Annotated in this window: 53 protein-coding genes and 7 tRNA genes (2 of these 60 running past the window's edge); 23 read left to right on the top strand and 37 right to left on the bottom strand. The window is 53.7% G+C overall.

The window, feature by feature from the left end:
• The 10 genes from dacA to leuS all read right to left on the bottom strand — a co-directional run.
• Positions 1-1,008, bottom strand: partial view of a D-alanyl-D-alanine carboxypeptidase DacA gene (gene dacA / locus WFL93_RS03805; RefSeq protein WP_007890701.1) — the 5' portion only. 204 nt of this gene lie to the left of the window's left edge; 1,008 of the gene's 1,212 nt are visible here — the first part of the coding sequence; the start codon lies at positions 1,006-1,008; its stop codon lies off the left edge, out of view.
• Positions 1,009-1,126: 118 nt separating this feature from the next.
• Entirely contained in the window at positions 1,127-2,221 is a 1,095-nt protein-coding gene (gene rlpA / locus WFL93_RS03800) for an endolytic peptidoglycan transglycosylase RlpA (protein ID WP_336777268.1), read from the bottom strand.
• Positions 2,222-2,231: 10 nt separating this feature from the next.
• Entirely contained in the window at positions 2,232-3,344 is a 1,113-nt protein-coding gene (mrdB, locus tag WFL93_RS03795; protein ID WP_036621577.1) for a peptidoglycan glycosyltransferase MrdB, read from the bottom strand.
• Between the two features lie 8 nt (positions 3,345-3,352).
• Complete coding sequence (gene mrdA / locus WFL93_RS03790; RefSeq protein ID WP_007890698.1) at positions 3,353-5,257, bottom strand: peptidoglycan DD-transpeptidase MrdA; 1,905 nt, start codon at positions 5,255-5,257, stop codon at positions 3,353-3,355.
• 34 nt (positions 5,258-5,291) lie between these two features.
• A complete protein-coding gene (rlmH, locus tag WFL93_RS03785; RefSeq protein WP_007890697.1) occupies positions 5,292-5,762 on the bottom strand; it encodes a 23S rRNA (pseudouridine(1915)-N(3))-methyltransferase RlmH in 471 nt (156 codons plus the stop codon).
• Between the two features lie 3 nt (positions 5,763-5,765).
• Positions 5,766-6,083: a ribosome silencing factor gene (rsfS, locus tag WFL93_RS03780; protein WP_007890696.1), complete on the bottom strand. Its 318-nt coding sequence runs from the start codon at positions 6,081-6,083 to the stop codon at positions 5,766-5,768.
• A gap of 91 nt (positions 6,084-6,174) precedes the next feature.
• Positions 6,175-6,819 (bottom strand): nicotinate-nucleotide adenylyltransferase, encoded by a 645-nt coding sequence (gene nadD / locus WFL93_RS03775; RefSeq protein ID WP_336777267.1) that lies wholly within the window; start codon positions 6,817-6,819, stop codon positions 6,175-6,177.
• Positions 6,812-7,843 (bottom strand): DNA polymerase III subunit delta, encoded by a 1,032-nt coding sequence (holA, locus tag WFL93_RS03770; RefSeq protein WP_336777266.1) that lies wholly within the window; start codon positions 7,841-7,843, stop codon positions 6,812-6,814. Before holA ends, nadD begins: the two co-directional genes overlap by 8 nt.
• Entirely contained in the window at positions 7,840-8,439 is a 600-nt protein-coding gene (gene lptE, locus WFL93_RS03765; protein ID WP_049850892.1) for an LPS assembly lipoprotein LptE, read from the bottom strand. The genes holA and lptE overlap by 4 nt, the downstream gene beginning before the upstream one ends.
• Positions 8,440-8,453: 14 nt before the next feature.
• Positions 8,454-11,036: a leucine--tRNA ligase gene (gene leuS / locus WFL93_RS03760; RefSeq protein WP_336777265.1), complete on the bottom strand. Its 2,583-nt coding sequence runs from the start codon at positions 11,034-11,036 to the stop codon at positions 8,454-8,456.
• Positions 11,037-11,259: 223 nt separating this feature from the next.
• Here leuS and WFL93_RS03755 point away from each other — a divergent pair, with 223 nt between their 5' ends.
• On the top strand, positions 11,260-11,742 hold the full coding sequence (locus WFL93_RS03755; RefSeq protein ID WP_007890691.1) for a zinc ribbon-containing protein: 483 nt from the start codon (positions 11,260-11,262) through the stop codon (positions 11,740-11,742).
• A gap of 85 nt (positions 11,743-11,827) precedes the next feature.
• Here the strand turns inward: WFL93_RS03755 and WFL93_RS03750 are convergent, their stop codons facing one another.
• The 9 genes from WFL93_RS03750 to miaB all read right to left on the bottom strand — a co-directional run bounded on the left by WFL93_RS03750 (position 11,828) and on the right by miaB (position 21,133).
• Entirely contained in the window at positions 11,828-12,553 is a 726-nt protein-coding gene (locus WFL93_RS03750) for an amino acid ABC transporter ATP-binding protein (protein ID WP_007890690.1), read from the bottom strand.
• Positions 12,554-13,231 (bottom strand): glutamate/aspartate ABC transporter permease GltK, encoded by a 678-nt coding sequence (gene gltK / locus WFL93_RS03745; protein WP_007890689.1) that lies wholly within the window; start codon positions 13,229-13,231, stop codon positions 12,554-12,556.
• Complete coding sequence (locus WFL93_RS03740; protein ID WP_336777264.1) at positions 13,231-13,971, bottom strand: amino acid ABC transporter permease; 741 nt, start codon at positions 13,969-13,971, stop codon at positions 13,231-13,233. The genes gltK and WFL93_RS03740 overlap by 1 nt, the downstream gene beginning before the upstream one ends.
• A gap of 161 nt (positions 13,972-14,132) precedes the next feature.
• On the bottom strand, positions 14,133-15,026 hold the full coding sequence (locus WFL93_RS03735) for a glutamate/aspartate ABC transporter substrate-binding protein (RefSeq protein WP_007890687.1): 894 nt from the start codon (positions 15,024-15,026) through the stop codon (positions 14,133-14,135).
• Positions 15,027-15,462: 436 nt separating this feature from the next.
• Positions 15,463-16,989, bottom strand: a complete 1,527-nt coding sequence (gene lnt / locus WFL93_RS03730; protein ID WP_336777263.1) for an apolipoprotein N-acyltransferase — start codon at positions 16,987-16,989, stop codon at positions 15,463-15,465.
• A 4-nt stretch (positions 16,990-16,993) separates the two neighbouring features.
• Positions 16,994-17,875 carry a CNNM family magnesium/cobalt transport protein CorC gene (gene corC, locus WFL93_RS03725; RefSeq protein ID WP_049850895.1) on the bottom strand — a complete coding sequence of 294 codons (882 nt, stop codon included), beginning with the start codon at positions 17,873-17,875 and terminating at the stop codon, positions 16,994-16,996.
• 82 nt (positions 17,876-17,957) lie between these two features.
• Positions 17,958-18,431, bottom strand: coding sequence for an rRNA maturation RNase YbeY (gene ybeY, locus WFL93_RS03720; RefSeq protein WP_336777262.1), 474 nt, complete (start codon positions 18,429-18,431; stop codon positions 17,958-17,960).
• Entirely contained in the window at positions 18,428-19,501 is a 1,074-nt protein-coding gene (locus WFL93_RS03715) for a PhoH family protein (protein WP_049850896.1), read from the bottom strand. Before WFL93_RS03715 ends, ybeY begins: the two co-directional genes overlap by 4 nt.
• Before the next feature lie 207 nt (positions 19,502-19,708).
• The gene (gene miaB / locus WFL93_RS03710) at positions 19,709-21,133 is read right to left on the bottom strand and encodes a tRNA (N6-isopentenyl adenosine(37)-C2)-methylthiotransferase MiaB (protein ID WP_049850897.1); all 1,425 of its coding nucleotides are present in this window, start codon (positions 21,131-21,133) and stop codon (positions 19,709-19,711) included.
• 181 nt (positions 21,134-21,314) lie between these two features.
• Between miaB and ubiF the strand changes: the two genes are divergently transcribed.
• Positions 21,315-22,487 carry a 3-demethoxyubiquinol 3-hydroxylase gene (gene ubiF / locus WFL93_RS03705; RefSeq protein ID WP_336777261.1) on the top strand — a complete coding sequence of 391 codons (1,173 nt, stop codon included), beginning with the start codon at positions 21,315-21,317 and terminating at the stop codon, positions 22,485-22,487.
• Between the two features lie 88 nt (positions 22,488-22,575).
• On the opposite strand, the gene WFL93_RS03700 is transcribed toward ubiF, so the two are convergent.
• The 12 genes from WFL93_RS03700 to nagB all read right to left on the bottom strand — a co-directional run bounded on the left by WFL93_RS03700 (position 22,576) and on the right by nagB (position 29,469).
• Positions 22,576-22,650 (bottom strand) — tRNA-Gln (locus WFL93_RS03700).
• A 28-nt stretch (positions 22,651-22,678) separates the two neighbouring features.
• Positions 22,679-22,753, bottom strand: a tRNA-Gln gene (locus WFL93_RS03695).
• 6 nt (positions 22,754-22,759) lie between these two features.
• A tRNA-Met gene (locus tag WFL93_RS03690) sits at positions 22,760-22,836 on the bottom strand.
• A gap of 26 nt (positions 22,837-22,862) precedes the next feature.
• Positions 22,863-22,937, bottom strand: a tRNA-Gln gene (locus WFL93_RS03685).
• A 34-nt stretch (positions 22,938-22,971) separates the two neighbouring features.
• Positions 22,972-23,046, bottom strand: a tRNA-Gln gene (locus WFL93_RS03680).
• Positions 23,047-23,067: 21 nt separating this feature from the next.
• Positions 23,068-23,152 (bottom strand) — tRNA-Leu (locus WFL93_RS03675).
• A gap of 7 nt (positions 23,153-23,159) precedes the next feature.
• Positions 23,160-23,236, bottom strand: a tRNA-Met gene (locus WFL93_RS03670).
• A 215-nt stretch (positions 23,237-23,451) separates the two neighbouring features.
• A complete protein-coding gene (gene asnB / locus WFL93_RS03665) occupies positions 23,452-25,119 on the bottom strand; it encodes an asparagine synthase B (RefSeq protein WP_336777260.1) in 1,668 nt (555 codons plus the stop codon).
• A 317-nt stretch (positions 25,120-25,436) separates the two neighbouring features.
• On the bottom strand, positions 25,437-26,189 hold the full coding sequence (locus tag WFL93_RS03660) for an HAD-IIA family hydrolase (RefSeq protein ID WP_036621535.1): 753 nt from the start codon (positions 26,187-26,189) through the stop codon (positions 25,437-25,439).
• 41 nt (positions 26,190-26,230) lie between these two features.
• Positions 26,231-27,451 (bottom strand): DNA-binding transcriptional regulator NagC, encoded by a 1,221-nt coding sequence (nagC, locus tag WFL93_RS03655; RefSeq protein ID WP_049850899.1) that lies wholly within the window; start codon positions 27,449-27,451, stop codon positions 26,231-26,233.
• 7 nt (positions 27,452-27,458) lie between these two features.
• On the bottom strand, positions 27,459-28,607 hold the full coding sequence (nagA, locus tag WFL93_RS03650; RefSeq protein WP_336777259.1) for an N-acetylglucosamine-6-phosphate deacetylase: 1,149 nt from the start codon (positions 28,605-28,607) through the stop codon (positions 27,459-27,461).
• Between the two features lie 61 nt (positions 28,608-28,668).
• Positions 28,669-29,469 carry a glucosamine-6-phosphate deaminase gene (gene nagB / locus WFL93_RS03645; RefSeq protein WP_007890676.1) on the bottom strand — a complete coding sequence of 267 codons (801 nt, stop codon included), beginning with the start codon at positions 29,467-29,469 and terminating at the stop codon, positions 28,669-28,671.
• Between the two features lie 343 nt (positions 29,470-29,812).
• Here nagB and nagE point away from each other — a divergent pair, with 343 nt between their 5' ends.
• The 3 genes from nagE to WFL93_RS03630 all read left to right on the top strand — a co-directional run bounded on the left by nagE (position 29,813) and on the right by WFL93_RS03630 (position 34,290).
• Positions 29,813-31,840, top strand: coding sequence for an N-acetylglucosamine-specific PTS transporter subunit IIBC (gene nagE / locus WFL93_RS03640; RefSeq protein WP_036621574.1), 2,028 nt, complete (start codon positions 29,813-29,815; stop codon positions 31,838-31,840).
• Between the two features lie 152 nt (positions 31,841-31,992).
• Positions 31,993-33,660 (top strand): glutamine--tRNA ligase, encoded by a 1,668-nt coding sequence (gene glnS, locus WFL93_RS03635; RefSeq protein WP_049850900.1) that lies wholly within the window; start codon positions 31,993-31,995, stop codon positions 33,658-33,660.
• A gap of 234 nt (positions 33,661-33,894) precedes the next feature.
• Positions 33,895-34,290, top strand: coding sequence for a hypothetical protein (locus WFL93_RS03630; protein ID WP_180823257.1), 396 nt, complete (start codon positions 33,895-33,897; stop codon positions 34,288-34,290).
• Between the two features lie 60 nt (positions 34,291-34,350).
• Here the strand turns inward: WFL93_RS03630 and fur are convergent, their stop codons facing one another.
• The 4 genes from fur to ybfF form a co-directional block, all read right to left on the bottom strand.
• Complete coding sequence (fur, locus tag WFL93_RS03625; protein WP_007890672.1) at positions 34,351-34,800, bottom strand: ferric iron uptake transcriptional regulator; 450 nt, start codon at positions 34,798-34,800, stop codon at positions 34,351-34,353.
• A gap of 354 nt (positions 34,801-35,154) precedes the next feature.
• Positions 35,155-35,685, bottom strand: a complete 531-nt coding sequence (fldA, locus tag WFL93_RS03620) for a flavodoxin FldA (protein ID WP_007890671.1) — start codon at positions 35,683-35,685, stop codon at positions 35,155-35,157.
• 137 nt (positions 35,686-35,822) lie between these two features.
• The gene (gene ybfE, locus WFL93_RS03615) at positions 35,823-36,098 is read right to left on the bottom strand and encodes a LexA regulated protein (RefSeq protein WP_007890670.1); all 276 of its coding nucleotides are present in this window, start codon (positions 36,096-36,098) and stop codon (positions 35,823-35,825) included.
• A gap of 168 nt (positions 36,099-36,266) precedes the next feature.
• Complete coding sequence (ybfF, locus tag WFL93_RS03610; RefSeq protein WP_180823258.1) at positions 36,267-37,031, bottom strand: esterase; 765 nt, start codon at positions 37,029-37,031, stop codon at positions 36,267-36,269.
• A gap of 248 nt (positions 37,032-37,279) precedes the next feature.
• Here ybfF and seqA point away from each other — a divergent pair, with 248 nt between their 5' ends.
• Positions 37,280-37,819 carry a replication initiation negative regulator SeqA gene (gene seqA, locus WFL93_RS03605; protein WP_049850904.1) on the top strand — a complete coding sequence of 180 codons (540 nt, stop codon included), beginning with the start codon at positions 37,280-37,282 and terminating at the stop codon, positions 37,817-37,819.
• Between the two features lie 24 nt (positions 37,820-37,843).
• Positions 37,844-39,484, top strand: a complete 1,641-nt coding sequence (gene pgm, locus WFL93_RS03600) for a phosphoglucomutase (alpha-D-glucose-1,6-bisphosphate-dependent) (protein ID WP_336777258.1) — start codon at positions 37,844-37,846, stop codon at positions 39,482-39,484.
• Positions 39,485-39,522: 38 nt separating this feature from the next.
• Here pgm and kdpE read toward each other — a convergent pair whose 3' ends face one another.
• The gene (kdpE, locus tag WFL93_RS03595) at positions 39,523-40,197 is read right to left on the bottom strand and encodes a two-component system response regulator KdpE (RefSeq protein ID WP_007890666.1); all 675 of its coding nucleotides are present in this window, start codon (positions 40,195-40,197) and stop codon (positions 39,523-39,525) included.
• Positions 40,198-40,441: 244 nt separating this feature from the next.
• Here kdpE and WFL93_RS03590 point away from each other — a divergent pair, with 244 nt between their 5' ends.
• The 11 genes from WFL93_RS03590 to nei all read left to right on the top strand — a co-directional run bounded on the left by WFL93_RS03590 (position 40,442) and on the right by nei (position 49,725).
• Positions 40,442-40,642, top strand: coding sequence for a YbfA family protein (locus tag WFL93_RS03590; RefSeq protein WP_007890665.1), 201 nt, complete (start codon positions 40,442-40,444; stop codon positions 40,640-40,642).
• A 140-nt stretch (positions 40,643-40,782) separates the two neighbouring features.
• The gene (locus tag WFL93_RS03585; RefSeq protein WP_049850905.1) at positions 40,783-41,739 is read left to right on the top strand and encodes a YbgA family protein; all 957 of its coding nucleotides are present in this window, start codon (positions 40,783-40,785) and stop codon (positions 41,737-41,739) included.
• A gap of 12 nt (positions 41,740-41,751) precedes the next feature.
• The gene (phrB, locus tag WFL93_RS03580; RefSeq protein ID WP_180823261.1) at positions 41,752-43,179 is read left to right on the top strand and encodes a deoxyribodipyrimidine photo-lyase; all 1,428 of its coding nucleotides are present in this window, start codon (positions 41,752-41,754) and stop codon (positions 43,177-43,179) included.
• A gap of 18 nt (positions 43,180-43,197) precedes the next feature.
• On the top strand, positions 43,198-43,941 hold the full coding sequence (locus WFL93_RS03575; protein WP_180823262.1) for a type 2 GTP cyclohydrolase I: 744 nt from the start codon (positions 43,198-43,200) through the stop codon (positions 43,939-43,941).
• Positions 43,942-44,157: 216 nt separating this feature from the next.
• A complete protein-coding gene (pxpB, locus tag WFL93_RS03570) occupies positions 44,158-44,814 on the top strand; it encodes a 5-oxoprolinase subunit PxpB (RefSeq protein WP_007890660.1) in 657 nt (218 codons plus the stop codon).
• Positions 44,808-45,740 (top strand): 5-oxoprolinase subunit PxpC, encoded by a 933-nt coding sequence (pxpC, locus tag WFL93_RS03565; protein ID WP_336777257.1) that lies wholly within the window; start codon positions 44,808-44,810, stop codon positions 45,738-45,740. The genes pxpB and pxpC overlap by 7 nt, the downstream gene beginning before the upstream one ends.
• Positions 45,730-46,467, top strand: coding sequence for a 5-oxoprolinase subunit PxpA (gene pxpA / locus WFL93_RS03560; protein ID WP_007890658.1), 738 nt, complete (start codon positions 45,730-45,732; stop codon positions 46,465-46,467). The genes pxpC and pxpA overlap by 11 nt, the downstream gene beginning before the upstream one ends.
• Before the next feature lie 58 nt (positions 46,468-46,525).
• On the top strand, positions 46,526-47,254 hold the full coding sequence (locus tag WFL93_RS03555; RefSeq protein ID WP_007890657.1) for a DUF969 domain-containing protein: 729 nt from the start codon (positions 46,526-46,528) through the stop codon (positions 47,252-47,254).
• Positions 47,254-48,270, top strand: coding sequence for a DUF979 domain-containing protein (locus WFL93_RS03550; RefSeq protein WP_007890656.1), 1,017 nt, complete (start codon positions 47,254-47,256; stop codon positions 48,268-48,270). Before WFL93_RS03555 ends, WFL93_RS03550 begins: the two co-directional genes overlap by 1 nt.
• Before the next feature lie 7 nt (positions 48,271-48,277).
• Positions 48,278-48,925 carry a pyroglutamyl-peptidase I gene (gene pcp, locus WFL93_RS03545; RefSeq protein WP_180823265.1) on the top strand — a complete coding sequence of 216 codons (648 nt, stop codon included), beginning with the start codon at positions 48,278-48,280 and terminating at the stop codon, positions 48,923-48,925.
• An 11-nt stretch (positions 48,926-48,936) separates the two neighbouring features.
• Complete coding sequence (gene nei / locus WFL93_RS03540) at positions 48,937-49,725, top strand: endonuclease VIII (RefSeq protein ID WP_336777256.1); 789 nt, start codon at positions 48,937-48,939, stop codon at positions 49,723-49,725.
• Positions 49,726-49,776: 51 nt separating this feature from the next.
• Here the strand turns inward: nei and WFL93_RS03535 are convergent, their stop codons facing one another.
• Complete coding sequence (locus tag WFL93_RS03535; protein ID WP_008107361.1) at positions 49,777-51,060, bottom strand: citrate synthase; 1,284 nt, start codon at positions 51,058-51,060, stop codon at positions 49,777-49,779.
• A gap of 651 nt (positions 51,061-51,711) precedes the next feature.
• Here WFL93_RS03535 and sdhC point away from each other — a divergent pair.
• From sdhC to sucA, 5 genes are all read left to right on the top strand, one after another.
• Positions 51,712-52,101 carry a succinate dehydrogenase cytochrome b556 subunit gene (sdhC, locus tag WFL93_RS03530; protein WP_036621571.1) on the top strand — a complete coding sequence of 130 codons (390 nt, stop codon included), beginning with the start codon at positions 51,712-51,714 and terminating at the stop codon, positions 52,099-52,101.
• Positions 52,095-52,442: a succinate dehydrogenase membrane anchor subunit gene (sdhD, locus tag WFL93_RS03525; RefSeq protein ID WP_049850912.1), complete on the top strand. Its 348-nt coding sequence runs from the start codon at positions 52,095-52,097 to the stop codon at positions 52,440-52,442. Before sdhC ends, sdhD begins: the two co-directional genes overlap by 7 nt.
• Positions 52,443-54,209 carry a succinate dehydrogenase flavoprotein subunit gene (gene sdhA / locus WFL93_RS03520; protein ID WP_007890650.1) on the top strand — a complete coding sequence of 589 codons (1,767 nt, stop codon included), beginning with the start codon at positions 52,443-52,445 and terminating at the stop codon, positions 54,207-54,209. It abuts the gene before it with no gap.
• A gap of 14 nt (positions 54,210-54,223) precedes the next feature.
• Positions 54,224-54,940, top strand: coding sequence for a succinate dehydrogenase iron-sulfur subunit (locus WFL93_RS03515; protein ID WP_007890649.1), 717 nt, complete (start codon positions 54,224-54,226; stop codon positions 54,938-54,940).
• 206 nt (positions 54,941-55,146) lie between these two features.
• Positions 55,147-57,671: the 5' portion of a 2-oxoglutarate dehydrogenase E1 component gene (sucA, locus tag WFL93_RS03510; RefSeq protein ID WP_007890648.1), read on the top strand. Its footprint extends 283 nt past the window's final position; the window shows 2,525 of its 2,808 coding nt (coding positions 1-2,525); it begins with the start codon at positions 55,147-55,149; the stop codon falls past the right edge of the window.

Raw genomic sequence — 57,671 nt, 5'->3', positions numbered from 1 at the left:
ATCTTTCATGCGGCCACGCGGGATGGTCAGATAGGCATCTTTCTCCACGCCCAGCTGCACGCGATCGCTGTTACCGAACCACACCGGCTCAGAGGCAAACTCTTTACCCGCTTTCAGTGGCGCTACGGTTTCAAAGAAGCGGAAGCCCCACGTCAGCAGCTTTTTACTCTCGGTTTCGCGGCCTTTATAGGTACGTCCACCCATTACCGCTGAGATCAAACGCATCTGACCTTCAGTCGCAGAAGCCACCAGGTTGTAGCCTGCTGCATCCGTGTGGCCGGTTTTAATGCCGTCGACGTTCAGGCTGGTATCCCACAGTAAACCGTTACGGTTGGTCTGGCGGATATTGTTGAAGGTGAAGTCTTTTTCGCGGTAAACCGCGTACTCATCCGGCACATCACGGATCAGCGCCTGGCCGATCAACGCCATATCGCGCGGGGAGCTATATTGGCCTTCAGCATCTAAACCGTGCACGGTTTGGAAGTGGGTATTTTTCAGGCCCAGCGCGCCAACGTAGTTGTTCATCAGGTTAACGAACGCGTCCTGGCTACCCGCAACATAGTCAGCCATGGCAACGCAGGCATCATTGCCCGATTGCAGCACGATTCCGCGCGTCAGCTGTGAAACCGGTACACGATCGCCAGGCTTCAGGAACATCAGTGATGAACCTTTAAATACGGGATTACCGGTTGCCCAGGCATCTTTGCCGACGGTAACGATATCATCGTTATGGATTTTGCCGGCCTTGACCGCCTGACCAATCACGTAGCTGGTCATCATTTTGGTCAGACTTGCCGGATCGCGACGCGCATCGGCGTTCTTTTCGGCCAGCACTTTACCGGAGTTATAGTCGATCAGCACATAAGCTTCAGCATCAATGTCCGGTACGCCCGGAATCATAGTCTTAAGATTAACATCGTCCGCAAAAGCGACATGGCTGAGAGAAAGGGCGATCAGTGATCCCACTGTCAGGCGTTTCAGAAAACGAGAAGGTTTCAGCGTATTCATGTTCAGGACTACAACATCCGTGGGTTTAGAGTGAAAAAAAGTGCCTAACTATAGCAAACGCCCGATCGGGCGACATCTTGCTTTGCAAATCAGTTTCAGCAGGAAATGTCACTGACCGTTACATTGACGGGCGGGCAGTGGTGATAAATGAACTCATTTGCGCTTCGGTGTTCAGGCGCTGCTGCAGTGCCGCCGCTTCAGCGCGGCTGTTAAAACCACCTAGCTGAATGCGATAGACGTTGCCATTCGCTTCAACCGCACCCGGCACGCCAAAGCGCTTACCAAGGCTTTCCGCCAGTTGACGTGCGCGGACCGGATCGTTAATCGCACCCACCTGTACCACATAACCGCTGCCCGCATGGGCATTCTGGCGGGTAGCCGGCGCGGCGCTCGCTGTTGGGGCGACAGGCGTTGTCGATGCTGGCGACGCTGCAGGCTCGTTGCCTTCGAGCACGCCATTTGCTAACGGCTGCGGCGCACCGAGAAAACCACTACTCTGGACTGGCGCACCCATGTCGCCATTATTCTGCAGCGTGCTGTTATCAACGGCGCGCACATCTTGCGGGGCAGGCGCTGGCGTAGTATTGGCGCTACCGCCCATCATCACCATGCCACCGCCGAGGTCTGGACGCGCGGGCAAGGCGTAGCTCTGCTTAGCGACGGTAGTACCGATGGAGCCAGGACCCGAAACGGAACCATCCGGCGCGACTTTAATGTAATCCACTCGTACGCGGGTATTGTTGGAGATATTCAGGCGGTCGCCCGCTGCGCGCGACAGATCAATAATGCGGCCCGGCGTGTAAGGACCGCGATCGTTGACACGCACCACAATTTGGCGGCCATTAGCGATGTTAGTGACGCGCACATAGCTTGGCAGCGGCAAAGTAGGGTGCGCAGCCGTCATGGCTTCCGGATCGTAGGTTTCTCCGATAGCGGTACGGTTACCTTGCGCTTCATCGCCATACCAGGTTGCCAAGCCGACTTCGCTGTAGTTCGACGGATCTTTAATCACGCGGTAATTTTTACCGTTGACGCTGTAATCCTGGCTGGTAGAGGGATTGATCGGTTCATAACGCGGTTCCACGCCAGGAATTTCCACTACCGGGCCGTTGTAGGCCGGTTGCGGGGGCGCAGTATTATTTTGCGGTTCCGGTGTGGAACAGGCAGCCAGTACCAATGATGCCAGTGCAACCCCAAGCCATTCCTTACGCATGTGCAGCCTCTTAAACGCTTTTAGATAACATTTTTCGATGAGTATGGATCGACATCACGATGCCAAATCCAGCCATTAACACAATCAATGCCGATCCGCCGTAACTGACCAGCGGCAGCGGTACGCCAACCACCGGTAAGATACCACTTACCATGCCAATGTTAACGAAAACATAAACGAATAAAATCAGCATCAAACCGCCGGCCATCACGCGGCCAAAGGTGGTTTGCGCGCGCGCGGCGATGATCAAGCCGCGCATGATCAGCAGCAAATAGAGTACCAGCAATAACAACACGCCAACCAGGCCGAGCTCTTCCGCCAGTACGGCAAAGATAAAGTCGGTGTGACGTTCAGGCAAAAACTCCAGCTGCGATTGGGTGCCGTGCAGCCAACCCTTACCGCGCAAGCCCCCCGATCCGATGGCAATTTTTGATTGAATGATGTGATATCCGGCACCGAGCGGATCGCTTTCCGGGTCCAGCAGCATCATGACGCGGTCGCGCTGATAATCGTGCATCAGGAAGAACCACAGAATCGGGATAAAGGCCGCCACCAGCAGCACCGCAATGCCAATCAGTTTCCAGCTCATGCCGGATAAGAACAGCACAAACAGGCCTGAAGCGGCGATCAAAATAGAAGTACCCAGGTCAGGCTGCGCCGCCACTAACAGCGTGGGCATGAAAATCAGCACTAACGCGATACCGGTATTTTTTAGCGTCGGCGGACAAACATCGCGGTTGATAAAGCGCGCCACCATCAGCGGCACGGCAATCTTAGCGATTTCCGAGGGCTGAAAACGCACGAAGCCGAGGTCGAGCCAGCGCTGCGCCCCTTTACTGATATGGCCAAAGGCATCCACCGCAATCAGCAATATCACGCAGACAATGTAGAGGTAGGGCGCCCAACTTTCATAAACGCGCGGCGGCACCTGCGCCAGCACCAGCATAATGACAATGCCCATGGCAATCTGGCCGAATTTACGTTCGGTCATGCCCGGATCCTGTCCGCTGGCGCTCCAGATAACGATAGCGCTGTACGTTAGCAGGCTGAGAATGATCAGCATAAATAGCGGGTCGATATGGATGCGCGTCCAGATCGATCTTTTCTGCGGATTATCGTTCATGGACATCTTTATTCACCTTCGTAGCCGGGCGGCGTCGGCGCCGCTTCTGGCAGCACGGTATTATTGTCGCCTAACATAATGTGGTCGAGAATCTGGCGCATCACGGTGCCCACTGCCGGACCCGCACCGCCATTTTCCAGAATCATGGTGACTGCTACGCGCGGCTTATCGTACGGGGCGTAAGCGGTCATTAATTTATGGTCGCGCAGACGCTCAGCAATCTTGTGCGCGTTATAGGTCTCATTCTCTTTAAGGCCGAAGACCTGCGCAGTACCCGATTTTGCCGCGATTTTGTAGGGCGCATCGGCAAAGCTTTTATGCGCGGTACCGTTGGCGCGGTTGGCCACGCCATACATGCCATCTTTGGCAATTTCCCAGTAGCCGGAATGAATGTCGCCAATCGGCGCATCAGGTACCTGGCGATACGGCACCATGGTCTGACCTTCACGGGTCGCGCGCAGCAGATGCGGCACTTTAATCACGCCATCGTTAATCAGAATCATCATCGCTTTGTTCATTTGTATCGGCGTCGCGGTCCAGTAACCCTGGCCAATCCCTACGGGAATGGTGTCACCCTGATACCACGGTTTCTTAAAGCGCTTCAGTTTCCATTCACGCGTTGGCATGTTGCCCGCGCTCTCTTGCGGCAGGTCGATACCGGTGCGGTGCCCATAGCCGAACTTGGTCATCCATTCTGACAGACGATCGATGCCCATGTCGTAAGCGACTTGGTAAAAGAACGTATCCGCTGATTCTTCCAGTGATTTCGTGACGTTCAGGCGGCCGTGGCCCCATTTTTTCCAGTCACGGTAGCGCTTTTCTGAACCTGGCAGTTGCCACCAGCCGGGATCGAATAGGCTGGTATTGCGGTTGATTACGCCAGCGCTTAAAGCAGATACCGCAACGTAAGGTTTAACGGTGGAAGCGGGCGGATAGGAGGCTTGCAGCGCGCGGTTATACAGGGGACGGTTTTCGTCGCTTAACAGCGCTTTGTAATCTTTGCTGGTGATCCCGTCGACGAACAGGTTCGGGTCGTAGCTGGGAGTCGAAACCAAGGCGAGAATTTCACCGGTACGCGGATCGCTGACCACGACCGCCGCGCGGCTGCCGGTCAGTAAGGTTTCGATATACTGCTGCAGTTTGAGATCAACCGTCAGGTAGATATCTCGGCCAGCCTGCGGTGACTGCTCATGCAACTGACGTATCACGCGGCCGCGGTTATTAACTTCAACCTCTTCATAACCGGTTTTGCCGTGCAATACATCTTCGTAATAGTTTTCAATGCCTAACTTGCCGATATCATGCGTTGCAGCGTAGTTTGGCCATTTGCCTTCCTGATCGAGGCGCGTGACGTCGCGATCGTTAATTTTCGATACGTAGCCAACGACGTGCGTTAGCGTTTGCCCGTAAGGATAGTAGCGGCGCTGATAGCCTTTCACTTCCACGCCGGGAAAACGGTACTGATTGACCGCGAAACGCGCCACCTGTACCTCATTCAAACCGATTTTTACCGGAATAGAGGTGAAGCGTCGCGAACGTTTGCGCTCTTTTTCGAAGGCATCGATATCGTCGTCGGTCAGATCTAACACCGGGCGCAGGTTCTGTAACGTCTGCTTAAGATCTTCGACCTTTTCCGGCATTAGCTCAGCCTGATAGATGGTGCGGTTCAGCGCCAGCGGCACGCCGTTGCGATCGAAGATAATGCCGCGGCTCGGCGCCACAGGCACCAGCTTGATACGGTTTTCATTCGATCGGGTGCTGTAATCATCAAATCGCAGGATTTGCAGGTGGTACATATTGACCACCAGTACGCTGGAGAGCAGCAGAATGCCAAAAAACGCCACCAACGCTCGGCGGACAAAGAGTTTCTGTTCGGCAGTGTAATCGCGAAAGGCGTTGCTCTGTAATTTCATCCGCTACATCTATTGTCTGGGGGTTGTCAGGCGTTTATTCACGATGATAAGGATGATTCGTGGTGATGCTCCAGGCACGATACAGGCTTTCCGCTACCAGCACACGCACCAGCGGATGTGGCAACGTTAATGCTGACAGTGACCAGCTTTGCTCGGCAGCCGCTTTACATGCCGGCGCCAGTCCTTCCGGACCACCGATCAACAGACTGACATCTCGGCCATCCTGCTTCCAGCGTTCCAGCTGCTGCGCCAGCTGTGGGGTTTCCCACGGCTGTCCTGGAATATCCAGCGTAACAATGCGATTGCCTTTGCCAACCGCGGCCAGCATCGCTTCACCTTCTTTTTCCAGAATGCGTTTGATGTCAGCGTTCTTACCGCGTTTACCGGCAGTCACTTCGGTCAGTTCAAACGGCATATCCTTCGGGAAGCGGCGCAGATATTCCATGAAACCGGTCTGAACCCAGTCGGGCATTTTGGTGCCGACGGCCACAAGCTGCAGTTTCAAGGCTTAGCTCCAGAGTTTTTCCAGCTCGTACAGCTGGCGGCTCTCTGCTTCCATCACGTGTACAATCACGTCACCGAGGTCAACCACCACCCAATCAGAGGCAGTTTTACTGTCAACACCGAGCGGCTTAAGACCCGCAGCGCGTGATTCCTGTACCACGTGATCGGCGATTGAGGCGACGTGACGCGTTGAAGTACCGGTGCAAATAATCATGCAATCGGTGATGCTGGATTTGCCCTGAACATCAATAGCAATAATGTTCTGGCCTTTGAGATCATCAATCTTATCAATAACGAACTCTTGGAGTGCTTTACCTTGCAAAAGGTTCCCCTTAAAAACAGGTGATTACGGACGGGCTAGCGATTCGAGAAAGGTAGCCGAAAATGAAGCGGCGCAGTATAGCATGCCACCTTTAGCTGCGATATAAGCCAACGCTATTGATATAGCCGATGACCGCCTCAGGCAGTAAATCCGCGCAGGAAGCGCCCACATGGCGACGTTGACGAATCTCAGTCGCTGAGATGTTGAGGAGCGGCGTATCAGCCAGCCAAATCTTTCCTGCGGGTGAGTGATGCAGCTGCTGCGCATCATCGGCAAGATGATCATCAAGCCACTGCTGCATTTGTGGCGTGTCCATTTGCGTGGCGTAACCCGGACGTTGGCAAACCAGTAAATGACACAGCGACAGCAACTCCTGCCAGCGATGCCATTTGCCTAACGTTAGCAGAGAATCCTGACCAATGATAAACCCCAGGGGCTGTTTTGCGCCGCGCTCGGCACGCAGTGCTTCCAGCGTGGCGACGGTCCATGAGGGCGTTTCACGCTCCAGCTCGCGTGTATCGATATCAAACAAGGGGCGGTCAGCGATAGCACAGCGCAACATCTCAACACGCTGCTGCGCACTGGCCTCAGGCTGCGGACGATGCGGCGGCACATTGTTCGGTAAAAGCGTCACCTTCTTCAAACCGACCTGCTGTGCCAGAGCTTCTACCGGGCGCAGATGACCATAATGAATCGGATCGAAGGTGCCGCCAAACAGGGCATAGAGTTTAGACATCGGTAAAGCTCAAGGGGAAATCGCGGTGGCACAGCAGCAGCGACAGCGTTTCCAGCTGTGGCCATAGATTTTGCCCGTAATCCTGCTTCATGCTGAGCTCCAGCTCTGCCAGCAGCTGCACCGCACGCTGCAAACGACGTGCATCAAGACGCTGTAGTGCTTCGGTAAACAGTGCGCGGCGGTTTTGCCAGATTCGTTGCTGATCCATCAACGTACGCAGTGCTTGTTTCGCCTGATTACGCTGCAGGTGCAATAAGGTCAGCAAATCGCGCTGTAGCGTACGCAGCAGAATAACGACTTCGCTGTCCTCTTTCTCCAGCTGATACAGGATATGCTGGGCACGTTTACTTTTCCCTGCCAGTAGCGCATCAACCCAGTGAAACGGGGTAAAGTGCGCGGCATCGTTAACCGCGGCTTCCACGCGCGGCAAGGTCAATTTGCCATCTGGCCACAGTAGCGATAAACGTTCCAGCGCTTGGGCCAATGCCAGCAGGTTGCCTTCGTAGCAGTAGCAGAGCAGCTGGATTGCGGCATCATCGACGCTGAGCTTCATCGTTTTGGCACGGCTGGCAACCCAACGCGGCAGCTGTGCTTGCTCAGGCGTTTGGCATGGCACCAGCACGGCATGCGCACTCAGGGCTTTGAACCAGGCGCTGTTCTCCTGCGCTTTGGTTAACTTAGCCATCCGCAACACCAGTAAAATATCGCTGTGCAACAACGTCGCCAGCTTCACCAACTGCTCGGCGATGGCGGCGTTAGGGCCGTTTTCCGGCAGCTGCAGGGTTAGCGTTTGGCGTTGGGTAAACAGGCTAAGCGATTGGCAACTGACGAAGATCGCATCCCAGTCAGTTTGTGCATCAAGAGTGACGCTGAAATGCTCTTCAAATCCTTGCGCTGTTGCAGTGACACGAATTGCATCCGCGCTTTCCTGTATCAGCAGCGGTTCGTTGCCGGTAAGAAAATAACAGGCGCGCAGCCCCTCACGAAGCTGCGCGCTCAGTTGTTCAGGATAAATCCTGATCATTGCAGACTGGTAGCTGACGAAGATGACACTTCCGGTGAGTTTTCTCCCGGCAAAATCACGTCAGGCTCTGGCAACGTTTGTTTGTTATTTATCTGTGCGGCATGCACAGTCAGCAGTTTACGTACTAACTGTTCGGCGGCACGCTGACGCATCTCTTGCACAATCATATCTTGCTCGGCATCCTTCGCCAGTGCGGCGTTCGGGTTGTCGAAGAAAGAGCGATACACGGTAGTGCTAATCGGGTAGATGCCTTTACCCGGCAGCAGAACCTGCGCCGTCACCGTCATCACCAGAGAATATTCCGCGGTGGTACCGCTAATAAACACCGATGCAGTATCTCGTCCTTGCCTTGCTGAACCAAGACGTAGCGTTGGATACTTAGCACTAGCCTCATCACTGTCTTCAACAATATTCACATTGTTGATACGCAGCTGCTGGCGCACGGCGCGCGCCAGTGGACCATAGGGATCGCCGGTCTGGACGATGAGCGTTTTCATTTCACTCGGCACCGCCGTGGTGCCGCGCGGGTGAAAACCACAGCCTGCGGTAATCATTACCGCAAGCAGAACAAACAGCCTGATAATCAGTTGTCGCACAGTTCCTCCTGAACTTAACCCACAACCAGGTTAAGCAGTTTGCCAGGGACATAAATCACTTTACGAATGGTGACGCCTTCCAGATATTTTGCCACCAAATGCTCCTGTGCAGCACGCGCCTGCACCTGCTCCTGCGTTGCATCCGGCGCAACGGTAATCCTGCCGCGCACTTTGCCATTGACCTGAACCACCACCAGCAGCGAGTCTTCCACCATAGCGGCTTCATCGGCAACCGGCCAGTTCGCTTCGTCAATGCTGCCTTCGCCGCCCAGCGCCTGCCACAGCACGTAGCTGGCGTGCGGGGTAAACGGATAAAGCAGACGAGTCACCGCCACCAGTGCTTCCTGCAGCAGTGCACGATCTTGTTCGCTTTCCTGTGGCGCACGGATCAGCTTGTTCATCAGCTCCATGATAGCCGCGATAGCGGTGTTAAACGTCTGACGACGACCCACATCATCGGCCACTTTGGCGATAGTTTTGTGCAGATCGCGACGCAGCGCTTTCTGATCGTCATTCAGGCCATTTACGTCCAGGGCAACGGTCGCGCCTTTGGCAACATGTTCGTAAGCCAGCTTCCACACGCGCTTCAGGAAGCGGTTGGCGCCTTCAACGCCCGATTCCTGCCACTCCAGCGTCATCTCTGCCGGGGAAGCGAACATCATGAACAGGCGTACAGTATCCGCACCGTAGCGTTCAACCATCAGCTGTGGATCGATGCCGTTATTTTTCGACTTCGACATTTTGCTCATGCCTGCGTATACCACTTCACGGCCTTCAGTATCGGTGGCTTTGACAATGCGACCTTTTTCATCGCGCTCAACGGTCACGTCTACCGGAGACACCCAGTTACGCTCGCCGTTCACGCCGATATAGTAGAACGCATCGGCCAGAACCATGCCCTGACACAGCAGGCGTTTAGCCGGCTCATTCGAGTTCACCAGGCCCGCATCACGCAGCAGCTTGTGATAGAAACGGAAGTACAGCAGGTGCATGATGGCGTGTTCGATACCGCCAACATACTGATCGACCGGCAGCCAGTAGTTCGCTGCCGCCGGATCCAACATGCCTTCGTTGTAATTGGTGCAGGTGTAGCGTGCGTAATACCACGATGACTCCATGAAGGTGTCAAAGGTGTCGGTTTCACGTAGCGCTGGCTGGCCGTTTACGGTAGTTTTGGCCCACTCAGGATCGGCTTTGATTGGGCTGGTAATACCATCCATGACAACGTCTTCAGGGAGGATAACCGGCAGCTGATCTTCTGGCGTAGGCATGACGGTGCCATCTTCCAGCGTCACCATTGGAATCGGTGCGCCCCAGTAACGCTGACGGGAAACGCCCCAGTCGCGCAGACGGTAATTAACTTTACGCACACCGACGCCTTTGGCAGCCAGCGCGTCGGCGATAGCATTAAAGCCCGCCTGATGATCCAAACCGTTGTACTCGCCAGAGTTGAACAGCGAGCCTTTCTCGGTCATCGCTGCGGCACTCAGATCCGGCTCGGAACCGTCGAGGTTCAGCACGACAGGCTTAATGTTCAGGTTGTATTTGGTGGCGAACTCCCAGTCACGCTGATCGTGACCTGGAACGGCCATTACCGCACCGGTGCCGTATTCCATCAGCACGAAGTTAGCGACCCACACCGGGATCTCTTCACCGGTCAACGGATGGATTGCAGACAGGCCGGTGGCCACGCCTTTCTTCTCCATCGTTGCCATGTCTGCTTCGGCGACTTTGGTGGTACGGCATTCATCAATGAATTCAGCCAAAGCGGGATTCGTGGCGGCAGCTTGCTGTGCCAGCGGGTGACCTGCGGCAACAGCCAAATAAGTTGCACCCATGAAGGTGTCTGGACGCGTGGTGTAAACGGTCAGCTTCTCAGCGCTATTAACCACATCAAAGGTGATTTCCACGCCTTCTGAACGGCCAATCCAGTTACGCTGCATGGTTTTGACCTGTTCCGGCCAATCTTCAAGCGTATCAAGATCGTTGAGCAGCTCTTCCGCATAAGCGGTGATTTTCACAAACCACTGCGGGATCTCTTTGCGCTCAACTTTGGTGTCGCAACGCCAGCAGCAGCCATCAATAACCTGCTCGTTGGCCAGCACCGTCTGATCGTTCGGGCACCAGTTCACCGCAGAGGTCTTCTTATAGACCATGCCTTTTTCATACAGCTTAGTGAAGAACCACTGCTCCCAGCGGTAGTATTCTGGCTGGCAGGTCGCCAGTTCACGGCTCCAGTCGTAGCCAAAGCCCAGCAGTTTCAGCTGGTTCTTCATATAGGCGATGTTGTCGTAAGTCCACGGTGCAGGGGCAGTGTTATTTTTCACCGCGGCGCCTTCCGCCGGCAGACCAAATGCATCCCAACCGATGGGTTGCAACACGTTTTTGCCAAGCATGCGCTGGTAACGCGCAATCACATCGCCAATGGTGTAGTTACGCACGTGGCCCATGTGTAGGCGACCAGAAGGATAGGGCAGCATGGACAGGCAGTAATACTTCTCTTTACCTTCCTGCTCGGTCACTTTAAAGGTTTCGTTTTCGTCCCAGTGTTGTTGGACGCGGGTTTCTATCTCTTCCGGGCGGTATTGCTCTTGCATGGCTGCCTGTGGTCCTTTGTGAAAATCGAAAATCGCTAAGCATAGATCCGCATAGCATACCCATAAGGCTGCGCCTCAACAACTTTTCACGCCCCTGCAAACCGGATTTCTGCTGAATGCGCCGCCGCTTTCACCCTTTTGTGATTTCTCTCGTTGTCAGCGCTGCAAATGTGCCAAAGCAGCTAAACTTAACTGCAGCACCCGTAGCGGAAAGGAGAACAAAATGAATAACGTGGCGCAGGAATACCGTGCAACGATTGAAGCATTATCCCAACGTTTGGATCATGGCGAGCGTGATGTTGATGCACTGGTCGCGGAGGCACGGCAAAGTTTGCTGGCGAAGAAGACGCTGTCGCCCGCCGAGGTGAATGAAGTGATGCGTGCCGTACGGCGCGATTTGCATGAGTTTGCGCTGAGCTATCAGGAATCTTCTGATGTGGTCGGCGATTCGGTGTTTTTGCGGGTGATTCGTGAGAGCCTGTGGAAAGAACTGGCGGATATCACTGATAAAAGCCAGTTAGAGTGGCGCGAAGTGTTTCAGGATCTCCGTCATCACGGCGTTTACCAGAGCGGTGAAGTGGTCGGCTTGGGGAATTTAGTCTGCGAGAAGTGCGGCTTCACGCGGGCGATTTATACGCCAGAGAGCTTAACGCGCTGCCCGGAGTGCGGGCACGATCAGTTCCAGCGCCAGCCGTTTGAACCCTGATTTTATGAACTAATAACCCCCGCGCGATGAATCGCGCCGCTACGGGTACGAGCACTTATCGTAGCGGCGCATTTTATTGCGCTAATTAGTGCAGAATCTTCGCCAGGAAGTCTTTAGCGCGGTCGGATTGCGGATTGTTAAAGAAGTCATCCTTATTGGTGTCTTCAATAATTTTCCCTTCATCCATAAAGATCACGCGGTTAGCGACTTTACGCGCAAAGCCCATTTCATGCGTCACCACCATCATGGTCATACCTTCATTCGCTAACTCAACCATTACGTCTAACACTTCGTTGATCATTTCTGGATCGAGCGCAGACGTCGGCTCATCAAACAGCATTGCTACCGGATCCATGCACAATGCACGGGCAATCGCTACGCGCTGCTGCTGACCACCGGAAAGCTGCCCCGGAAATTTATCGGCGTGCGCTGCCAGCCCAACGCGTTTTAGTAGGTTCTGCGCTTTCTCGCGCGATGCTGCTTTATCCCGCTTCAGCACCTTAACCTGCGCCAGCGTCAGATTCTCAATGATGCTGAGATGTGGGAACAGTTCGAAGTGCTGAAACACCATGCCCACTTTGCTACGCAACTGGGCGAGGTTGGTTTTTTTGTTATTCACTTCGGTGCCGGTCACCTGAATGCTGCCTTTTTGAATCGGCTCCAGACCGTTGACGGTTTTAATCAGCGTTGATTTACCTGAGCCAGACGGACCGCAGACCACCACCACTTCACCTTTTTTTACTTCGGTGGAGCAGTCGGTCAGCACCTGAAAGTGCCCATACCACTTCGAAACATTTTTCAGGCTAATCATTTAAACCGTCCTTTTTCTTTTCAGATAGGTAACCAACAGCGAAGCGCTCAGGCTGATCACGAAGTAGACCAGACCGGCAAACAAAATCATTTCAACCTGGGTTCCGTCGCGCTCACCAATGGTAGAGGCGGTGCGGAAGAAGTCAGCCAGGCTCAATACATACACCAGCGAGGTATCCTGGAACAGGACAATACCTTGCGTCAGCAACAGCGGCACCATGGCGCGGAACGCCTGCGGCAGCACGATCAATTTCATCGATTGCCAATGCGTCATGCCCAGCGCCAGTGCGGCGTTGGATTGACCGCGCGAGATGCTCTGGATGCCCGCGCGGATAATTTCCGAATAGTACGCAGCCTCAAATAACGCAAATGCCACCATGGCGGAGATCAGGCGAATATCCGATTTAGGCGATAAGCCCAACACCTGTTGCAGGAACGCGGGCACGACCAAATAGAACCATAACAGCACCATCACCAACGGCACGGAGCGGAACAGGTTGACGTAAAGCTTGGCAAACCAGCGCACCGGCGCAATCGGCGACAAGCGCATCACCGCCAAAATTGTGCCCCAGATAATGCCAAATACCACGGCAATCGCAGTGATCTTGAAGGTAATGATCAACCCATTCCATAAGTAAGGCAGGCTGGGAACAATCGAACTCCAATCAAACTCGTACATTATTTGCCTCCCATATTGCCAGGCAGGCGGATTTTGCGTTCTACCATACTCATAATCAGCATGATCACCAGGTTAATGCCGACGTACGCCAGGGTGATGGCAGTAAAGGATTCATAGGCATGGGCGGAGTAATCCAACAGCTTGCCCGCCTGCGCCGCCATATCCACCAGACCGATGGTTGAGGCGATGGCCGAGTTCTTCACCAGGTTGAGCATTTCCGAAGTCATCGGCGGTACAATCACGCGATATGCATTCGGCAGCAGCACATAACGATAGGTTTGCGGCAGTGTCAGCCCCATCGCTAAGCCCGCATTTTTCTGACCGCTTGGTAGCGACTGAATCGCCGCGCGCACCTGCTCACAGACACGTGCTGCGGTGAACAAGCCAAGGCAAATCGTGGATGAAACGAAGAATTGAATATTGGGGTCTAGCTCCGCTTTAAACCACATGCCAAGGTTTTCCCCGACCAGCTCTGGCGCCACCAGATACCAGAAGAAGAACTGCACAATCAGCGGGATGTTACGGAACAGTTCTACGTAGCAGGTGCCAATCGTCGCCAGCAGGCGGTTGGGCACGGTACGCAGAATGCCAAAGAAGGAACCTACCAGGAAGGCGATAATCCAGGCGCAGCAGGACACCGCAATGGTGACCTGAAATCCGGACCACAGCCAGCCAAGGTAAGTCGTATTGCCGAACGGGGCCTGTTCAAGAAAAATGCCCCAGTTCCAATCGATACCCATAACGAGCTCCGGTAAAAAAAGGGTAGCGAGGCTACCCATAAGATTGTTGAGCGGTGTCTTACGTCCTGCTTCAGGGGAACGGCCTGTTACAGTCTGTCTGTCCGCACCGCATGTTCAGCAATCGAGAGGGCAGCGGGGCTGCCCTTGTTGTCGTTGTTAATTCAGAGGGCTTTATCGTTCGGTGCTTTGAACAGGGCCTGCATGTCACTTGAAAGTTCGAAGTTCAGGTTCAGATTTTTCGGTGGAATTGGCTGTTTGAACCAGGTTTCAAACCATTTTGACGCCTCGCCCGAGGTCTGCGCCTTGGCAATAGTTTCATCCATCAGCTGTTTGAACTGGGGATCCTGATTACGCAGCATGCAGCCGTAAGCTTCTTTCGACTGCGGCGTGCCAACGATATCCCAGTTGTCAGGCTTCTTGGCCTTCGCACGTTCACCCGCCAGCAGCGCATCATCCATCATGAAGGCCACAGCACGACCGGTCTCCAGCGTACGGAAAGAATCACCATGGTCTTTTGCGCTGATGATGCGCATATCCATTTTCTTCTCATCGTTCAGCTTGTGCAGCAGCACTTCAGAGGTGGTACCTGAAGTCACCACAACGGTTTTGCCTTTCAGATCATCGAAATCTTTGATGTCGCCGCCTTTTTTCACCAGCAGACGCGTACCGATGATGAACACGGTGTCAGAGAAAGCCGCTTGTTTCTGACGCTCAAGGTTGTTGGTGGTAGAACCACACTCAAAATCGTAAGTGCCGTTCTGCAACAGTGGAATACGGTTCTGTGAGGTAATAGGCAGCATTTTAATCTGCAGATCCGGCTTATTCAGCTTGGCCTTAATGGCGGCAATAATGGCGTTAGAATAATCCTGTGAATAGCCAACCACTTTTTGCTGGTTGTCATAGTAAGAAAAGGGAACTGACGACTCACGATGCCCAACGACGATCACGCCGCTATCATTGATTTTTTTCAGGGTACCGGTGAGATCTTCCGCCTGGGCCGCTCCCGCTGCTGCTCCCAACAGCAAAAGAGATAATGCCACTTTGCGTATCTGCATGTTCCAACTCCTTCGTATGGATGTCGCGCAGAACATAAACTGCGCAGATTGTGATGTTGTGTGTATTTCGTGCTGCTTTTTTAGTTATCCCATGGCGCAACTGCACGCAGGATAGTGATTAACATAGCGAATTGTTAACGCAATGAAACAAAAAAGTTTCTTTTTTGCGAGCCGCTCCGCACCAATAAAAGGCAAAAATTTCCTGATGCGCTAACAGAGTGCACATCAATGCCACAAATTAGTGCGTGAAGGTTGCAATACGCTGACAAAAGCCAATGTTTGCGAAAATCACTGAAATAAATAGCAATGATCGTGCCAGCACGATGAATATCTGTAAAAAGACAGCAGAGAATCGGGGAAAGCGGGGCGGAAGAGAGAGAAAACAGCGGATAAAACAGGCGAAGTGTTTACTTCGCCTGTCGTGACAGCAACCGGATTAGTGACGACGGCGCAAAATCGCTACCACGATGCCAATCAACGTCAGAATCCATACTGGCCAGATACCCGCTTTGGCATACGGTGTTTCACCGCGGGTTGGTGTCACTTTGGCTTCCATAACGTCGCGCGTGAACTGTGGCAGCTCCTTCTCCACCTCGCCGTTGGCGTTTACTACCGCGGTAACGCCATTGTTGGTGGAACGCAGCAGCGGACGTCCCAGCTCCAGCGCACGCATGCGCGCCATCTGGAAATGCTGCCATGGCCCGATCGAATGGCCGAACCAGGCATCGTTAGAGACCGTCAACAAGAAATTGGTATCCGGACGGAAGTTGGCTCGAACCTGTTCCCCCAGCACGATCTCATAGCAGATAGCGCTGGTTAGGTTATAACCCGACACTTTCAGCTGCGGCTGAACATAGGCGCCACGGCTAAAGGATGACATCGGGAGATCGAAGAATGGAGCTAATGGCCGCAGCAGCTCCTCCAGCGGTACAAATTCACCAAAGGGTACCAGATGGTTTTTCTGATAACGGTTCTGGCTTTGATAGCTGTAAGGCTGTTCGCCACCCAATACAATGACTGAGTTATAGTCGTGATAGCGATGATCACCTTCCACGCGCGAATCCACGATACCGGTAATCAGTGAACTGCCACGCGCGCGCAGCTTAGCATCCAGCGCACGCAGAAACGGCTGCTGGTTGCTTTCCAGATCGGTAATCGCTGATTCCGGCCAGATGATGATCGGTGCTTTACCGATAAACGGCTGGCTGTATGAGGTGTAGACGCGCAGCGTATTCAGTAACTGCTGGGGATCCCACTTCATCGACTGTGGAATGTTGCCTTGCACCATGGCGACATCAACACTACGTTCCGGCAGCGGCTGATACCACTGCAGCATGCGCAGTGGCCACGGCAGCAACAGCAGTAACGCGGCGGCTATTAAACTTTTTACCGTGCGGTGATGTAACGCGTGAACCAGCAGGCCAGCGATAACCATCAGCAGGAAGGTAATGGTTTCTACCCCGGCTAACGGCGCTAACCCCTTCAGCGGGCCGTCAATCTGGCTGTAGCCAAACTGCAGCCACGGAAAGCCGGTGAGAACCCAGCCGCGCAGGAATTCGCTAACTTGCCATAAAGCCGGTGCTGCCAACGCCAAACGCCATAGCGTTGCGCGTGGCCAGAAACGGTTAAGTAAGCTGGCGAACAGCAGCGGATAAAGCGACAGATAGGCCGCCAGCAGAATCACCAGGAAGATGTTAACCGGGCCGGGCATGCCACCGAATGTGGCAATGCTGACGTAGACCCAGTTGATGCCGCTACCAAACAGTCCAAATCCCCAGACGAAGCCGATGGCCGCCGCCTGTGCAGTGCGGCGTTCCAGCAGCAACAGCTGCAGACCAAACAGCGAAATTAACGCAGCGGGCCAGAAATCGTAGGGAGAAAAGGAAAGGGTGCCAATGGCACCCATAATTAACGCCAGCAGCAGGCGTACCCGCTGCTGCGAGTAAAGAGAGGCTAAAGCCATAAAATTATTCGTCTTCCAGTTGCGGTTGGGGTGAGTCTTCCGGAATTTTTACATGCACCTGGATAATACGGCGGCTGTCAGCCATTGCGACTTTGAACTGATAACCATCAATGACAATACTTTCGCCGCGAGCGGGAAGGTGGCCGAATCCCTGCATGACCAATCCGCCAATGGTATCGACTTCGTCATCGCTGAAATCGGTGCCAAAGACTTCGTTAAAATCTTCAATTTGCGTTAAAGCACGCATGGTGTAGGTGTAACGATTGAGCTGGCGAATATCACGACCTTCTTCATCGTCATACTCATCTTCAATTTCGCCAACAATCAGCTCAAGAATATCCTCGATGGTCACCAGACCAGAGACGCCACCAAATTCATCAATGACAATTGCCATGTGATAACGCTGCGAGCGGAACTCTTTTAGCATGCGGTCAACGCGCTTGCTTTCAGGCACCACCACGGCGGTGCGCAGCACCTTTTCCATGCTGAACGGCTCAGACGCGCTCGCCATAAACGGCAGCAGGTCTTTGGCCATCAAAATGCCTTCAACATGATCTTTGTCTTCGCTGATCACCGGGAAACGTGAATGCGCAGATTCAATAATCACCGCCAGGCACTCTTCCAGAGTTTGGTTGCGTTTCAGGGTGATCATTTGTGAGCGTGGGATCATGATGTCCCGCACGCGCTGTTCGGCAATATCCAGCACCCCTTCGAGCATGTCGCGGGTATCCTGGTCGATCAGCTCTTTCTGCTCAGAATCGCGGATTAACCCCAGCAGTTCATCACGGTTTTTTGGCTCACCGTGAAACAGTTGGTTGATTAGCAGGGAGAAAAATCCCTTTTTACTACTGGGTGCGTCGCTGTTTTGAGAATGGTCGTCGCTCATGGCGTTTTTATTTCGTTCTCTCTAATGAGGGATTGGGGCTGCCGGCATCCGCGCCAGCAGCGCAATAACCTGAACCAACGGCTCAGGCGTCTTCTTTCTCCGAAATGTACGGATCAGGATAACCAAGAGCAAGCATTATCTCGGTCTCCAGCGCCTCCATCTCTTCGGCTTCTTCATCTTCGATATGGTCGTACCCCAGCAGATGCAGCGTACCGTGCACAACCATATGCGCCCAATGCGCTTCAACGGTTTTACCTTGTTCAGCAGCCTCTTGCTCGACAACCTGGCGGCAAATGATCAGATCGCCCAGTAGCGGTAACTCAATTCCCGGTGGGGCTTCAAACGGGAAAGAGAGCACGTTCGTCGGCTTATCTTTGCCGCGATAAGTCAGATTAAGCTCATTACTCTCCGCCTCATCCACCAGGCGAACAGTGACTTCGCTTTCCGGCTGAAAGGGTGTTACCGCCGCTTCCAGCCAGCGTTGAAAATCGCGCTCCGCAGGCAGATGGTTTTCATCGGCGCAGGCCAGCTGTAAGTCTAAAATCACCGCGCTCATGAACGCTCCTGCGGGCTGGTTTGGGTGGCAAGCTGAGCCGCGATAGCTTCGCGTTTGCGCTCTTCTGCCTGTTGATCACGGCGTTTCTGATCGGCGGTTTCCCAGGCTTCATAAGCATTCACGATGCGTGCGACAACCGGATGACGCACCACGTCTTCGCTGTGGAAAAAGTTAAAGCTGATCTCATCGACTTCTGCCAGCACTTCAATGGCGTGGCGCAAGCCGGATTTGGTGCTACGCGGCAAGTCAATCTGCGTTATATCACCGGTAATCACCGCTTTGGAATTGAAGCCGATACGCGTCAGGAACATTTTCATCTGCTCGATGGTGGTGTTCTGGCTCTCATCAAGAATGACGAAGGCGTCGTTCAGCGTGCGTCCGCGCATGTAGGCCAGCGGAGCGACTTCGATGACGTTACGCTCAATCAGTTTCTCTACACGCTCAAAGCCGAGCATTTCGAACAGCGCGTCGTAGAGTGGACGCAAATAGGGGTCCACTTTCTGGCTGAGGTCGCCGGGCAGGAAGCCGAGTTTTTCACCGGCTTCCACCGCCGGACGCGTCAGCAAAATACGACGAATCTCCTGACGTTCCAACGCATCCACCGCGGCAGCCACCGCCAGATAGGTTTTACCAGTACCGGCCGGGCCAATACCAAAAGTGATGTCGTGCGCGAAAATGTTAGCGATGTATTGTGCCTGGTTAGGCGTGCGCGGTTTGATCACGCCGCGCTTGGTTTTGATATTCACCGCTTTACCGAATTCCGGCACGCTCTCAGCGCTTTGTTCCAGTACACGGCTCTCTTTGATCGCCAGGTGAATCTGGTCCGGTTCGATATCTTTAATCTGACCACGCATCGGGGCGGTATCAACGTACAGGGTACGCAGGATATTCACGGCAGCGTCCACGCACAGCGAGCGTCCAGTCAGCGTGAACAGGTTGTCGCGACGTTTGATTTCTAGGCCCAAACGGCGCTCTAGCTGCTTCACATTATCATCCATCGGACCGCACAAGCTCATCAGTCGTTGGTTATCTGCCGGTTCAAGGGCTATTTCACGCGTTTCGATATTCAAATGAATCCTTAAGGTCACTCAGGGCCAGTTGAAAAGGTGTGCCGGATGCTGGCATCAAAGCGTTCAGCATCTTTATGGAATTATTTATGGCGCTGCGCATAGGCGCAAGCTTCAGAAGCGATATTTGGGCAGCGTCTGCGGAAAGCAAGGGCGACAGGATGAAACAGGCGATAGCGCTTTGTGCGCTATCGCTCAACGTTTGAGGTTTCAAGGCTGGAACAGACCAACGCCGATTTCGTTCTCTTTGCGGGTACGGGCAATCACCGACGCTGGACTCTCTGCTACACGCAGCGCCATTTGCTCTTCGGTGCGCACCAGCACGCCACGCAGTGAGCTGGCGTAGACATCAACAATTTCAACATCAACAAACTTACCGATCATTTCAACCGGCGCTTCGAAATTCACTACGCGGTTGTTATCGGTACGACCGGTCAGCTCCATCACATTCTTGCGTGAAATTCCTTCGACCAGTACGCGCTGCGTAGTGCCCAACATGCGGCGGCTCCACGCCATTACCTGTTGATTGATGCGGTCTTGCAGGATGTGGAGACGCTGCTTTTTCTCCTCTTCCGACACATCATCTGGCAGATCGGCCGCTGGCGTGCCTGGGCGCATCGAGTAGATAAAGCTGAAGCTCACATCGAAATTCACTTCGCCCACCAGCTTCATGGTCTGCTCGAAGTCCTGCTGTGTCTCACCCGGGAAGCCGATGATGAAATCAGAGCTCAGCTGGATATCCGGACGCGCCGCTTTCAGCTTGCGAATAATCGCTTTGTACTCCAGTGCGGTGTGAGCACGCTTCATCAGGGTCAGGATACGATCCGAGCCACTTTGGACGGGCAGATGCAGGAAACTTGCCAGCTCGGGAGTATCACGATAGACCTCGATAATGTCATCGGTAAATTCAATCGGATGGCTGGTGGTGAAGCGAATACGGTCAATGCCGTCGATTGCCGCCACTAAGCGCAGCAATTCAGCAAAGGTACAGATATCGCCATCAAAGGTGGCACCGCGATAGGCATTGACGTTCTGGCCCAGCAGGTTAACTTCTCGTACGCCCTGAGCGGCCAACTGGGCGACCTCAAGCAGAATATCGTCGCTTGGACGGCTTACTTCCTCACCGCGGGTGTAAGGCACTACGCAGAAAGTGCAGTATTTGTTGCAGCCTTCCATGATGGAAACAAACGCGGTTGGGCCATCTGCGCGCGGTTCGGGCAGGCGGTCAAATTTTTCGATTTCCGGGAAGCTGATGTCTACGATTGGGCTTTTACTGCCGCGTACGGTGTTGATCATCTCCGGCAGGCGATGCAACGTTTGTGGACCAAACACGATATCAACGTAACTGGCGCGTTGACGCAGACGTTCACCTTCCTGCGAGGCTACACAGCCACCCACCCCTATGATCACCTCGGGATTATCGGCTTTCAGCTTTTTCCAACGGCCTAACAGTGCAAAAACCTTCTCCTGCGCTTTTTCACGAATTGAGCAGGTGTTGAGCAGCAGAACGTCCGCTTCTTCAGCTGCCTCAGTGAGGGTATAGCCGTGCGTACTGTTCAGCAGATCGGCCATCTTCGATGAATCATACTCATTCATCTGACAGCCCCAGGTTTTAATATGCAGTTTTTTGGTCATCGAACTAGCCATTGGTTAACGCGAAGTGCAGGGCGCGTATTGTAATGCCTCGCTGCAGCTGTGACCAGCTAACCCTGCATACTTCACGCATGCACGTCGCATCGAATGACGAATTTCCGGTACACTTTAGCTATCAACGTGATGCTGTAAGGTCTCACGGCAAAAAGAAGGATTAGAGTCGATGCAGGATTCACATTTTGATGTGGTGATCGTGGGCGGTGGCATGGTTGGCGCGGCGCTGGCGTGTGGTCTGGCGCAGCAACAGTTCCGCGTGGCAGTGATTGAACGAGCGGAGCCAGCGGCCTTTGATGCTAGCAGCGAGCCGGATGTGCGAATTTCCGCGATTGGTGCCTCCTCAGTCGCGCTGCTGCAGCAGCTGGAGGTTTGGCAGCGCGTTCTGGATATGCGCTGTGCACCTTATCGGCAGTTGGAAACCTGGGAGTGGCAAAACGCGCATGTATCATTTGATGCAGCGTCGCTTGGATTACCTGAGTTGGGCTTCATGGTGGAGAACAGCGTGCTGCAGCGGTCGCTGTGGGAAAAGATGCAGGAAGAAGGCATCACGCTAATTTGCCCGGCGAGTTTACAGGGTTTGCAGCCGCATAGCGCTGGCTGGCATGTGCAACTGGATAGCGGCCAAACGCTGGATACGCGTTTAGTGGTCGGCGCTGATGGTGCCAACTCACGGGTGCGTCAATTAGCGGGCATTGGCGTGCGAGGATGGCACTATGCGCAATCCTGTATGCTTATCAGCGTGGAGTGCGAGCAGGATGTTGGCGACTCCACCTGGCAGCAGTTTACGCCGCAAGGGCCACGTGCTTTCCTGCCGCTGTTTTATCGTCGTGCTTCGCTGGTGTGGTATGACGCGCCGGCGCGTATTCGTCAGCTGCAAAGTTTGCCGTTGTCACAGCTGGAGAAAGAGATTCATGCGAACTTTCCGGCCCGTGTGGGAAACTTTAAAGTCAAAACCGCAGCATCGTTCCCGCTGGTGCGACGTCATGCTACGCGTTATGTGATGCCCGGATTAGCGCTGGTGGGGGATGCGGCGCATACCATCAACCCGTTGGCCGGGCAGGGTGTTAACCTGGGCTATCGGGATGTGGATGCTTTGATCACTACGCTGGTTGAGGCGCGCAGCCAGGCGGAGCTTTGGGCATCGGATGCCGTGCTGCAGCGTTATCATCGTCAGCGTTATAAAGACAACTTACTGATGCAGGGCGGGATGGATCTGTTCTACTTCGCATTTAGTAATAAGCTGCCGCCATTGCGCTTTGCGCGCAATCTGGCGCTGATTGCCGCGGAGAATGCCGGAGCGTTAAAACGGAAGGTGCTGCGCTACGCGCTAGGTTTATAAATCGTAGGGGGCGCATCAATGCGCTCCGGGTTAATGCCCGAATGCAGAAAACAATAAAGCCCGCAAAAGCGGGCTTTATTGTGCAATTTGGCTGGGGTGCAGGGATTCGAACCCCGGAATGCTGGTATCAGAAACCAGTGCCTTACCGCTTGGCGACACCCCAATAGGTGTTTAATCAAATTGTCTTTTTATGGCTGGGGTGCAGGGATTCGAACCCCGGAATGCTGGTATCAGAAACCAGAGCCTTACCGCTTGGCGACACCCCAATAATTTGGTGGCTACGACGGGATTTGAACCTGTGACCCCATCATTATGAGTGATGTGCTCTAACCAGCTGAGCTACGTAGCCTTTGTACTGCTTACTGCATCCGACGATGGCTGGGATACCTGGATTCGAACCAGGGAATGCCGGTATCAAAAACCGGTGCCTTACCGCTTGGCGATATCCCATTCGTCGATTTTGTATCCACAACATTTTCCGGATTGGCTGGGGTACCAGGATTCGAACCTGGGAATGCTGGTATCAAAAACCAGTGCCTTACCGCTTGGCGATACCCCATCCGGCTGCCGAAGACTGAAATGGTGCGGGAGGCGAGACTTGAACTCGCACACCTTGCGGCGCTAGAACCTAAATCTAGTGCGTCTACCAATTTCGCCACTCCCGCAAAAAGATGGTGGCTACGACGGGATTTGAACCTGTGACCCCATCATTATGAGTGATGTGCTCTAACCAGCTGAGCTACGTAGCCATCTTTTTCGCGTAACCTTCATCGGCGTTGCGGGGCGCATTATGCGTATTGAGTCTTGTAGCGTCAACAATTTTTTTGCCGTTTTTCGCCTTAAAACGCCTGTTTGTCTGGCTTGTAACCAGGCTGGTGGTTTATTCGGCAATTTTCACTCATGACATCATCTATTGCACAAAAAAGGGGCTCATTTGAGCCCCTTATCTTGTTGAGTAAAAACCTTATTTATAAGCGGACTGATGCACACCTACGGCACGGCCTGAAGGGTCATCCATTGATTTAAAGGCTTCATCCCACTCGATGGCTTTAGCTGAAGAACAGGCCACCGATGGACCGCCCGGTACACACTCTGCAGCGCTGGCAATTGGGAACAACTCCTCAAAGATTTCGCGATACAGATACGCTTCTTTCGAGTTCGGTGTGTTGTACGGGAAGCGGAAATGCGCAGTCGACAACTGTTGGTCAGTGATCTGCTTCGCCGCCACTTCTTTCAGCGTATCGATCCAGCTGTAGCCAACACCGTCAGAGAACTGCTCTTTCTGGCGCCACGCCACGCTTTCTGGCAGATATGAAGAGAAGCATTCACGCAGAATGTGTTTCTCCATCTTGCCGTTGCTGCCGCACAGTTTATCTTCCGGGTTGATACGCATCGCCACGTCGAGGAATTTCTTGTCGAGGAACGGTACGCGCGCTTCCACGCCCCAGGCGGACATCGCTTTGTTGGCGCGAGCGCAGTCAAACATATGCAGAGCCAGCAATTTACGCACGTTCTCTTCATGGAATTCTTTAGCGTTTGGCGCTTTATGGAAATAGAGATAGCCGCCAAAGACTTCATCCGCACCTTCGCCTGACAGCACCATTTTGATGCCCATCGCTTTGATCTTACGCGACATCAAATACATCGGCGTAGATGCGCGAATGGTGGTCACATCGTAGGTTTCAATGTGATAAATCACGTCACGAATCGCATCCAGACCTTCCTGCACGGTGAAATGGATTTCGTGGTGCACGGTGCCAAGATGCTCTGCCACCGATTTCGCTGCTTTCAGGTCTGGAGAACCTTCCAGGCCCACCGCAAAGGAGTGCAGCTGCGGCCACCAGGCATCGCTCTTATCGGCATCTTCTACACGTTTTGCGGCGAAACGCTTGGTGACGGCAGAGATAATGGAAGAGTCGAGTCCACCAGACAGCAGCACGCCGTAAGGTACGTCGGACATCAGGTGACTTTTCACTGACTCTTCCAGCGCATGTTTCAGCTCTGCTGCGTCGGTGGCGTTGTGCTCGACGGCGGAAAATTCCATCCAGTCACGCTGCCAGTAACGACGAATTTCACCATCGGCGCTCGACATGTAGCTTCCCGGCGGGAACTCTTTAATGCTGCGACATACTGGCACCAGTGCTTTCATTTCGGAAGCAACATACAGGTTGCCGTGCTCATCGTTGCCCATATACAGCGGGATAATGCCGATATGGTCGCGGCCAATCAGGTATTGCTGCTTAACGCTGTCCCACAGAATAAAGGCGAACATGCCCTGCAGTTCGTCGAGAAAATCAACGCCTTTTTCCTGATACAGCGCCAGTATAACTTCGCAGTCGGAACCGGTCTGGAAGGCGTAACGATCGCTCAGCTCAGCACGCAGCGCTTGATGGTTATAAATTTCACCGTTAACAGCCAGTACGTGGGTGTGGTCAGCGTTATACAGCGGTTGTGCGCCGTTGTTAACGTCAACAATCGACAAGCGCTCATGCACCAGAATGGCTTTATCATCCGCATAAACACCTGACCAATCTGGGCCGCGGTGACGCATCAGACGAGAAGATTCCAGCGCTTTCTTGCGCAGCTCAATAGGATCGCTCTTCAGATCCAGCACACCAAAAATTGAACACATAACTGACTCCTGATCTCACCTTGTGGCGAAGTTATTTCTACGTTTGTCCGGCAGCAATGACTGCGTGATGTATAAGAAAATGCGCTAAGTGATGGTGGTAGTGCAAGTGAAATCACGATTCTTTGATAAAAATAATGTTGATGGGCGCGTAATGTTGGATTTTATCCAATAAATACATCTTTAATTTAGATGGCATCTAATGAATTTGGATTGTTGCTCAATTTGTGTTCAGGTGATGTTCGCCTGAGGAGGGATTTACCTCATTAAAAACAAAAGCCCTGCTTGAGCAGGGCTATAAGAAGATATTATGGCTGGTATCAAAAGAGATCGATATCGGCGACCGATGGGTAAATCCAGTCCGGTCGGAATGGCATCGCATCAATATCACTGAGCGTTGAAACGCCCGACAGCACCAGAATGGTTTCCAGGCCGGCCTGGAAGCCTGCCAAAATATCGGTACGAAGGTTATCCCCGACAATCACCGTCTCTTCAGAATGCGCATGCATTTTGTTTAATGCCGCGCGCATGATGTACGGGCTTGGCTTACCAACATAAAACGGTTTGCGGCCAGAAATGGTCTCAATCCCGGCACAGAGCGCCCCGCAGGCGGGAACAAAGCCACGCGCATGCGTATCGGGATTGGTTGCGATAAAGCGTGCGCCGTTAGCAACAAAGAAAGCCGCTTTATGCATCATGTCCCAATTAAATGAGCGCGTTTCACCCACGATTACGAAATCTGGATTGACGTCGGTGATAGTAAAGCCCGCTTTGTACAGCTCATGGATTAATGCACCTTCGCCAATCACATAGGCTTTTTTCCCCTCCTGACGCTTGAGGAAGTCAGCCGTAGCCATCGCCGAGGTATAAAACACCGAATCTGGCACCTCAACCCCCGCGTTGGCAAAGCGGTTGGCCAGATCAAGAGCCGTTTGTGATGGGTAGTTGGTCAATACCACCAATGGCATATCTTTCGCCAGAATGCGCTGCAGAAATTCGTTCGCGCCGGGAACGGCGGTGTTGTCGTGCATCAACACGCCGTCAATGTCACAGATTACGCTTTTAATCGTCATAGATTGCATCCGGTCGGGCCTGCCAGATAGCAGGCTGGTGATTACTCTTCCAGCAGATGTTGCAACAAAATGCCATTCAGCATAGCGCGTTTTGCTAAGGCAAAGGCGCCAATTGCCGAGCGATGATCGAGCTCGGAACGCATCACCGGCAGATTCTTACGAAATGCCGGAAGTGTCTGCGTATTGATGCAACCTTCAATGGCAGGAAACAGCACTTTGTCGGCTTCAGTGATTTCACCGGCCAGCACCACTTTTTGCGGATTGAACAGGTTGATGGCGATGGCAATCGCTTTACCCAAATAGCGGCCGACGTATTCGATAACTTCGCACGCCAGCGCGTCACCTTGATTAGCTGCGCGACAGATCTGCGGCATCAGGCAATCATTAAGTGTTAGTGAGCTGGGATAGCCCTGATTAAGCAGGTGCCGCACGCGATTTTCAATCGCACCATTGGCAGCGATGGTTTCCAGACAACCGAAGTTTCCGCAATGGCAGCGTTCTCCTAACGGATCGACCTGAATATGGCCGATCTCGCCAACGTTACCGTTGCTGCCGAGGAAAATATGGCCATTGGCAATAATGCCAGCGCCGGTACCACGGTGTAAACGCACCAGAATGGAGTCAGCACAGTCGCGGCTTGCACCGAAGTAGTGCTCTGCCAGTGCCAAACTGCGAATGTCATGACCAACAAAACTGGTGACGTTAAAGCGTTTTTTCAGACTGGAAACCAGTGGCCAATGACTTACCGCGATATGCGGCATGTAGCGAATGATGCCATTAATCGGATCGACTAAACCTGGCAGAATCACCGCGATAGCGATCAGCTCATGAATCTTACGCTGATGTGCCGCCATAAAAGCGCTGATGGCATTGAACAGCGCATTCTCCAACGTTTCCTGGGTGCGCTCCGGCAGCGGATAATCTTCCTGCGCCAGTGATTTTCCGCTCAGATCGAACAGCGTCAGCGTGGCGTCATTACGCCCTAAGCGTACGCCGATAGTATGAAAATGACGGGTTTCGGTAATAATTGAGATGGCGCGGCGACCACCGGTGGAGGCTTGTTGCTCCACCTCTTTGATGAGGCCGCGCTCAATGAGCTGGCGGGTGATTTTGGTGACACTGGCGGGCGCAAGCTGACTGTGTTCGGCTATCTGTATGCGCGAAATGGGTCCTTGTTGATCTATTAGCCGATAAACGGCTGCACTATTGAGTTGTTTAACAAGATCGACATTTCCTATTTGAGACTGGCCGCCAGTGGTCATTCAATACTTACTCGCTGAGGACGTTGTCTCCGTTGACTAACGTCTTAGTGATTTGATAATCGCGGGTAAAGACAGTCAGGTTGGCGACTTTTCCTGCTTCAACCGTACCTAACTGTTTCTCCACACCCATTGCCTGCGCCGGATAAAGTGTTGCCATACGCAGCGCTTCATCAAGAGCGATGCCACAGTGTTCAACGCTATTCTGCACCGCTTCAATCATGGTTAATGCAGAACCGCTGAGCGTGCCGTTCTCATCAACGCAAAGGCCATCGCGATAGTATATTGTTTTGCCTGCAAAAATGAATTGATCAATCGAAGCGCCAGCTGGTGCTGTGGCATCCGTCACTAACACCAGTTTGTCGCCCTTGATGCGTTTTGCATTGCGCACATTAGCGTAATGGACATGTAAACCATCTGCAATGATGCCGCAGTATACATCAGGCGAATCAAACAGCGCACCGATCAGACCTGGCTCACGTCCGGCAAACGTTGGCATTGCATTATAGAGGTGCGTGGCAAAGCTCACACCGGCGCTAAAGCCGATTTTTGCCTCTTCATAGGTCGCATTAGAGTGACCCGCTGAGACGATAATTCCCGCATCACGTAATTGACGAATCACGTCACTGCCGGCGTTTTCAGGGGCCAGCGTGACTTTAGTGATGACATCCGCGTTTGCACGGAGAAAATCCACCAACTCAGCATCCGGCAGACGAATTAATTCAGGATTGTGCGTGCCTTTTTTGGCTTTGTTCAACCACGGACCTTCCAGGTGCAGGCCCAGCGCCTGATGCTGATGCTTAGCCAGATAGGCGCGCATGGTTTCGATTGCGCGTTTCATTAGCGCATCGGTGCTGGTAATCAGCGTTGGTAAATAGCTGGTACAGCCTGATTTTTCATTGGCACGCTGCATAATCTCCAATGTATCCACGCTTAACGCATTGATATCGTCATTGAACTGCACGCCGCCGCAGCCATTCAGCTGCAAATCAATAAAACCAGGAGCGATAAACGCACCAGCCACATCCTGCTGTGCCATTGCCGCGTCCAGGGCATCACGCGGACACACACGCTCAATCAGGCCATCCGCAATCACAACTGCATGATTGTCCAGAATTTCATGACCGGTAAAAATCCGGCCGTTCACTAATGCGTACATCGTTTATCTCTCCCGGCTAAGCCTGCCGCCAACCAGCAGCAGGTTTTTTTACAACGTGTTTTCACACACCTTTCATATTTTCCGCTTCCATTTCGCGGAAATATTTCACGGTTTTCACTTTCAGTTCCATCGTTGCTGGTTCATCACATACCACGACGGATTTTGCATGCAGCTGGAGGCAGCTAATGGTCCACATATGGTTAACGTTACCTTCAACCGCGGCCTGCAGCGCTTGCGCTTTCAAATGACCTGTTACCAGAATCATTACCTCTTCTGCATCCAGCAGCGTACCAACGCCAACGGTCAGCGCGTATTTGGGTACCTGATCCACATCACCGTTAAAGAAGCGAGAGTTTGCGATGCGGGTATCGTGCGTCAGGGTTTTAATGCGGGTACGAGATGAGAGGGATGACGCCGGTTCATTGAAAGCAATATGACCATCGTTGCCTACGCCGCCCATAAACAGGTTAATTTTGCCGTAAGCGCGGATCTTCTCTTCGTATTGGCGGCATTCTGCGTCAATATCTTCGGCATTACCATTGAGAAGATTGATGTTTTGCTCTTGAATATCAACATGATCGAAAAAATTACGATACATGAAGCTGTGGTAACTTTCTGGATGCTCTTTTGGCAGACCTACATACTCATCCATATTAAAGGTGACCACGTGCTTAAAACTAACCTGGCCCGCTTTGTGCATGTCGATCAGGTGCTTGTAGGCTTCCAGCGGTGTTCCACCGGTTGGTAAACCCAACACAAAAGGACGTTCTGCGCTAGGCTTAAACGCATTAATGCGGTTAACGATGTGGCGTGCAGCCCATTTACCCACTTGGGTCGGTGTGGCCAAAGGGATCAGTCTCATGTCTTCACCTCAATTAAGATTGGAAATGTGGAGTTGCCGTTTCTCTGACAGTATTCTGCCCTTAAGCGTAATGCGTTTAAGCGTAGCCATTAGGGAAAAGTGCGACTCGATATTTTTCATCATAAAATAAGTTTGTGTTGCTGGCTAGCATTTCGCATTATCAAACCATCATTTTGGTGATTAAAGTCACAGTTGGAGTGGTTTTAATTTGCGAGGCGAATTAATTTATCTTTACACTGCGCCTCGTGGTCAAAAGTGTCATCAAGGTACCGGGCGACGGGATAATAAAATCAACTCGCGCTACGGCAAAACGCCAGTCTCATAGGGGGAGAATAAGGTGAGTATTCTAGGATATCTGCAAAAGGTCGGCCGCGCGCTTATGGTGCCGGTAGCGACTTTGCCGGCAGCGGCAATCTTGATGGGTGTTGGATATTGGATCGATCCAGATAGCTGGGGTGCAGGTAATGCACTGGCGGCACTGCTGATCAAATCCGGTTCGGCAATCATCGACAATATGTCCGTGCTGTTTGCCATTGGTGTGGCATACGGTATGTCAAAAGATAAAGACGGTGCAGCAGCATTGACCGGTTTCGTGGGCTTCCTGGTGGTAACCACACTCTGTTCACCGGCAGCGGTAGCGATGATTCAGAAAATGCCGGTGGAGCAAGTTCCTGCCGCCTTCGGTAAAATTAACAACCAGTTTGTCGGTATCCTCGTCGGTATCCTCTCTGCTGAGGTTTACAATCGCTTCAGCCATGTTGAACTGCCAAAAGCGCTGTCATTCTTTAGCGGCCGCCGTCTGGTGCCTATTCTTGTCTCCTTCCTGATGATTGCCGTGGCCTTCGTGCTGATGTATGTCTGGCCGCTCATTTTTGGTGGGCTGGTGAGCTTCGGTGAGCACATTCAGAAGATGGGCTCAGTGGGTGCGGGTGTCTATGCCTTCTTTAACCGCTTGCTGATTCCTGTTGGCCTGCATCATGCGCTGAACTCAGTGTTCTGGTTCGACGTCGCGGGTATCAACGATATTCCTAAATTCCTGGGCGGCGCACAGTCTATCGCGGAAGGTACGGGTATCCCAGGTATCACCGGTCGTTATCAGGCGGGCTTCTTCCCAATCATGATGTTTGGTCTTCCGGGGGCAGCGCTGGCAATTTATCACTGCGCCCGTCCAGAAAACCGCGCCAAAGTCGGCGGTATCATGCTGGCGGCAGCATTTGCGGCCTTCTTTACCGGTATTACCGAACCGCTGGAGTTCTCCTTCATGTTCGTGGCGCCGGTACTGTATGTGATTCACGCTGCACTGACCGGTCTCTCCGTGTTCATCGCCGCGAGTATGCAGTGGATTGCCGGTTTCGGCTTCAGTGCGGGTCTGGTGGATATGGTGCTGTCGACGCGCAACCCGCTGGCCGTGCACTGGTGGATGCTGATCCCACAAGGTCTGGTGTTCTTCGTTATCTACTATGCGGTGTTCCGCTTCACCATTCAGAAATTTAACCTGATGACACCGGGTCGTGAACTCTCTGCGGGCGATGAAACCGATGGTTATGATGTGAATGTCGACCATAGCGGTAATGGTGAAAGCCAAACCGAATCTTTGGCGCGCCGTTACATTGCAGCCGTGGGCGGTTCTGAAAACCTCACGACCATCGATGCCTGTATTACCCGACTGCGTTTGAACGTCAAAGACTCTGCACAGGTAAATGAAGGCGTCGCTAAGCGTCTGGGTGCTTCAGGTGTGATTCGCCTGAACAAACAGAGCGTACAGGTTATCGTCGGCACCCAGGCTGAAAGCATTGCTACAGCGATGAAAACGGTACTGAGCAAAGGCCCGGTTGCGGCATCCGCAGCTGCGTCACCTGTAGCACCGGCTCCAGCGGCAAAACCGCAGGCGGTACTGAACAGTGAAAAAGCGGTAATCGCTACGTTACTGGCTCCGGTTACCGGTGAAATTGTTGCGCTAGAAAATGTTCCTGATGAAGCGTTCGCCAGTAAAGCAGTGGGTGATGGTCTGGCAATCAAGCCAACCGGAAAAACCGTTGTCGCGCCAACTGCTGGCACCGTGGTGAAGATCTTCAACACTAACCATGCGTTCTGCCTCGAAGCGGAAAATGGCGTTGAGATTGTGGTGCACATGGGTCTGGATACGGTTGCGCTGGAAGGTAAAGGTTTCACGCGTCTGGTGGAAGAGGGCGCAACGGTAACTGCAGGTCAGCCAATCCTCGAAATGGATCTGGATTATCTCAACGCCAACGCGCGCTCGATGATCAGTCCAGTCGTCGTCAGTAATAGCGATGATTTCGCGGGTCTGAATTTACTGGCAACCGGTTCAGTGGTTGCAGGTCAAACTCCGCTGTACGAGGTTAAAGGCTAAGTCCTTGTGATTGAGCCAGAAGGCAGGAAGCGATTCCTGCCTTTTTTGTTTTAAAACGACCAACAAACGGTTGTTTCCCTCCTGCGCTTTGTGGATCATACTCCGTTACTTCGTGGTACAAATCACCCGTTATAGCTTTTGAGGATTTTGAGATGAGTGAGGCTGAAGCCCGCCCAACGAACTTTATTCGTCAGATCATCGACGAAGATTTGGCGAGCGGTAAGCACAACACTGTGCATACCCGTTTCCCGCCTGAGCCCAATGGTTATCTGCATATTGGCCATGCGAAATCTATCTGCCTGAACTTTGGTATCGCACAAGATTACCAAGGGCAGTGCAACCTGCGTTTCGACGACACCAACCCAGTGAAAGAAGATCTGGAGTTTGTCGAATCCATAAAGCGTGACGTGCAATGGCTGGGCTTTGAGTGGAGCGGCAACATTCGTTACTCCTCAGACTACTTTGACCAACTCTTTAACTATGCCGTTGAGCTGATTAATAAAGGCTTGGCGTATGTTGATGAATTGTCGGCAGATGAGATCCGCGAGTATCGCGGTTCTCTCACAGCACCAGGCAAAAACAGCCCGTATCGCGATCGCAGCGTGGAAGAGAACTTAGCGCTGTTCCAGAAAATGCGCGATGGTGGCTTCGAAGAGGGCAAAGCCTGTTTACGTGCCAAAATCGATATGGCATCCAGCTTTATTGTGATGCGCGATCCCGTGCTGTATCGCATCAAGTTTGCCGATCACCATCAGACTGGCAGCAAGTGGTGCATCTATCCAATGTACGACTTCACTCACTGCATTTCTGATGCGATTGAAGGTATTACGCATTCTCTCTGCACGCTGGAGTTCCAGGATAACCGTCGTCTGTACGATTGGGTGCTGGATAACATCACCATTCCGGTGCACCCGCGTCAGTATGAGTTTTCACGTCTGAATCTGGAATACGCAGTGATGTCCAAGCGTAAACTGACTCAGCTGGTGAGCGAAAAAGTTGTGGAAGGCTGGGACGATCCGCGCATGCTGACCGTTTCCGGTTTGCGTCGTCGTGGTTACAGCTCGGCTTCGATTCGTGAGTTCTGCCGCCGCATTGGCGTTACTAAGCAGGACAATATCGTAGAAATGGCTTCACTGGAGTCGTGCATTCGTGACGATCTCAATGAAAACGCGCCGCGTGCGATGGCCGTGATGGATCCCCTGAAGGTGGTGATTGAAAATCTGCCAGCGGGTCACGAAGAGATCATCACCATGCCAAATCATCCCAACAAACCGGAGATGGGTACGCGTGAAGTGCCATTCAGCCGTGAAGTGTGGATCGATCGCGCTGACTTCCGCGAAGAAGCCAATAAACAATACAAGCGTCTGGTGCTGGGTAAAGAAGTGCGTCTGCGTAATGCTTACGTGATTCGTGCTGAACGTGTAGCGAAGGATGATGAAGGCAATATCACCTGTATCTACTGTACTTGCGATGTTGATACGCTGAGCAAAGATCCTGCTGATGGGCGTAAAGTGAAAGGCGTTATCCATTGGGTTTCTGCAATTCACGCGTTGCCGGCGGAATTCCGCCTGTATGATCGTCTGTTTAGTGTGCCAAATCCGGGCGCGGCTGAGGATTTCCTCACCACCATTAACCCGAACTCACTCGAAACCAAACAGGGCTTCGTTGAGCCTGGTCTGCGCGAGGCCGATTCAATGGCACCGTATCAGTTCGAACGTGAAGGCTACTTCTGTGCTGATAGCGTTTATTCGCAGCCGTCAAAACTGGTGTTTAACCGCACCGTTGGATTGCGCGATACCTGGGCGAAAATCGGCGATTAATTATTTTGTCGCTAGCACGATAAGATCATGAAAGGGCGAGCAATCGCCCTTTTTTATTGCCTCTATTTGGCCACCCGCAATCTTTTATGCTGCCTCCCTGTTGATGCGATTAATTCCTCATTTACGACTATTCTGACTTTAGCAAAATTAAACCATTTGCCAGTGTGAAAAACTTTTTTTCAGGTAGGCTATGCGCACTCAAACGTTGCTCCGCGGGTTATCAAAGGATAAAAAATGACAAGTCTTGCCCTGGAAGCCAAGCACAGTGTGGTTGTATTACATCAGCTTATCGAACGTATTTTCAATCAGGTTGAAGGCAGTGATGACAGCATTGATCTGTTTTTATCGCACTTTCATCCCGAATTTAAAATGGTGACACCGCAAGGCAAACAGTTGGATCTCAATGAGATGGAAACGCTGTTTCGCCAATTGAATGGGCAACGCGAAGGCATGCGTATTGCGACCAGTGAGCACGCTATTATCTCGCAGCAAAGCGAAGAGGTGACGATTCAATATCGTGAATTACAAATGATGAATGGCATCAATCAGAGCCGCATTTCACTGGCGGTTCTCGATTGCAGCACCAGCATTCCGCGCTGGCGTTACCTGCAAGAAACCATCGTTGCCTGATTTCAGGTATAAAAAAACCGGCTCAAGCGCCGGTTTTTTTATACTGCATAGCACACTCAATTACTTATCGTGGAGCGTGTCGTCTTCGCGGCAGTCTCCCAGAGCACAGTGACCGTACAAGTACAGGCTGTGGTTACTGAGTTTGATACCATGGCGAGTGGCAATTTCACGCTGACGCGTTTCAATTGATTCATCGCTAAATTCGATAACCTTGCCACAATCGAGGCAAATCAGGTGATCGTGGTGATGTTGCTGGGTCAGTTCAAAGACAGATTTACCGCCTTCAAAATTATGACGGGTAACGATGCCCGCGTCGTCAAACTGGTTAAGAACGCGATATACCGTTGCCAGACCAATCTCTTCGCCCATATCGATCAGGCGCTTATACAAATCTTCCGCACTGACGTGATGGGACTCGGGTCCGGGTCCCTGAAGCACTTCCAGAATTTTCAGTCTGGGGAGCGTGACTTTCAGGCCAGCCTTCTTCAATGCGGAGTTGTTGTCAGTCATGCGGATATTGTCCTGTTACTTTGCTAGTCACTTGCGGCGCAGGGGCCTTGAATGTTTAGGTCAACGCGCATTCTCATTTGCGTCTCATTATAGAACTCAAGCAGTGAAATGAAAACCAAGGCAACGTCCTTAATCACCAAAAGCAGTAAGGATAATGTCACTAACGCCTTCAAGACGCTTGGATTTTGGATTCCATTTCACTCAGCCTCATTCTACTGCCAGAGGAATAAGCGGATGACCATTGCGGGTATTCTACAGATTTGCGGGGAAAAGTTAAAAAACCGTAGCTATTATTTTTATAGGAAATTCCGTTGCCCGATGTGAACTTGCGCGCACATCGGGCAGAGCAGGGGATTACGCTTCAATAATCTCTTTCAGCTGCAGTTCATCGAAGATCTGCTTCACCCAGGTTTCAACGCGCTCATTGGTCAGCTCGGGTTGACGATCTTCGTCAATCGCCAGACCGAGGAAGTGTTTATCATCGGCCAAACCTTTAGATGCTTCAAAATGGTAGCCTTCGGTTGGCCAGTGGCCGACGATGACTGCACCATTCGGCTCAATGATGTCGCGGATGGTGCCCATCGCGTCGCAGAAGTATTCGGCGTAATCTTCCTGATCGCCACAACCAAACAGCGCTACCAGCTTGCCATTGAAATCAATCTCTTCCAGCGTCGGGAAGAAATCATCCCAGTCACACTGCGCTTCACCATAATACCAGGTTGGAATGCCCAGCAGCAGGATGTCGAACGCATCGAGATCTTCTTTGGTGCTCTTAGCAATGTCATGCACTTCGGCGACATCTTTACCCAGTTGTTTCTGGATCATTTTTGCAATGTTTTCAGTGTTGCCGGTATCGCTGCCGAAGAAAATGCCTACGATTGCCATGGGTTAGGTAACCTCTTAGATCCTGATTGTGAAAGTAAGTCAGTTGACTGCACAGTAATGCGAATAATAGCAGACCGGTAAAAAGTGCGGAACTTGTAAAGCCGTGTCTTTGTGTTCCAGCGTGCGGTCTTCGCGCGTTACGACAGTTTGAGCTGTGCCAGCAGCATTTGTTCAATCAATTCGCTGCGACTGATGTTTTGCTGGTCGGCCAGCGTGCTGAGCGCGTCAACCGCCTCGCTGGACATCTTCAGCTCGACACGACGCAGCCCACGCACTTTATCGCGCTTGAGCTGATTACGTTTGTTGATGCGTAATTGTTCATCACGCGTCAGCGGGCTGGTTTTCGGGCGACCAGGACGCCGCTCGTCTGCAAAGAGATCAAGCGTAGTGCGGTCTGTCTGTTCTTTTGCCATGGTTTGTAAAACTGAGTGGGCGCGAACGGCGGAAAGGCGCTGCGCGATTAAAACATTATCGGCCCGACCACGGTGAAAAAATCATCCGTGGCAAATTTTTAGCGCGACATCATACTCCAGCGCCTTCCTTGACGCCAACCCTAAAGCGCAAGCGGCAAGCTTTTGCTTTTACAGGTTAAAAAATCGACGCACCGCGCGTAGCACCGCCTCAGGTTTCTCTGCATGCACCCAATGTCCGGCCCCGCTAATCACATGCGCGTGTGCCTGTGGGAATTGACGCAATAGCGCATCGCGATGCTGATTATCCAGATAGGGCGAGTCGCCACCACGAATAAACAGCGCAGGGTGCGGCCATGCAGGCACCTCTTCCCAGCCGGAAATGGTGGTGTAATTCTCCCACAGCACCGGCACATTAAAGCGCCATTCGCCTTCGGCAAACGACTTGAGGATGAACTGGATCACGCCATCCTCATTAATGTGCTGACGCATCACCTCAGCCGCTTCACTGCGGCGCGTCACGCCAGCAGCGCTAACGGCACGGATAGCGGCAAAGATTTCGTCATGGCGGCGAGTTTGATAATCAACCGGCGCGATATCGATCATCACCATTTTTTCTATGCGTTCTGGCGCGATGGCACTGAGCGCCATAGCGATTTTGCCGCCCATTGAGTGGCCGATTACGCTAGCGCGTTCAATGTTATGCGCATCCAACGTTTCGACCATGTCCTGCGCCATGGCGTGATAATTCATCACCTCACTGCGTGCAGACAAGCCGTGGTTACGCACATCAACCTGCAATGTTGGGCGTGCATCACGCACCCCGCGCGCTAATACGCCGAGGTTATCAAGGCTGCCAAAAAGACCATGGATTAACAGAATGGGTGTGGCATCAGAGGCTGATTGTTCAGTTTGCAGACGGGCGTTCAAAATCATGGCTAAAGTTCTTACGGTTGTGACCTTGGCTTAGGTTATCATGGATTCACCTGTCCAGCAGTCAGGCCGGCGGGCATTAGGGCATATTCCGACTTTTGCCCGGAAACGTTGCCAACGCTATCGGCTGCCACGGATTTAACTTTATAATCCTTATGTTAGAACCCGCTCACGTTTTGCACGACTGGATTTTGCTAAGGCCGTTGCAATAATGCGTGGTTCTGTCATTTGCCAGAATCGTACGGAAAAAGATGAAAACGATTGAAGTTGACGAAGAACTCTACCGTTATATTGCCAGCCACACGCAGCACATTGGTGAAAGCGCCTCAGATATTTTGCGCCGCATGTTGAAGTTCACCGCCGGCCAGAGCGCAGCTGCTGCGCCCGCCGCGGGTGCGTCAGTGAAAGAAGCACCTTCAGCGAGTCGCGAAGCGCGTCCTCAGGATCGTGTGCGCGCGGTACGTGAGCTGCTGCTTTCCGACGAATATGCCGAGCAGAATAAGGCGGTAAACCGCTTCATGCTGGTACTGTCAACGCTCTATCGTCTTGATCCGGCTGCGTTTGCTGAAGCTACGGCTTCGCTGCAGGGCCGTACCCGCGTCTACTTTGCGGGCGACGAGCACACGCTGCTGCAAAATGGCACCCATACTAAGCCGAAGCATGTTCCCGGCACGCCGTACTGGGTGATCACGAATACCAATACAGGTCGCAAATGCAGCATGGTGGAACACATCATGCTGGCTATGCAGTTCCCTCAGGAACTGACAGAGAAAGTTCGCGGCACCATTTAACTGAAGCGTCAGGGAGAAGCGCCAATGGCCAATCACCCCCGTGCCGGGCAGCCTGCCCAGCAGAGCGATTTGATTAACGTTGCACAATTAACCTCGCAGTATTACGTCCTGAAGCCCGATGTGGCGAATCCGGATCATGCGGTGAAATTTGGCACTTCAGGCCATCGCGGTAGCGCGGGACGCCAAAGCTTCAACGAACAGCACATTTTAGCGATCGCGCAGGCGATTGCTGAAGAGCGCAAAAAGAACGGCATCACCGGACCGTGCTACGTGGGTAAAGACACGCACGCACTGTCTGAGCCGGCGATCTTGTCGGTGCTGGAAGTGCTGGCCGCTAACGGCGTGGACGTGATTGTACAGCAGCACAATGGTTACACGCCGACGCCTGCCATCTCTAATGCCATTCTTGAGCACAACAAACGCGGCGGCGCGCAGGCGGACGGTATCGTTATCACGCCTTCGCACAATCCACCGGAAGATGGCGGTATCAAATACAATCCGCCAAACGGTGGACCGGCGGATACCAACGTCACCAAAGTGGTGGAAGATCGTGCTAACCAGCTGATCAAAGGCGAGCTGAAGGACGTTAAGCGTCTGCCGCTGGATCAGGCTTGGGCAAGCGGCCATATCGTTGAGCAGGACCTGATCCAGCCATACGTTGAAGGTTTGGCGCAGGTAATCGATTTCGCGGCCATCCAGAAAGCGGGCCTGAAAATTGGCGTCGATCCATTAGGCGGCTCGGGTATTGCTTACTGGCAGCGCATTGCTGAGCACTACAAGCTTGATCTGACCATCGTTAACGATGCTATCGATCAGACTTTCCGCTTCATGCATCTGGATAAAGATGGCGTGGTGCGTATGGACTGCTCGTCCGAATGCGCGATGGCGGGTTTGCTGGCGTATAAAGACAAATTCGATTTGGCCTTTGGTAACGATCCTGATTACGATCGCCACGGCATCGTCACGCCAGCCGGTCTGATGAATCCGAACCACTATCTGGCGGTGGCAATCAACTACCTGTTCCAGCATCGTCCGCAGTGGGGCAAAGAGGTGGCTGTCGGTAAAACGCTGGTTTCCAGCGCGATGATCGACCGCGTAGTTAACGACATTGGCCGTAAGCTGGTGGAAGTGCCGGTTGGTTTCAAATGGTTCGTTGATGGCCTGTTCGATGGCAGCTTCGGTTTCGGTGGCGAAGAGAGCGCGGGCGCATCGTTCCTGCGTTTCGATGGCTCAGCCTGGTCAACCGATAAAGACGGTATCATTCTGTGCCTGCTGGCCGCAGAAATCACCGCGGTAACCGGCAAGAATCCGCAGCAGCATTATGACGAGCTGGCCGCGCGCTTTGGTGCGCCGAGCTACAATCGTCTGCAGGCACCGGCAACTTCAGCACAGAAAGCGGCACTGTCTAAACTGTCTCCAGAAATGGTGAGCGCGGATACGCTGGCGGGTGATCCCATCACCGCACGCTTGACTGCTGCACCGGGTAACGGCGCATCAATCGGTGGTCTGAAAGTGATGACGGAAAACGGCTGGTTTGCCGCTCGTCCATCGGGCACGGAAGACGCCTACAAAATCTACTGTGAAAGCTTCCTTGGCGCTGAACACCGTCAGCAGATCGAGAAAGAAGCGGTTGAGATTGTTAGCGAAGTACTGAAAAACGCCTGATTGGCAGTGAAGAGAAAAGGCCGCTAAGCGGCCTTTTTTTATGGCATAAAACGGTAGCCGATACCGGTTTCGGTCAGCAAATGGCTGGGCTGGGTGGGATTCGCTTCCAGCTTTTGCCGCAAATGGCCCATGTAGATGCGCAAATAGTGGCTGTGCTCCACCGCATTCGGTCCCCAAACCTGGTTGAGCAACTGTCGTTGCGTCAGCACCTTTCCGGCATTATTCAATAGCAAGCTGAGCAGACGGAACTCGGTTGGCGTCAGATGCACTTCCTGTTCACTGCGCAGCACACGGCGTGCCGCCAAATCGACACTCACTTCACCAAATTTCACAATCGGTTCTGGCTGACTGCTTTGATGCCGCCGCAGCGCCACACGCACGCGCGCCAGCAACTCACCGATGCCAAACGGCTTAGTGAGATAATCATCTGCACCTGCATCCAGCGCATCGATCTTATCCTGCTCGTCGCTGCGTGCCGACAGCACAATCACCGGCATACTGCTCCACTGGCGCACTTCACGAATAAAGTCATTACCATCGCCATCGGGCAAGCCAAGATCGAGGATCACCAGATCGGGCTTACGCGTTGCCGCCTCAATCAGACCCCGCTGTAGCTGTTCCGCTTCCACAATCTTTAAACCTTCGCTCTCCAGCGCCAGGCGCACGAAACGGCGAATCTCTTTTTCATCTTCCACAATCAAGATGGTCGTCACGCTGCCTCCAGCGGCAAAAAGTTAACGCATCACTTTAGCAATAAAGCAGCTCCGCGTCCGTCATATAGTTTTTAACCTGCTGCGATCTTATCGATCACAATTCTGTAACTAAATTTCATCTCCAACAAAATGGTGCAAAAAAACAGCAAATAAAGTGGTCGGATGAGTAGTAAAATTACACAATTCCGGGTAATATCTGAACCAGATCACATTTCAACGCAATGTTTACCACAAGGGGGCCAAGATGGATCGAGCATATCCACTGTATAAAATCGTACTGCGCCGTGTGCTGGTGGTATCAATCGGTTTGCTGGCGCTGCCAGTGATGTTATTCCGTCAGGATCGCGCGCGTTTTTATAGCTACTTGCATCGCATCTGGTGCAAAACCAGCACCAAACCGGTATGGCTGGCGCAGTCGGAAGCGGCTGCTGGCATCTACTGGTAAACGAATTCTACGTATCATCCACCCGGCGTTTGCCGGGTTTTTTATGGCAAATTTACCCCTCAAACCCGCTTCCCCGCTGTTATCCCGTGCCATTTCAGCTACACTTAAAACCTCTACAAGTTTTATGAGGTTGTACAAGTATGAGCGAGAAAATTCCTGTTGGTATCAGCGCTTGCCTGCTCGGGGATAACGTCCGATTCGATGGCGGCCACAAACGTTTTGCTTTCGCGACGGACGAGCTCGTGCCATTTGTGCGCTTCGAACCTGTATGTCCTGAAATGGCGATTGGTTTACCGACGCCACGCCCGGCTTTGCGGCTGGTGAAAGAGAGCGATGACAATATTCATCTCTGCTTCAGCAAGGATGGCGGCGAGGAAGTCACCGATGAGATGCAGCGCTGGTCCGCCGAGCGCGTGAAATCGCTGCATCATCTGTGCGGGTACATTCTGTGTGCCAAATCGCCTAGCTGTGGGCTGGAGCGCGTTCGTGTTTACGAGCCCGAAACCAATAATAATCGCAAAGCGGGCACCGGCATGTTTACCGCATTTCTGCAGAAAGAGATGCCGTGGTTGCCGCTGGAAGAGGATGGCCGCCTGCATGATGATGCCATTCGCGAAAACTTCATTGGCCGCGTTTATGCGCTGCACGAATTCAATGAAATGTGGCGCAGCGGTCTGTCGCGCCACAAGCTGATGGCCTTTCATAGCCGCTATAAATTGCTGCTGCTTTCCCATGCGCAGGATGAGTACCGTGAAATGGGGCGTTTTGTGGCGGCAATGGATCAGTGGGATTCGCTGGAAGATTACGCCGTAGAGTATCGTAATCGCCTGATGCATCTGATGTCCCATCAGGCATCGCGCCGCAATCACACCAACGTGCTGATGCATGTGCAAGGCTATTTCCGCCCGCAGTTGAGTTCGCCGCAGCGTCAGGAGTTGGCGCAGCTGATCGATCGTTATCGTCTCGGCGTGCAGCCGTTGCTCGCACCGATCACCATGCTGAAACATTACATGGCGGAATATCCGCATCCATGGCTGGCTCAGCAGCGTTATTTTGATCCTTATCCAGAAGCGCTGCGTTTGCGCTACGGACAATAATTTCGGGGCTTTATGACCACCCATTTAGTTTGGTTGCGCAACGATCTGCGCATCAATGACAACATGGCGCTGGCCGCCGCCTGTCGCGACAGCAATGCCAACGTGATGGCGCTGTTTATCGCCACGCCGCAGCAGTGGCAGCAGCATCACATGGCACCGAAGCAGGCGGCGTTTATCCAGCAAAATCTCCGCTTATTGCAGGCATCATTGGCTGAACGCGGTATCCCTTTGCATTATCATCAGTGTGATGACTTTGCTGCCTCGATTGATTTTCTCAGCGAGTTTTGCCATCAGCAGCACGTCGACGCGCTTTATTACAACTATCAGTACGAAATAAACGAACGTGAGCGCGATGCACAGGCCGAAAAGCGGCTGGATGCGCAGGGCGTGATTTGTCAGGGATTTGACGATAGCCTGCTGTTGCCGCCGGGCAGCGTACAAACCGGCAGTAACACCATGTTCAAAGTGTTTACGCCATTCAGCAAAGCCTTTGTCCGCCGCCTGCATCAGGGCTTGCCGGAGTGCTATCATGCTCCGAAAGCCCGCCCGAATGCACCAATCCGTATCGAACAGCACATCCCAGCATTTGATTATCCTTGCGAAGATGTTGATGAGAGCTGGTTCCCTGCCGGTGAAGAGGCAGCGTTAAAACAGCTGCGTCATTTCGCCAAACAGGCGGTGCAACACTACCCGGATCAGCGCGACTTACCGGCGATTGATGGCACCAGCCGCTTATCGGCCTATCTGGCGATTGGTGTGCTATCGCCGCGCCAGTGCTTACATCGGGTATTGAAAGAGCACCCCGACGCGCTCAATGAGGGCAAGGCGTTTACCTGGCTGAACGAGCTGATCTGGCGCGAATTTTACCGCCATCTGATGGTGGCATTCCCGGCATTGTGTAAGCACCAACCGTTTGTCGATTGGACGCGCAACGTGAATTGGCAGAAAAATGACCATCATCTTGCGGCCTGGCAGCAGGGTAAAACCGGCTATCCGATTGTCGATGCGGCGATGCGTCAGCTCAACACGCTGGGTTGGATGCACAATCGGCTGCGCATGATTACCGCCAGTTTTCTGGTCAAGGATCTGCTCATCGATTGGCGTGAAGGTGAGCGCTACTTTATGCAGCAGCTCATCGATGGCGATCTGGCCGCCAATAACGGTGGCTGGCAATGGGCGGCATCAACTGGCACCGATGCCGCGCCTTATTTTCGCATCTTCAATCCCACCACTCAGGGCGAACGCTTCGATAAACAGGGCGACTTTATCCGCCAGTGGTTGCCGGAACTGCGCTCTGTGCCAGACAGCGATATCCATCAGCCACAGGTTTGGGCGCAGAAAAATAACAAGAAACTCGATTATCCGGCACCAATCGTGGAACATAAGGACGCACGTAAAAAGACACTAGACGCCTTTGAGCGCGCTCGCAGCGCGGCTTGAGGCGATCAGGGAGCCGTAATGAACAATGTTGAATTAGAACAGATCGTCAATCAGCAGCTTAACAACAGCGCCTTCAGCGATTACGCACCGAACGGTTTGCAGGTTGAAGGACGTGCTGAAGTAAAAACCCTCATCACCGGCGTAACGGCTTGTCAGGCGTTGCTGGATGAAGCGGTGAAGCGCAACGCTGATGCGGTGCTGGTGCATCACGGCTACTTCTGGAAGAGTGAAGCGCCGGTCATTAAAGGCATGAAGCGCCAGCGCCTGCGTACCTTGCTGGCCAATGATATCAACCTGTATGGCTGGCATCTGCCACTGGATGCGCACGCCGAGTTGGGTAACAACGCGCAGCTGGCGCGTCTGTTTGATATCGAGGTCAAAGGCGAAATTCAGCCGCTGGTGCCGTGGGGCGAATTGGCACAGCCGTTGAGCGGTGCGGCGTTGGCGGAAAAAATCGCCCAGCGTTTAGGCCGTACGCCGCTGCACTGCGGTGATAACGCGCCTGCGTTGATCAAACGCGTTGCCTGGTGTAGCGGTGGCGGTCAGGGCTTTATCGATAGCGCGGCGGCATTTGGTGTCGATGCCTTTATTACCGGTGAAGTTTCTGAACAAACCATTCATAGCGCGCGCGAACAGGGGTTGCACTTCTTCGCTGCTGGCCATCACGCGACCGAGCGCGGCGGTATTAAGGCGCTCGGCGAATGGCTAGCGACACATCACGGTCTTGATGTGACCTTTATCGACATCGACAATCCTGCCTGATTGCTCCTCTCTCACGCCCTTAACACACGTTAAGGGCGCAAATCTGTTGACACATCTCTGTCACTTTCGCATAACGTATTGCCTTTACGCATAAACGCGCACCCGGTCGCCATAAATGGCGCCGCGCTAACCTGATGGTGCGGGTTGTGTTGGGTGCGCATTAATGCACACCTCAATTATCTGTTTTTCGGCATGTTTTTTACCAGGAGGTCGTTTTTGCAACGAGCACGTTGTTATCTGCTAGGTGAGCGCGCGGTGGTGCTGGAACTGGAACCGCCGGTTTCGTTGACCAGCCAGCAGCGCATTTGGGGATTGTGTCAGCGACTGCAGCAGAACGAGCAGGTAGAGGAAGTGATTCCTGGCATGAACAACCTGACACTGCTGCTGCGCGACCCGCAACTGAATGCGCTGGACGCTATTGAACGTTTGCAGCGCTGGTGGGAAGAGAGCGAAGCGCAGCTGCCGGAATCGCGCCGGGTAGAAATTCCGGTGGTGTACGGCGGTGAAGGCGGACCGGATCTGCAGGTGGTAGCTGAGCGCGCCAATATGACGCCAAAACAAGCGGTGGAACTGCACAGCAGCATTGATTACGTGGTCTATTTCATCGGCTTCCAGCCCGGTTTCCCTTATCTCGGCGGACTGGATGAGCGGTTACACACGCCGCGCCGCGCCGAGCCGCGGGTGATTGTGCCGAGCGGCTCCGTAGGTATTGGTGGCAGCCAAACCGGCATCTATCCCTTAGCCGCGCCGGGCGGCTGGCAGCTGATAGGCCATACGCCGCTTAGCCTGTTCGATCCGCTGCAACATCCGCCAACCCTATTACGTCCCGGCGATAGCGTGCGCTTCGTGCCGCAGCAGGAGGGCGTATGTTAAAGATTCTACGCGCGGGCATGATGACCTCGCTACAGGACCACGGCCGTACCGGTTTTCGGCAATATGGCATCAGCGTTGGCGGCGCGCTGGATCAACCGGCGATGCGCACGGCCAATATGCTGGTGGGCAATCCCGAGCAAAGCGCGGTGCTGGAAATCGTGCTCGGCCAGTTCAAAGTGCAGTTTACCCGCGATGGCTGGTTTGCACTGACGGGGGCTGGCTGTAATGCCGATCTGGATGGCCAACCGGTCTGGACTGGCTGGCGATTGCCGGTGAAGAAAGGTCAGGTGCTGACGTTAGCAACGCCAACGCGCGGCATGCGCAGCTATCTGGCGGTAAACGGTGGCTTTGCCGTGCCGGAAATGCTCGGTTCAGTCAGTACCGATCTCAAGGCGGCATTTGGCGGCTGGCAGGGACGAAAATTACAAGACGGTGACGAATTGCCGTTAGGCAAACCCACGCGTGACTTCAAAGACAAAGCCGGCGTGCGCCAGCTGCTGTGGGGCAATCGCATTCGCGCTCTGGCGGGGCCGGAATACAGCGAATTCTCGCGTGAAGCGCAGCAAGGTTTTTGGCGCAGCCCGTGGAAACTCAGTCCGCAAAGTAATCGCATGGGATATCGCCTACAGGGACGTCAATTGCAGCGCGACGCGACACGCGATTTGCTGTCGCACGGTTTAGTGCCCGGCGTGGTGCAGGTGCCGCCCAATGGCCAACCGATTGTGTTGATGGCCGATGCGCAAACCACCGGTGGTTATCCGCGTATCGCCTGCATCATCGAAGCCGATCTCTATCATCTGGCGCAAATTCGTCTCGGCGAACCGATTCACTTCATTCATTGCACGCTGGAAGATGCCATTGCGGCTAAGCAGCATCAGCAGCGCTCGTTTGACCAAATTGCCTGGGGACTGGGACATGAAGATTGATCTTAATGCCGATCTTGGCGAAGGCAGCGCCAGCGATCGGGAACTGCTCACGCTGGTCAGCTCAGCCAATATCGCCTGCGGCTTCCACGCCGGTGATGCGCAAACCATGCTGCAATCAGTGCGCTGGGCGAAAGCCAGTGGCGTGGCGATTGGTGCGCATCCCAGTTTCCCCGATCGGGAAAACTTTGGTCGTAGCGCGATGCAACTGCCGCCGGAAACGGTGTATGCGCAGATGATTTACCAGATTGGCGCGCTAAAAAGTATCGCGGAGAGCGAAGGTGAACGTCTGGTGCACGTCAAACCGCACGGCATGTTGTATAACCAGGCGGCGGGCGATCCGCAGCTGGCCGATGCTATCGCGCGCGCGGTGAAAGCCGTGGATGCGGGATTAATTCTGGTGGGATTGGCGGGCAGCGCCTCGATTGCGGCGGCGGCTCATCATGGTTTGCGCACACGCGAAGAGGTGTTTGCCGATCGCGGTTATCTGGCGAGCGGAGCGCTGGTGCCTCGCAGTCAGCCTAACGCGATGATTGAAGATGCCGACCAGGCGCTCGCGCAAACGCTGGCGATGGTGCAGCAGCGTCAGGTGCAGAGCATCAGCGGCGAATGGGTGCCGGTCAACGCGGAAACCGTGTGTCTGCATGGTGATGGCGCCCACGCGCTCCAGTTCGCCCGTACGTTGCGCGCCGCCTTTGCGACCAATCAGATTGCCGTTACCAGCGCATAACATTTTACTGATTGCCCGGCCTCACGCCGGGCTTTGTCTTTTCACATAAGGGAACAACATGGATAACGTGGTAAACCTCTGGCCGCTACTGGGCATTGCCGCCATCATTGTGGGTTTTGTGCTGCGCTTTAACCCGGTGCTGGTGGTGATAGTGGCGGGCTTCGTCACCGGGCTGGCGGCGCATCTGCCGCTGGCGGATATTCTGGAAAAACTCGGTTCTGGCTTCCTCAATACGCGTAATCTGCCGCTGATTCTGCTGCTGCCGTTAGCGGTCATCGGCTTGCTGGAGCGTCATGGTTTGAAAGAGCGCGCGCAGAGCTGGATCGCGCAGATCAAAACCGCGACCGCCGGGCGCTTGCTGATCGTCTACCTGTTCGTGCGTGAAGCCACTGCGGCGCTGGGCTTAACCAGCCTTGGCGGTCATCCACAAATGGTGCGTCCGCTGCTGGCGCCGATGGCCGAAGGAGCCACGGAAAACCGCTATGGCGAAGTGCCGCCAGACGTGCGTCATCGCCTGCGCGCCATGTCGGCCGCCACCGATAACATTGGTCTGTTCTTTGGTGAAGATATCTTCGTCGCTTTTGGCGCAATTATCTTCATGCATAACTTTATGCAGGAGTCTGCCGGAATTAGCACCGAACCGCTGCATATCGCGCTGTGGGGTATTCCTACTGCACTCTGTGCTTTCCTCATTCATTCAGCCCGTCTGGTACGCCTTGATCGTCAGCTGGCGCGAGAACTGGGCGCGTTGAATCAGCAGGCGCTGAACGCCAAAGGAGGGAAGTAATGTTCCAGCAACAATATTTGATGTGGCTGGCAGGGGTGATCCTGCTGGTGGTGGCGCTGCTTTCCTGGCGCGACAGCGCCAACCCGCGCCGTTTTACCACCGGGCTGTTCTGGGCCTTGTATGGGCTGATTTTCCTGATCGGCGACGGTGCTTATCAGTTGATGGGGCAATGGGCGGGCGATGCCGAACTGGGCCGCCGCTGGTTGCACATCGCGGTCGGCGTGGCCGTGGTGGTGATGGCGTTGATTGCCGGTTTCGGCGGCGTGCGTCTGGGACGCTATCATCAGCGCAGCGACGAGCAGAAACAGGAGAGCGCCAAACGTCTGCACAACAAACTGTTCTTGCCGGCGCTGGCGATCCCGCTGGTCACCGTGATTGGCGTGCTGGCGTTTAACCACATTCCTGGGCTGCAGGACACCGTGTTTGGCCCCGGCAATCACTCAACATTGGTGACGCTATTCTCAATGATGATCGGCTGCCTGTTGGGCTGGCTGATTGCACTGAAAATCACCCATGAAAAGCCGCTGCAGTCGATGCAGGAGACCCGTCGCTTGCTGGATGCGGTGGGTTGGGCCTTTATTCTGCCGCAAATTCTCGCCACGCTTGGCCTGCTGTTCACCAGCGCCGGTGTCGGCACCGCGATTTCGCACCTGACCGAGCAGTATCTGGCGGTGGATAATCGCCTGATCGCCGTCGCGGTCTACGCGGGTGGCATGGCGCTGCTGACCATGGTGATGGGCAATGCGTTCGCGGCCTTCCCGATTGTGACGGCCGGGATTGGGATTCCGATTCTGGTGCTGCAACACGGTGGCAATCCGGCGGTGATGGCGGCAATCGGCATGTTCTCCGGCTATTGCGGCACTTTGATGACGCCGATGGCGGCCAACTTCAACATCGTTCCGGCGCGTCTGTTAGAGCTGCCGGACCGCAACGCGGTGATCAAGGCTCAGGTGCCAACCGGTGTGCTACTGTTGGTAGTGAATATTTTCCTGCTCTACTTCCTGATGTTCTTGTGAGGTTGCAATGAAAACGGTGTTAATGACGGCGTTTGAGCCGTTTGGTGGCGAAAGCATCAACCCTTCGTGGGAAGCGGTGCGCAGCTTTGACGGCAAAGAGATTGCCGGTGCGCGTATTGTGGTGCGCCAGCTGCCGGTGGTGTTTGCCACCTGCGGTGAAGTGTTAACGCGTGCGCTGGAAGAGATTCAGCCCGATCGCGTGCTGTGCGTTGGGCAGGCGGGTGGTCGATCCGACATTACCGTTGAACGCGTTGCCATCAACGTGGATGACGCGCGCATTCCGGACAACGACCAGCAACAGCCGATCGATCAGCCGATTGAGGCCGATGGCCCGGCGGCCTATTTCTCCACGCTGCCGATCAAAGCCATGGTTGCCGCACTGCGTGAGGTGGGCGTGCCGGCGTCGGTATCGCAAACCGCCGGTACTTTTACCTGTAATCACGTGATGTACAGCCTGCTGCACTGGATTCATACCACCAACAGTAGGGCGCGCGGCGGTTTTATTCACATTCCTTACATGCCGGAACAAGCGGTGCATCATCCTGGTGTGGCGAGTATGGCCACCGCTAGCGTGATCAAGGCGCTGGAAACCTCGCTGCAGGTGATATTGAGTACCGAAAATGATATTCGCGTCGTCGGTGGCGCCACGCATTAACAGGAGTTGTTATGCCTGAGGGACCGGAGATCCGTCGTGCGGCGGATCAACTGGCAGAGGCAATGGAAGGCAAACCGCTTACCGATGTGTGGTTTGCCTTTCCCGAGCTGAAAACCTATGAACCCGCGCTGATGGGAACCACCATCAACGCGTTTGAAACGCGGGGCAAGGCGCTGCTCACGCACTTCTCAAATGGCCTGACGCTTTACAGCCACAATCAGCTGTACGGTGTCTGGCGCGTGGTGCCAACCGGCACGCAGCCGAATACCACGCGACAACTCCGCGTGCGGCTCGCCAATGCGGATAACACCATTTTGCTGTACAGCGCGTCGGATATTGAGCTGCTTAACGCGGCTACCTTGGCGGCGCATCCGTTTCTGCAACGGGTGGGACCGGACGTGCTGGATGCCAGCTTAACGGTGGAGGAGGTGCGCGAGCGTCTGCTGTCGCCGCGCTTTCGTCGTCGCCAGTTCAGCGGCTTATTGCTCGATCAGGCTTTTCTCGCCGGTTTGGGTAATTATCTGCGCGTGGAGATTTTATGGCATGCCGGTTTGCTGGCGTCGCACCGGGCGCAGGATCTCAGCGAGCAGCAGCTCACGGCGCTGAGTGAGGCGATGCTGGCGGTGCCGCGTTTGTCATATCAGATGCGTGGCAGCATGAAGAAGTATCACGAAGATGCCGCGTTTCGCTTCGAGGTGTTTCATCGGCAGGGCAAAAAATGTCGGCGTTGCGGAGCGATAATTGAGAAGGGCGTGTTGTCATCGCGGCCGTTTTACTGGTGTCCGGGATGCCAATTGTAGTGGCACGATTTATCGCGCAATAAAAAAGGCGGCCGTTTGGCCGCCTTTTTCTTATTTATCCAGCGCCGAGGTAAATGGACGCTCGGTGTAACCGGTATACAGCTGACGCGGGCGGGCAATTTTCATGCCTTCGTCGTGCATCTCTTTCCAGTGTGCAATCCAGCCTACGGTACGCGCCATGGCGAAGATGACGGTAAACATGGAAGACGGAATGCCCATCGCTTTCAGAATGATGCCTGAGTAGAAATCGACGTTAGGATAGAGCTTACGCTCGATGAAGTACGGGTCGTTCAGCGCGATGTGTTCCAGCTCCATTGCCACTTCCAGCAGATCATCTTTCATACCCAGTTCATTCAGCACTTCGTGACAGGTATCGCGCATCACGGTGGCGCGCGGATCGTAGTTTTTGTAGACGCGGTGGCCAAAGCCCATCAGACGGAACGAATCGTTTTTGTCTTTCGCACGTTTAACAAACTCAGGGATGTGATCAACAGTGCTGATCTCTTCCAGCATGCGCAGTGTCGCTTCGTTGGCACCGCCGTGCGCCGGTCCCCACAATGAAGCGATACCGGCGGCGATACAGGCAAACGGGTTCGCGCCTGAAGAGCCTGCGGTACGTACGGTAGAGGTTGAAGCGTTTTGCTCATGGTCGGCGTGCAGAATCAGAATACGGTCCATGGCGCGTTCCAGTACCGGATTCACTTTGTACTCTTCGCATGGCGTGGCGAACATCATGTGCAGGAAGTTACCGGCATAAGAGAGGTCGTTGCGCGGATACACAAACGGCTGGCCGATGGAGTATTTGTAGCACATCGCCGCCATGGTTGGCATTTTCGACAGCAGGCGGAATGCAGCGATTTCACGGTGACGTTCAATATTGACGTCTAAAGAGTCGTGATAAAACGCGGCCAGCGCACCGGTCACACCACACATTACCGCCATAGGATGCGAATCGCGGCGGAAGCCATGGAACAGTCGGGTGATTTGCTCGTGGATCATGGTGTGGCGGGTAACGGTCGTGCGGAACTCTTCAAACTGGGCTTGGGTCGGGGCTTCGCCATTCAGCAAGATGTAACACACTTCGAGATAGTTGGAGTGGGTTGCCAGCTGGTCAATCGGGAAACCACGGTGTAACAGAATACCTTCGTCACCATCAATAAAGGTGATTTTGGATTCGCAGGACGCAGTAGAGGTGAAGCCGGGATCGAAGGTGAACAGGCCTTGAGAGCCAAGGGCGCGGACATCAACAACATCTTGTCCCAGCGTACCTTGCATCACGTCCAGTTCAACAGACGTATTATCTTGTAGGGTTAGCGTCACTTTTTTATCTGTCATTATTTCGTCTCCATAGCGCCTTTAAGGTAAGGATCTTAGACACCAGAATAGCCTTCATGTTGCAAATATCAGCAAGCGATATAACCACAATCTTCACAGCATCACTCTGCGGTAACGTGGGTCGTGCAGGGTTACAGAGTAAACGCTGATTTGGGCCATTCGGTGGCGTCGGGGCATGACATGCTGCACATCGAGGATGTTAAAGTTCCTGTCACGACATAACTTCTTGGTAACCAATAACCTGATGCTTTGTATTGCTTGTATTGGCAATGTTACATAACTTGAGCTTAGGGGAAAGTGTATCCCCATAACTTTTGTGCATCATAGGGCTTTAATGCGATTGTTTGTAACTGAAATGTTGATCTTTTGTCAAATCAGATAATTAAAAATGTATAAATTGTGAAAATCGTGAGCATGATCACTGTTCAACCTAAATGTGACCAAAGAGATTGTAGGGGAATTGTAATCAGAATGTGATCCTCCTATACTGCGGCCAGGTCTCCGGAACACCCTGACACCAGGAGCCACCCAGCGTTTTACCCGCTTTATTTAACACTGGATGTTGCTATTTTGGTGGCGGTTGCAGTCTGAACACATGCTGTGTCTCTGATGCAACTCAGGACCGGAGGAAGCAAAATAAAAAAGAGCTGTGTGGGCAAAACCGTGAAAAAACAAAGACCTGTTAACTTGGATCTCTCGACGATCCGGTTTCCCGTTACTGCAATATCGTCCATTCTCCACCGCGTCTCCGGCGTGATCACCTTTGTCGCTCTCGGAATTCTGCTCTGGTTACTGGGTCTCTCTCTCTCCTCTCCAGAAGGTTTCCAGCAAGCGGCATCCATCATGGATAGCTTCTTCGCCAAATTCATCATGTGGGGCATTTTAACTGCGCTGGCGTATCACGCTGTGGGCGGTATTCGTCATATGTTGGCTGATTTTGGCTTTATGGAAGAAACCCTGCAGGTGGGAACCCGTTCCGCGCAAGCGGCTTTTGTTATCACTGTCGTGCTCTCAATTTTGGCTGGAGTCCTCGTATGGTAAGCAATGCTTCTGCATTAGGACGCAACGGTATCCATGACTGGCTGTTACTGCGTGCTGCTGCAATCTTAATTACGCTCTACATTCTCTACATCCTCGGTTTTGTCGTGATGACAGGCACGCTGACGTATGACGTCTGGCACGGCTTCTTCTCGTCCGCCTTCACTAAAGTGTTCACCATGTTGACGCTGTTCTCGATTCTGATCCACGGCTGGATTGGGATGTGGCAGGTGCTGACTGACTACGTGAAACCAGTAGCAACCCGGTTGCTGCTGCAGTTTGTGATTGTGGTTGCGCTGTTGTCGTATGCGATTTATGGAACCGTTGTCGTGTGGGGTGTGTAAATGAGTTTGCCAGTCAGAGAATTTGATGCCGTGGTGATCGGCGCGGGTGGCGCAGGAATGCGCGCCGCTCTGCAAATCTCCCAATCGGGCCAGACCTGTGCCCTGTTATCCAAAGTTTTCCCAACCCGTTCCCATACCGTATCGGCGCAGGGCGGTATCACCGTTGCGCTGGGTAACACCCATGAAGATAACTGGGAATGGCACATGTACGACACGGTCAAAGGTTCCGACTTTATCGGCGACCAGGACGCGATCGAATATATGTGTCATGTCGGTCCGGAAGCGATTCTGGAACTGGAACATATGGGGTTGCCTTTCTCCCGTCTTGATGATGGCCGCGTCTATCAGCGTCCGTTTGGTGGTCAGTCGAAGAATTTCGGTGGTGAGCAGGCGGCGCGTACCGCTGCGGCTGCCGACCGTACGGGCCACGCCTTGCTGCATACGCTGTATCAGCAGAATCTAAAGAACAAAACCACCATCTTCTCCGAATGGTATGCGCTGGATCTGGTGAAAAACGAAGACGGTGCGATTGTCGGCTGTACGGCTATCTGCATGGAAACCGGCGAAACCGTCTACTTCAAAGCCAAAGCGACCATTCTGGCGACCGGCGGCGCGGGCCGTATTTACCAATCCACCACTAACGCCCACATCAACACCGGTGACGGCGTCGGTATGGCGCTGCGCGCAGGCGTGCCGGTGCAGGATATGGAAATGTGGCAGTTCCACCCAACCGGCATTGCCGGTGCGGGCGTATTGGTTACCGAAGGTTGCCGTGGTGAAGGCGGTTATCTGCTGAATAAGCACGGTGAACGCTTCATGGAGCGCTATGCGCCGAATGCCAAAGATCTGGCGGGACGTGATGTAGTAGCACGCTCCATGATGGTGGAAATCCGTGAAGGTCGTGGTTGCGATGGCCCTTGGGGTCCGCACATCAAACTGAAGCTCGACCATCTCGGTGCCGACGTGCTGGAGTCGCGTCTGCCCGGCATCCTTGAGCTGTCGCGTACCTTTGCGCACGTTGACCCTATTAAAGAACCGATTCCGGTGATCCCAACCTGCCACTACATGATGGGCGGCGTGCCGACCAAAGTGACCGGTCAGGCGCTGCGCGTGAACGAGCAGGGCGAAGATGTGGTGATTCCGGGTCTGTTCGCCGTCGGCGAAATCGCCTGCGTATCGGTACACGGCGCTAACCGCCTTGGCGGTAATTCACTGCTCGATCTGGTGGTGTTTGGTCGCGCAGCTGGCGTGCACTTGCTGGAGTGTATTGAAGAGCAGGGCGAACTGCGTGAAGCCACGCAGGAAAATCTGGATGAAGCGATGGCGCGCTTCAACCGTTGGGAAAATAACACCACCGGTGAAGATCCTGTCGAAATCCGTAAAGCGCTGCAGCGCTGCATGCAGAACAACTTCTCGGTATTCCGCGATGGCGATGCGATGCGTGAAGGTCTGGAAGAGCTGAAAGTGATTCGTGAGCGTCTGAAATCAGCCCGTCTTGATGACCGTTCGCCGGATTTCAACACCCAGCGTATTGAGTGCCTTGAGTTGGATAACCTGATGGAAACCGCGTATGCCACCGCTGTCGCTGCCAACTTCCGTACTGAAAGCCGTGGCGCACACAGCCGCTTCGATTATCCGGAGCGTGATGATGCCAACTGGCTGTGCCACAGTCTCTATGTTCCGCAGACGGAAAGCATGACGCGCCGTGAGGTGAACATGCAACCGAAACTGCGTGCGGCCTTCCCGCCGAAAGCGCGTACTTACTAATTGCGGAGATGATCATGAGACTCGAATTTTCAATCTATCGTTACAACCCAGAAGTCGATGCCAAGCCGCGTATGCAGGAGTACACGCTGGAATCGGAAGATGGTCGCGACATGATGTTGCTGGATGCGCTGATCCGTCTGAAAGAGAAAGATCCGACGCTGGCTTTCCGTCGCTCATGCCGTGAAGGCGTGTGCGGTTCAGATGGTCTGAACATGAACGGTAAAAATGGTCTGGCGTGCATCACACCGATTTCTGCGCTCGGTAACGGTTCGAAGAAAATTGTTATCCGTCCTCTGCCTGGTTTGCCGGTGATCCGCGACCTCGTGGTAGACATGGGACAGTTCTATGCACAATATGAGAAGATTAAGCCTTTCCTGTTGAATAATGGGGAAAATCCACCGGCGCGCGAGCATTTACAGAGCCCGGCAGAGCGTGAGCATCTGGATGGTTTGTACGAGTGTATTCTCTGCGCCTGCTGCTCTACCTCATGCCCGTCGTTCTGGTGGAATCCGGACAAATTCGTGGGTCCGGCGGGTCTGCTGGCCGCTTACCGTTTCCTGATCGACAGCCGCGACACTGAAACCAATGCGCGTCTCGACAATCTAAACGATGCTTTCAGTGTTTTCCGCTGTCACAGCATCATGAACTGTGTGAGCGTGTGCCCGAAAGGCCTAAACCCAACGCGCGCTATCGGCCATATTAAGTCGATGCTGCTGCAACGCGGGGCGTAACAAAGAAGTCACTGTCCGGGAACTGAGGTTCCCGGATGTTTACGGAAGCCTCTATAAGCGCGGTATTGACCACGCTTATAAAGGTTCCCTTACGAGCCAGGCGCCGGTAGCGCACAGGTTCGTATCGCTGAACTCACTACGGCAAGCCGCGTAAGCGGTAACAAATGAAACCTCATAAAAAGCAGATTAATGCTTAAGGGATCACAATGCAGAACAGCGCGATGAAACCCTGGCTGGACTCCTCCTGGCTGGCCGGCGCGAACCAATCCTACATAGAGCAACTCTATGAGGATTTCCTGACCGATCCTGACTCAGTTGATGACATGTGGCGCGAGCTGTTCCAGCAGCTGCCGGGCACTGGCGTGAAACCTGAGCAATTTCACTCCACCACGCGTGATTACTTCCGCCGCCTGGCTAAAGACGCAACGCGTTACACATCAACCGTGACCGATCCGGCCGCCAACTCCAAACAGGTTAAAGTACTGCAGCTGATTAATGCGTTCCGCTTCCGCGGCCATCAGCATGCCAACCTTGACCCGCTTGGCCTGTGGAAACAGGACACGGTAGCCGACCTCGATCCGGCTTATCACGATCTGACCGACGCCGATTTTCAGGAAAGCTTTAACGTAGGCTCATTTGCTATCGGCAAAGAGACGATGAAGCTGGCTGATCTGTTTGCGGCGCTGCAGCAGACTTACTGTGGCTCAATTGGTGCAGAGTACATGCACATCAACAACACCGATGAGAAGCGCTGGATCCAGCAGCGTCTGGAGTCGGTGGTGGGCCACGCGTCTTTCAGCAGCGACGAGAAAAAAGGTTTCCTGAAAGAGCTGACCGCGGCAGAAGGCCTGGAAAAATATCTGGGGGCGAAATTCCCAGGTGCGAAACGCTTCTCGCTGGAAGGCGGCGATGCGCTGGTACCGATGCTGCGTGAGATGATTCGTCACGCTGGCAAGAGCGGTACGCGTGAAGTGGTGCTGGGTATGGCGCACCGCGGTCGTCTGAACGTGCTGATCAACGTCCTGGGTAAAAAACCGCAGGATCTGTTCGACGAATTCTCGGGTAAGCACAAAGAACATCTCGGCACCGGCGACGTGAAGTACCACATGGGCTTCTCATCTGACGTGGAAACCGAAGGTGGCCTGGTGCACCTGGCGCTGGCGTTCAACCCGTCGCATCTGGAAATCGTCAGCCCGGTAGTGATGGGTTCGGTGCGTGCGCGTCTGGATCGTCTGGCAGAGCCAAGCAGCAACAAAGTTCTGCCGATCACCATTCACGGTGATGCTGCGGTGATTGGCCAGGGCGTGGTGCAGGAAACCCTGAACATGTCGCAGGCGCGTGGTTACGAAGTGGGCGGTACCGTGCGCATCGTGATCAACAACCAGGTTGGTTTTACCACTTCCAACCCGAAAGATGCGCGTTCCACGCCGTACTGCACCGACATTGGCAAAATGGTGCTGGCACCGATTTTCCACGTTAACGCCGATGATCCAGAAGCGGTGGCGTTTGTGACGCGTCTGGCGCTGGATTATCGCAACACCTTTAAACGCGATGTCTTCATCGATCTGGTGTGCTATCGCCGTCACGGCCACAACGAAGCCGATGAGCCAAGTGCCACTCAGCCGTTGATGTACCAGAAAATCAAAAAGCATCCAACGCCGCGTAAACTCTATGCCGACCAGCTGGAAAGCGAAGGCGTAGCGACCAGCGAAGATGCCACTGAAATGGTTAATCTGTATCGCGATGCGCTGGATGAAGGCGAGTGCGTGGTGCCGGAATGGCGTCCAATGAGCCTGCACTCCTTCACCTGGTCGCCGTATCTTAACCACGAGTGGGATGAGAGCTACCCGGCAACCGTTGAACTGAAACGTCTGCAGGAGCTGGCGCGCCGCATCAGCAGCGTACCGGAATCGGTAGAAGTGCAGTCACGCGTCGCCAAGATTTACAACGATCGTAAAGAGATGGCCGAAGGCAACAAAGCGTTCGACTGGGGCGGTGCAGAAAACCTCGCCTACGCCACGCTGGTTGACGAAGGCATTCCGGTTCGTCTGTCTGGTGAAGATACCGGTCGCGGTACCTTCTTCCACCGTCATGCGGTGATTCACAATCAGACTAACGGCTCAACCTACACGCCGCTGCACCATGTCCATAACGGCCAGGGTCAGTTCAAAGTGTGGGATTCGGTGCTGTCGGAAGAAGCGGTACTGGCCTTCGAATACGGTTACGCCACCGCAGAGCCGCGCGTGCTGACCATTTGGGAAGCGCAGTTCGGCGACTTCGCCAACGGTGCACAGGTCGTCATCGATCAGTTCATCAGCTCCGGCGAGCAGAAATGGGGCCGTATGTGTGGCCTGGTGATGTTGCTGCCGCACGGTTATGAAGGCCAGGGCCCTGAGCACTCCTCGGCGCGTCTGGAGCGTTATCTGCAACTCTGTGCTGAACAGAACATGCAGGTGTGCGTGCCTTCAACGCCAGCGCAGGTTTACCACATGCTGCGTCGTCAGGCGCTGCGCGGTATGCGCCGTCCGCTGATCGTCATGTCGCCGAAATCTCTGCTGCGTCATCCGCTGGCAATCTCCACGCTGGAAGAGCTGGCGACCGGGAGCTTCCAGCCGGCAATTGGTGAGATCGACGATTTGGATCCGCAGCAGGTGAAACGTGTGGTGCTGTGTTCGGGCAAGGTTTATTACGATTTGCTGGATCAACGTCGTAAGAACGAGCAGACCGACGT

The sequence above is a fragment of the Pantoea sp. USHLN256 genome, assembly GCF_037149875.1.
In the GTDB taxonomy this organism is placed as follows: Bacteria; Pseudomonadota; Gammaproteobacteria; order Enterobacterales; family Enterobacteriaceae; genus Pantoea; species Pantoea nemavictus.
This window is presented reverse-complemented; position numbering and strand designations above follow the sequence as displayed.

Coding starts and splice junctions, on each gene's coding strand:
- rlpA (WP_336777268.1), bottom strand. CDS start 2,221: ATGCGTAAGGAATGGCTTGGGGTTGCACTGGCATCATTGGTACTGGCT.
- mrdB (WP_036621577.1), bottom strand. CDS start 3,344: ATGAACGATAATCCGCAGAAAAGATCGATCTGGACGCGCATCCATATC.
- mrdA (WP_007890698.1), bottom strand. CDS start 5,257: ATGAAATTACAGAGCAACGCCTTTCGCGATTACACTGCCGAACAGAAA.
- nadD (WP_336777267.1), bottom strand. CDS start 6,819: ATGTCTAAACTCTATGCCCTGTTTGGCGGCACCTTCGATCCGATTCAT.
- holA (WP_336777266.1), bottom strand. CDS start 7,843: ATGATCAGGATTTATCCTGAACAACTGAGCGCGCAGCTTCGTGAGGGG.
- leuS (WP_336777265.1), bottom strand. CDS start 11,036: ATGCAAGAGCAATACCGCCCGGAAGAGATAGAAACCCGCGTCCAACAA.
- WFL93_RS03755 (WP_007890691.1), top strand. CDS start 11,260: ATGAATAACGTGGCGCAGGAATACCGTGCAACGATTGAAGCATTATCC.
- WFL93_RS03750 (WP_007890690.1), bottom strand. CDS start 12,553: ATGATTAGCCTGAAAAATGTTTCGAAGTGGTATGGGCACTTTCAGGTG.
- gltK (WP_007890689.1), bottom strand. CDS start 13,231: ATGTACGAGTTTGATTGGAGTTCGATTGTTCCCAGCCTGCCTTACTTA.
- WFL93_RS03740 (WP_336777264.1), bottom strand. CDS start 13,971: ATGGGTATCGATTGGAACTGGGGCATTTTTCTTGAACAGGCCCCGTTC.
- WFL93_RS03735 (WP_007890687.1), bottom strand. CDS start 15,026: ATGCAGATACGCAAAGTGGCATTATCTCTTTTGCTGTTGGGAGCAGCA.
- lnt (WP_336777263.1), bottom strand. CDS start 16,989: ATGGCTTTAGCCTCTCTTTACTCGCAGCAGCGGGTACGCCTGCTGCTG.
- corC (WP_049850895.1), bottom strand. CDS start 17,875: ATGAGCGACGACCATTCTCAAAACAGCGACGCACCCAGTAGTAAAAAG.
- ybeY (WP_336777262.1), bottom strand. CDS start 18,431: ATGAGCGCGGTGATTTTAGACTTACAGCTGGCCTGCGCCGATGAAAAC.
- miaB (WP_049850897.1), bottom strand. CDS start 21,133: ATGACCAAAAAACTGCATATTAAAACCTGGGGCTGTCAGATGAATGAG.
- ubiF (WP_336777261.1), top strand. CDS start 21,315: ATGCAGGATTCACATTTTGATGTGGTGATCGTGGGCGGTGGCATGGTT.
- asnB (WP_336777260.1), bottom strand. CDS start 25,119: ATGTGTTCAATTTTTGGTGTGCTGGATCTGAAGAGCGATCCTATTGAG.
- WFL93_RS03660 (WP_036621535.1), bottom strand. CDS start 26,189: ATGACGATTAAAAGCGTAATCTGTGACATTGACGGCGTGTTGATGCAC.
- nagC (WP_049850899.1), bottom strand. CDS start 27,451: ATGACCACTGGCGGCCAGTCTCAAATAGGAAATGTCGATCTTGTTAAA.
- nagA (WP_336777259.1), bottom strand. CDS start 28,607: ATGTACGCATTAGTGAACGGCCGGATTTTTACCGGTCATGAAATTCTG.
- nagB (WP_007890676.1), bottom strand. CDS start 29,469: ATGAGACTGATCCCTTTGGCCACACCGACCCAAGTGGGTAAATGGGCT.
- glnS (WP_049850900.1), top strand. CDS start 31,993: ATGAGTGAGGCTGAAGCCCGCCCAACGAACTTTATTCGTCAGATCATC.
- WFL93_RS03630 (WP_180823257.1), top strand. CDS start 33,895: ATGACAAGTCTTGCCCTGGAAGCCAAGCACAGTGTGGTTGTATTACAT.
- fur (WP_007890672.1), bottom strand. CDS start 34,800: ATGACTGACAACAACTCCGCATTGAAGAAGGCTGGCCTGAAAGTCACG.
- fldA (WP_007890671.1), bottom strand. CDS start 35,685: ATGGCAATCGTAGGCATTTTCTTCGGCAGCGATACCGGCAACACTGAA.
- ybfE (WP_007890670.1), bottom strand. CDS start 36,098: ATGGCAAAAGAACAGACAGACCGCACTACGCTTGATCTCTTTGCAGAC.
- ybfF (WP_180823258.1), bottom strand. CDS start 37,031: ATGATTTTGAACGCCCGTCTGCAAACTGAACAATCAGCCTCTGATGCC.
- seqA (WP_049850904.1), top strand. CDS start 37,280: ATGAAAACGATTGAAGTTGACGAAGAACTCTACCGTTATATTGCCAGC.
- pgm (WP_336777258.1), top strand. CDS start 37,844: ATGGCCAATCACCCCCGTGCCGGGCAGCCTGCCCAGCAGAGCGATTTG.
- WFL93_RS03590 (WP_007890665.1), top strand. CDS start 40,442: ATGGATCGAGCATATCCACTGTATAAAATCGTACTGCGCCGTGTGCTG.
- WFL93_RS03585 (WP_049850905.1), top strand. CDS start 40,783: ATGAGCGAGAAAATTCCTGTTGGTATCAGCGCTTGCCTGCTCGGGGAT.
- phrB (WP_180823261.1), top strand. CDS start 41,752: ATGACCACCCATTTAGTTTGGTTGCGCAACGATCTGCGCATCAATGAC.
- WFL93_RS03575 (WP_180823262.1), top strand. CDS start 43,198: ATGAACAATGTTGAATTAGAACAGATCGTCAATCAGCAGCTTAACAAC.
- pxpC (WP_336777257.1), top strand. CDS start 44,808: ATGTTAAAGATTCTACGCGCGGGCATGATGACCTCGCTACAGGACCAC.
- pxpA (WP_007890658.1), top strand. CDS start 45,730: ATGAAGATTGATCTTAATGCCGATCTTGGCGAAGGCAGCGCCAGCGAT.
- WFL93_RS03555 (WP_007890657.1), top strand. CDS start 46,526: ATGGATAACGTGGTAAACCTCTGGCCGCTACTGGGCATTGCCGCCATC.
- WFL93_RS03550 (WP_007890656.1), top strand. CDS start 47,254: ATGTTCCAGCAACAATATTTGATGTGGCTGGCAGGGGTGATCCTGCTG.
- pcp (WP_180823265.1), top strand. CDS start 48,278: ATGAAAACGGTGTTAATGACGGCGTTTGAGCCGTTTGGTGGCGAAAGC.
- nei (WP_336777256.1), top strand. CDS start 48,937: ATGCCTGAGGGACCGGAGATCCGTCGTGCGGCGGATCAACTGGCAGAG.
- WFL93_RS03535 (WP_008107361.1), bottom strand. CDS start 51,060: ATGACAGATAAAAAAGTGACGCTAACCCTACAAGATAATACGTCTGTT.
- sdhD (WP_049850912.1), top strand. CDS start 52,095: ATGGTAAGCAATGCTTCTGCATTAGGACGCAACGGTATCCATGACTGG.
- sdhA (WP_007890650.1), top strand. CDS start 52,443: ATGAGTTTGCCAGTCAGAGAATTTGATGCCGTGGTGATCGGCGCGGGT.
- WFL93_RS03515 (WP_007890649.1), top strand. CDS start 54,224: ATGAGACTCGAATTTTCAATCTATCGTTACAACCCAGAAGTCGATGCC.